We start from the raw sequence: 47,737 nt of genomic DNA, 5'->3' as shown, positions 1-47,737 counted from the left end.
AATTCGGACGCGGGGTGGAGCAGCTCGGTAGCTCGTCGGGCTCATAACCCGAAGGTCGTCGGTTCAAATCCGGCCCCCGCAACCAACTTTTTCGTCAGCGTGCGATTGTGTAAACAGTCGAAAGCAGACAAACGCCATCAAGCTACTGCTCGGCTTGAGGGTGACAATTCGGACGCGGGGTGGAGCAGCTCGGTAGCTCGTCGGGCTCATAACCCGAAGGTCGTCGGTTCAAATCCGGCCCCCGCAACCAACTTTCTGTACGTTCCCGTCCTGCATTGCCAATGATTGAACAATCCTTCTTGATGCTCGTCACCATCTGGTGATTGCTGCTATTTCTGACGCTTTTTCAAGACCAAAACTGGTCGTATCAACCATTTGTTGGGTATCATCAGGTATCTCTTCATGGATGAGGCACGCGCCTGTGATCACTCCCTTCACCTATCTTCCTCCTGCTATTGAAAGCCGGGATGCCACGCTGGCCGAAGCCCTTGCCCAAGGGCTGCCGTTGCAACTGCTGCTGATCGCCGAAGAGCAGAAGGAGTCCTTGCTTTCGCTCCCCGCCCTTGCGGGTCTCCAGACCCAGCTTGCGCTGGGGAAAAAAGCGCCCTTTACCCTGATGCACGGCAATACCCTGTTGCAGGTGATGTTTGTGGCCGGCAGTGTGACGCGGGATCACCGCCTCTATAAACAGATCAGAGGCTGGATTGCTCCTCTTTCTGGGCTCAATGTGGAGCGGCTCGGGCTGCATCTGGAAGGTTTTTCCCCCTCAGAGCGAGTGATGCTGGCCGAAGTGATGTTGTCGGCCCTGCTTGCCGCCAATATTTCGTTGCCCACCAGCAAGCGCCGCAGCGAAATCAGCTGGAGCTATCAGCAGATCAAGGTTTCACCCGCGGTGGTGCTGGACTTGGCGCGCCTCTACAGCGAAGCGGGGGGCAACGGGCTGGCTCGCCATCTGGCGGTGTTGCCTGCCTCCGAGCTGACGGCCGCCAGCTATCGCGAGTTTGTCAGCAAGCTGGCGCAAGATGAGGGGTGGCAGTGCCATCACTATGATCAGGCGCAGCTGGCCGAGTTGGGGGCGGGGGCGTTTCTGGCCGTTGCTCGTGGCTCGGAAGACAATCAGGGTGCCATGGTCAAGCTCAGCTACTACCCGCCCAAACCGGTGCGCCGCATTGCACTGGTAGGCAAGGGGATCTGTCACGACTCCGGCGGTTACAACCTCAAGGTCTCTGGCAGCATGTATGGCATGCATCTGGACATGGGGGGGAGTGCAGTGGCGCTCGGCACCCTCTACGCCATCAGCCGAGCTCAGCTACCCTACGAGGTACACTGCTGGCTGGCCATTGCCGAGAACCATATCGGCCCTCACGCCTATCGTCCTGGCGAGGTGGTGACTGCCATCAATGGCACCTCCATCGAGGTGGTCGATACCGATGCCGAAGGGCGAATGGTATTGGCCGACACCCTGGCGATGGCGGTGCAGGATACTCCGGATCTGCTGCTCGATTACGCGACCCTGACCGGGGCCTGCAAACGGGCGCTAGGTAGCCGCTACAGCGGCGTCTTTACCAATCGTAGCGAATGGATGACATCACTGGTCAATCTGGGTCAGCGCAGCGGTGAGCGGATCTGGCCCTTCCCGCTTGATGACGATTACGACGACAACATCGAGAGCGAGTGGGCCGATCTGTTGCAATGTGCGCCGGGCAGTTCGCCGGATCACATTGATGCGGCCCGTTTCCTCGCCCACTTCGTGCCCGAGCAGACCCCCTGGCTGCACTTCGACCTGAGCGGTTTTCGCAACAAGGGGGGCAATGGGGTGGTCTCCAGCGAAGTGACCGGCTTTGGCGTGCGCCTCACGCTGGATCTGCTGGCCAGCCCGCTTGGCAGAGTTGGTCGCCAAACCTCTGAACAATCTGAATGATAACAAGGAGTTCTGTGAAACAACCAAGCTATGACTGGGTGCTGTTCGATTTGGATGAAACCCTGCTCGATTTTCCGGTCGCCTCCGCGCTGACGCACACCCTGCAGATCTATGGCGTACAGGCTGATGACGCCAGCATGGCGCAGTACCACGCCCTCAATCACGGGCTCTGGCAGCAGTACAACGACGGCGAGATCGATGCAACGGCGTTGCAGCAGACCCGCTTCTCCCTCTTTGCCCAGCAGGTTGCCGCCGATCCCATGGCGATGAACAACACCTTTCTGGAGCAGATCATTGCCCTTAGCATGCCTCTCGAAGGGGTGGTTGAGACCCTGCAGCAGCTGCGCAGCAAGGTGCGGATGGGGATCATCACCAATGGTTTCAGCGTGCCCCAGCGGGGGCGGCTCGGCAAACTGGGCTGGAGTGAGTGGTTCGAGCCGCTGGTGATCTCCGACGAGATCCGGGTGACCAAGCCGGCGCCAGCTATTTTCCAGCACACCCTCTCCCTGATGGGGCAGCCGGATCCTGCGCGGGTGCTGATGGTGGGGGATAATCCGAAAACCGATATTGCCGGGGCGGCGGCGCAGGGGCTGGCAACCTGCTGGTACAACCCGGCGCGGCAAGCGGGCGAGTGCGATGCCACACACGAAATCCACCACTTCACCCACCTTGCCGACATTGTGCTGGGAAGCTGATAGCCAGGTTTAACCATCACGTTATCGGTGACCAAAACGTCCTGGCAAGTTGCAACCAGGGTTGTTTGAGAACGGATTGGGTTTGCTTGAGACAGTAAGGGGAGCTGATGCTCCCCTTACTTATGAGTATTTTCCTGTGAATGCAGGGATCTGAACTGGTAGCGATCGAGGATCTGCTGATAGTCGGGACTCTGTTTCAATTGATCGATAGCCTGATTGATCCGCTGCAGTTGCGCCTCAGTGGTGCTCTCTTTGCTCAGCATCAGGTGAACCGGCGTGACTTCGATACGCAGCAGGGTATGCAGCTGATCCTGCGCTTCATCCTTATCCTGCCACCCCTGCAGTCCGTGGGGATCCAGAATAAACCCCTGGATCCGACCCCCTTGCAACATCTTCAGCAGCTGATCCAGCCGCAGGCGCATCTGCAGGCGAGGCTGCAGCTCGGGCCTTGCCATCAACTGGCGGAAGGTATTGCCGTAATCAAAGCCCTTGAGCACCCCGATATGGAAGTCAGGGGTGTTGATCAACTGCTCGAGGGTGGTGATCCCGCGCCAGCGTTCGGCATCTTGCCGACGGATGATGATGGCCGTCTCCTCTTCCCGATAGGGGTGGCTGAAGCGGGCATATTGCTGCCGCTCGGCGGTGATATTGGCTGACATGGTCAGCTGAACCGTGCCGAATTTCAGCTCGTGCAACACGCGAGCCCAGGGCATTTCACTGAATTTGGCCTGATAACCGGCCCGCAGGAAGATGGCATTGAGCAACTCCACATCCAGTCCGCGGAGCTGTTGCTGTTCATTGCGATAACTGAAGGGCTGCCAGTCGACCCAGCCCACGACCAATGACTCCTGTGCCGTAGCCTGGCAACACAAACACCATAACAACAAGAGTCTGTACACAACGCATACCCTCGAACAGGCTGATACGGTGAGTATTGGACAGGAACGACGGAGTAACCAGTGCTGAGGGTTGAGCGGATGCACTGATGTGCATCCCTCACAGTTCGTGGGCGTGGAATCCCTTGCGATAACGGGTTTCACAGCGCGGGCAGCGTTGCAGGGTCGGATCCTGTTCCAGCTGTTCGATGGAAAGCGGCTCTTCACAATCGGAGCAGAGGCCATAGAGGCCGAGATCCATCTGGCAGAGTGCCGCGTCGATCCGCTTGAGGCGGGCCACGCTCTGCTCTACCTTCGGCAGATCCAGCCGGCTGGTCAGTTCCACCAGTTGATCCTGCTCGCAGTGACCGACCTGCTCGGCCCACTCGTCACGGCGGCAGGCTTTAAGCTGACCGATCAACGTTTCTCGTACTTGGGCCCAGTCTGACAGCAGGCGATTACGCCAGACAGTCAACTGTGCTTGCGTCATTTCACACACATTATCCCCCACAGGACAGACGACAGATTCGGGGCAGTATAGGGATCCGATAACTCTATCAAGATGATATGCGTCAAGTTAAACGTGGTTAGCCGTGGCTTTTGGCTGCTTGCAGCAGGGCATCGCGGATGGGAGCCGTCTCTTTGAGCACCCGGATCTCCTGAAACAGCAGGTCTGCTTCGGGATATTCCCGCTTGAGGTAGCTGAACCACTGTTTGATGCGGCTGGGGTAGTAGTCGGCTTTTTCACTGGCCAGATCCTGCTCGGTATAGCTCACCATCAACTGCAGTACCTCGGCCCAGCTCATGTGCGGGCAGCCGGTTTTCATCACGTTGGCCAGATTGGGCAGGGAGATGGCGCCGCGCCCGACCATCAGGGCATCGCAACCCGAGACCCTGGCGCAGGTGAGGGCATCTTTATGATCCCAAATCTCGCCGTTGGCGGTGACGGGGATGGGCAGGGCGCGGCGAATGACGTCCACATACTCCCAGTGGGCGGGTGCCTTGTAGCCTTCGCGCTTGGTGCGGGCATGAACGGCCAGCTCGTTGGCGCCCCCCTGGAAGACCGCCTGGGCGTTCTCCAGATAGAGATCCTTGTCATCGTAACCGAGGCGAATTTTGGCGCTCACCGGCAGATGGGCGGGCACTGCGTCACGCACCGCCTTGACGATGCGGTAGATAGTCTCGGGTTCTTTGAGAAGCACAGCACCGCCCTTGCTCTTGTTGACCGTAGGGGCGGGACAGCCGAAGTTGAGATCGACGCCGGGGGAGCCCAGCTCGATGGCGCGCACGGCGTTCTCGGCCAGCCATTCGGGGTGTTGCCCCAGCAGTTGTACCCGCACCGGGGTACCTGCGCGGGTTTTGCCATCTTGCAGCAGTTCAGGGCAGAGGCGGTAGAACACCTTGGCGGGCAGCAGCTGATCGACGACCCGGATAAACTCGCTCACGCAGAGATCGTAATCATTGACGGAGGTGAGTACCTCCCGCATCAGGTGATCCAGTACCCCCTGCATGGGGGCCAAAATAACGCGCATAACGGCTTTCCGACGAGAGTGGCAAGAAAAAAGAGCGCAGATTGTAGTGGGGTTGCGGCCCGCTGTCAGCACCCGCTCAAACTCTGTTAGGCTAGAGGGAGATAAATCACGCAAGGAGAAGGAATGAAGCGTTGGTGTCTGATGGCGCTCGGGTGGCTGGCATTTGCCACCGGTATTGTGGGCATTGTGCTGCCCCTGTTGCCGACTACCCCCTTCATGTTGCTGGCCGCAGCCCTGTTTGCCCGCTCGTCGCCCCGTTTTCATCGCTGGTTGCTGACCCATCCCTGGTTTGGCCCGCCCATCGTGGATTGGCAGCAGTATCGCGGAATTCGTCGTCAGGCCAGACGGCGCGCCATTATCTTCATTTTGCTCACTTTCTCGGTGTCGCTGGCGGTGGTGCCACTGCTGTGGGTCAAGGGGCTGCTGGTTGTCATAATGGTGATCCTGCTCACCTGGTTAATGCGCCTGCCGGTGCTGGAGCCAGTTGCAATGGTGAAGTGAAGTCCCTAAGCTATTGCAGCAATAATGCTATGGAGTCGGCCTGTCATTTTTGCGTGACAGGCTTTTTTATTTCCCGCAGAAGGGAATTGAGAAAAAATGGCCACCCCTGGGTCAAAAAAATAAGCGGTCAACACATGAATCCGGAAACCCTGAAATTTATCGAAGCAAGCATCAAGACCATTCCCGACTATCCGAAGCCGGGCATTCTGTTTCGTGACATTACCAGCCTGATCGAGAACGCCGAGGCCTTCAAGGCCACCATCGATCTGCTGGCCAATCATTATCGTGATCAAGGGATCACCAAGATTGTTGGCACCGAAGCCCGCGGCTTCATCTTTGGCGCACCGGTTGCCTATGCCATGGGGCTGGGCTTTGTGCCGGTCCGCAAGCCGGGCAAGCTGCCGCGCGAAGTGATCGAGGAGTCCTATGCCCTCGAGTACGGCACCGATACCCTGCAACTGCACACCGATGCCATCGTACCCGGTGACAAGGTGCTGGTCGTGGACGATTTGCTGGCGACCGGTGGTACCGTCGATGCGACCGTCAAGCTGATCCGCCGTGCCGGTGGTGAAGTGGCCGATGCGGCCTTCATCATCTCCCTGCCGTCTCTGGGTGGCGATGCCCGCCTGACTGCCGCTGGCATCAAGGTGGTCTCACTGGTCGAGCTGGCCGGCGAGTAATGCCTCTTCGGCCCGATCCTCTGCATCGGGCCTGCATTGAACCGGTGCCCTTGCGGGCATCGGTTTGAAAATCAAGCGATCCCTCCCGCTCTCACCGATAGCCGATACAGCCAGCCCGCCATTTGTGTTAGCATCCGGCCTCAATGCCCTGTCTTCCCTGCATGATGGATTTATGAGCTATCAGGTTCTGGCGCGTAAATGGCGCCCCCATACGTTTGAACAAGTGGTAGGCCAGCAACATGTGCTGACCGCCTTGACCAACGCCCTGGATCAGGGACGGCTGCATCACGCCTATCTGCTGAGCGGTACCCGTGGGGTCGGCAAGACCACCATCGCCCGTATTCTGGCCAAGAGCCTCAACTGCGAGCAGGGAATCAGCAGCCACCCATGCGGTGTCTGCGATACCTGCCGCGAGATCGATCAGGGCAACTTTGTCGACCTGCTAGAGATTGACGCGGCATCCCGCACCAAGGTGGAAGATACCCGCGAGCTGCTCGACAACGTGCAGTACCGCCCGGCCCGTGGCCGCTTCAAGGTCTACCTTATCGATGAAGTGCACATGTTGTCGCGCCACAGCTTCAACGCGCTGCTGAAAACCCTGGAAGAGCCGCCCCCCTATGTGAAGTTTCTGCTGGCCACCACGGATCCGCAGAAGTTGCCCATTACCATTCTCTCGCGCTGCCTGCAGTTTCATCTGAAGAGTCTGGATCAGACCCAGATCGCCAAGCAGCTCGAATGGGTGCTGGATCAGGAGGGGCAGCCCTTCGAGCCGCGCGCCCTGCTGGCACTGGCCAAAGCCGCCGACGGCAGTATGCGCGATGCCCTGAGCCTGACCGATCAGGCGCTGGCCCACGGTAACGGCAGCGTGCGCCTCGACAGCGTGCTGGCGATGCTGGGCACGCTCGATCACCGCCATCTGCACCAGCTGCTGGAAGCCATTTTGCGGCAAGATGCCCCCGCGACCATGGCCAAGATCACTGAGATCGCCACCCTGGGCCCCGATTTTGATCAGCTCCACGCCGAGCTGGAAGGCTTGCTCCATCGCATCGCCATGGCGCAGCTGCTGCCTGCCAGTGTGCAGGAGCAGGGGGCGGATGCCGATTCCCTGCTGCAACTGGCCAAGGCGATGAGCCCGGAAGAGGTGCAGCTCTGCTACCAGATCGTGCTGGGTGGCCGTAAAGATCTGCCCTGGGCCCCCGATGGCCGCACCGCGCTGGAGATGACCTGCCTGCGGATGCTCGCCTTCTCCCCAAGGCGTGATGCCCTGCATCCGGCCAGCCTCACTGCGTTGCCCCCGTCAATGACGAGCAGTGCGGCAAGCAGTGCCACTCCGGTAGCCTCCTTGCCGGGAAAGCGCCCGGCCGCTGAATCGGCCGCAGTGGCACCGATCAGCGGCGCCGTGCCTGCACCGCTAGCCAGCCCTGTTGCCACCAGTGCCGTGCCCGCGGTTGATGTCTCCCTGCCTGCGATGACGGATGATATCGGCAACCCCGCCGACAGCGAGGAGGAGGCGCAAACCGCCGAGCTGTTCAGCCAGCAGGATGAGCTGCTGCGTGAAGCCGCAGGCATGGGGTATCAACCAGAGCCCGCGTTGACCCATGCGCAGCCCGATGTGTCTGCGCACTCAGCTGCACAGCCCGCAGATGCTGATGAACAAGCTTCTGCCGCAGCCTACGCGGACCATTCCCGTAGCGAGCCGCTGACCGCCCCCTTCGATCCCGCGCGCGAACCGACAACCACGCCGGTTAGCGCACCTGAAGCTGTTTCAGCGGTATCGAGCATGCAGAGCCTGCTTGGCAAGCGAAACATGCTGCGCAGCCGCCAGCGTGGTCAGGAAGCCCCGGCGGCGCCCGCGCCGCGCGCAGTACCGGTTGCGCCAGCTCGTCCTGTCGCGCCCGCTGCTGCTCCGGCCGTCACCCAACAGCCAGCTCCGGTCGGCCAACCGGCCGGGCAGGGAATGGCGACGATGGGACACTATGATGATCTGCCACCGGTGGATCTCTATGGCGACGGTTACGAGCCGCAGGTTGATAACGGCGATTACGAAGAGTACCTCAATCAGGGCTTTGCCGGGCAGACTCAGGTGATGAGCCACGCCCCTGTCACGGCACCGGCCCAGCCAACCGATCTGCCACCCTGGGATCTCGACGGGCAGCCGAGCTATCGACCCGGTGAACGCAGCGCTGCGGCGCCAGCGGTGACGCCCGCCCCTGCGACCCAGCCACCCGTTGCCACCACGGCGGTGGCTGCTGCACCGGTGACGCAGAGCGAGCCCGCTCAGCCGGTGATGGAGACCATCGATTGGGATGAGCTCGAGAGCGACAGCGAGCCGCAAGAGGGAGAGGCGACTCGCCTTATCCCCTCCTCGCTGCTCAATGGTTGCGGCGACGCTTGGGCCGAGTTGATCTCTCACACTCAGGTGGGAGGGCGGCTGCGTCAGTTGGCCATCAACTCGGTGATGACGCGGGAAGGGGATAAAGTCCTGCTAACCCTCAAGCCCGAGCAGCGCCATCTGGTGAGTGACAAGGCGCGCGCCGATCTGGCCGAGATCATTGGACCAGCGCTGGGGCAACCGGTGCAGGTCGAGGTGACGCTCGGCGTGGTGTCTGACCAGGAGACCCCGCTCGAGATCGAGCATCGCCTTTATCTCGGGGTGCGCGAGCAGGTGACCCGGGATCTGGAGCAGGATCCCAACGTACAGTTTTTAGTTCAGCGGTTTGGTGCCGTGCTTCATCACGAGAGCATCGAGCCACTCAACCGCTAAATTCCGTGGCCGGGAGCTTGCTTCCGGTTGAAAAGCAGTTTGGCTGTCCCCATCTAGGACAGACAAGCCCACAGCCCGGCGCTGGATGCCGGATTTCAAGACGAGAGACGACATATGTTTGGTAAAGGTGGAATGGGGAACCTGATGAAACAGGCCCAACAGATGCAAGAGCGTATGCAGAAGGCGCAGGAGCAGCTGGCTCAGATGGAAGTGACCGGTGAAGCCGGTGCTGGTATGGTCAAGGTCACCATGACCGGTAGCCACAGCGTCCGTCGCATCGAGATCGACCCCTCCCTGATGGAAGATGACAAGGAGCTGCTGGAAGATCTGGTTGCCGCCGCTTGCAACGATGCCGTGCGCCGTGTGGAAGAGCAGAACAAGGCCAAGATGGGCGAGCTGACCGGTGGCATGCAACTGCCGCCAGGCTTCAAGATGCCCTTCTAAGGCGACTCTCCCCGCGCATTCTTGCTCCCTTGTCGCTGGCCATTCGGGTCACGGCAAGGGGGACGGCCGAGAGACCCAAAGACGCAGCGTTATTGCTCAGGCGATACGCTGCGTTTTTTTATGGGCGCCATGCTGGCGCGGGCGGGCTCTAACTATCCCTTCTGGGGAGAGGTTGCCACAGCGAAGGCCGATTACGCCATGAAACGCAGCGCCTTGTATAGGCGGCACTATTTGTCGATACCCGCTATCGGATATCCCGGTTTGGCGTGGCCGGGCTGGATCGGCATAATGGCGGCTTGCCGTATCGAGGAGATTGTATGAAATATATCGGAGCCCACGTCAGTGCGGCCGGCGGGGTGGAGAATACCATCGCCCGCGCCCAGGCCATCGGGGCCAACGCGTTTGCCCTCTTTACCAAGAATCAACGTCAGTGGCAGGCCGCCCCCTTGTCGGATGCCACCATCCGCGCCTTCAAGGCGGCCTGTGACAAGGCCGGTTTTCTGCCGGAGCAGATCCTGCCCCACGACAGCTATCTCATCAATCTGGGCCACCCGGATCCCGATGGTCTGGCCAAATCCCGCGATGCGTTTCTCGACGAGATGAAGCGCTGCGAGCAGCTGGGGCTTTGCTATCTGAACTTCCACCCCGGTAGCCATCTCAAGCAGATCCCAGAGGCTGCCAGCCTCAAGCTGGTGAGCGAGTCCATCAACTGGGCGCTGGAGCGCAGTGAAGGGGTGACGGCGGTGATCGAGAATACCGCCGGGCAGGGGACCAACCTCGGCTGGTCGTTCGAGCACCTCGCCACCATCATCGAGGGGGTGGAGGACAAGAGCCGGGTCGGGATCTGTTTCGATACCTGCCACGCCTTTGCCGCAGGTTATGATCTGCGCACCACCGAGAGCTGTGCCACTGTCTTTGCCGAGTTCGACCGCACGGTGGGTTTTCATTATCTCAAGGGGATGCATATCAACGGCGCCAAGTGCACTTTCGGTAGCCGGGTCGATCGCCACCACAGCTTGCGGGAGGGCAATCTGGGGGAGGCAGTATTCCACCACATCATGAATGACGATCGCTTCGATCGCATTCCGCTGATCCTCGAGACCATAGACGAGTCTATTTGGGGCGAGGAGATCAGCTGGTTGCGCAGTCTGGCGAAGTGATACTCAGAAGCGAATCAAAGAGAGGGTGCAGTGGCTCCCTCTCTGCTTTTTCCGTTATTGGCGAGCGGGCCTGCCAGCGGCGCTCCGAGCGGGCGTTACTCTGCGCGGCTCACCTCGGCATCCTTCACCTGAGCCCGGCAGAAGTGGATAAAGTGGCGCAGGGAGGTGGAGTGGTACTTCTGCTTGTGCCAGATAAGGGAGAGCTGGCGCGGGAAGCGGCGGGAGAGGGGCAGGGCGATCAGCCGCCCATCTGCCAGGCGATCCGAGGCTGCCAGCCGGGAGATAAAGGAGATGCCAAGTCCCTTCTCCACCGCCAGCATCACCGCCTCCAGGGTGTTGAGTTCAAGCCCTGGTTGCCAGCGGGGCAGCTCGGGCTGGATCTGCTGGATAAATTGCTCGCGGCTGCCCGATTGTGCTTCACGCAATACCCAGGTCTCGCCCCCCAGACGGGAGAGGGAGAGCTCCTTCTTGTTGGCAAGCGGGTGACCGGGTGGGGCCACCACCAGCATCTCGTCCTGCAGCCAGGGTTCGGCGAGCAGGTCGGGGTGGTGGTTCTCCCCCTCGATCAGTGCCATATCCAGCTCGAAGTTGGCCAGCGCATGGCAGAGCAGGTGAGTGTTGTTGATGGTCACCTTGGGGGGGAGCCCCAGCTCCTGTTTGCTGCTGGCGAGCAGGGTAGGGAGCAGGTAGTTGCCGATGGTCTGGCTGGCACCAAGGCGCAGCTGGCCGCTCGGTTCGGCATCGGGACTGAACAGGTTCTCGATATCCTGCATCCGGGTCAGCAGCTCTTCGGCGGCCGGTTGCAGCAGGCGCCCTTCGTTATTGAGCTGCAATCTGGGGTGAATGCGGTCAAACAACGGGGTGGAGAGCTGGCGCTCCAGCTCCTGCAGCGACTGGGAGACGGCCCCCTTGCTCAGGCAGAGCTCGTTGGCGGCAAGGCCAAGGTTTCCATAGCGGGCAATGGTGGCGAACACTTTCAGCTGCTGCAGGGTCAGTTTCATCGTGTTTGGTTTTCCTGAATGATTGATTTAATTCATTTAGATATCGTAAACGATAAGGGACCATTATCCTATCGCCATAGTCATCAATAGAAAGGTGTCATCATGATCGCAAGAACCCGTAAATCACTGGCTGCCGCCCCAACCCCCATGGCGGGTCTGGCGCTGGGCATCGCCAGCCTTGGTTGGTGTTGGGAAAATGCAGGTCACTTTGATGGCCGGATGCAACTGCTGGGCGCTGCCATTGCGGCCGTGCTGCTGGTGATCCTGACCTTCAAGTTTCTGCTTCACCCCCGCCTGCTGTTGCAGGATCTCGCTCACCCTGTGGTGGGCAGTGTGGTACCGACCTATGCCATGGGCACCATGGTGGTCTCCAAAGCGCTCGGTATGATTGCGCCGCAAGCGGGCGAGGCACTCTGGCTGTTTGCCGTGGCGGTTCACCTGCTGTTCCTGGCCACCTTTATCTGGCATCGCGCCAAAGAGTTTGAAATCCACCACATGGTGCCGAGCTGGTTCGTGCCACCAGTGGGCATCATAGTGGCTGACGTCGCCTTCCCGGGCGGTCAGTTTGCCCCGCTGGCTAATGGCCTGCTCTGGTTCGGGATCATCTGCTACGGCCTGATGCTGCCGCTGATGCTCTATCGCCTGATCTTCAGCCATGAAGTGCCGGATGCCGCCAAACCGACCATTGCCATTCTGGCTGCCCCTGCCAGCCTCTCTCTGGCCGGTTACCTGACTGTCAGTCAGGAGCCGTCACTGCTGCTGGTGGCCGTGCTGTTGGGGATCGCCATCCTGATGACCGGTATCATCTATCTGGCCTTCATCAAACTGCTGCGTCTGCCCTTCTCGCCGGGTTATGCCGCCTTCACCTTCCCGCTGGTGATCGGTGCCACCGCTCTGTTCAAAGTGGCTCATCTGGTTGAAGGGTTTGCGCAAGGGAGTCACTACGTCGAGCAGATCAGTATGCTGGCTCACTTCGAGCTGGGGGTGGCTACCGTCATCGTCGGGTATGTGGCACTGCGTTACCTGATGTTTTTTCTGCCGCAGCGTGATACAGAAATGAACAACGGCATGGCTCGCCAAGGGGCTCACCGATAAACCTTGATGATGTGACATCGGGAAATGGATAAGCAGTGCGCTCCGAGAGCGACGGGATAAACGACCAGTCATACGATGGATGGACAAAGAGCCTCCACCCTGGTTGTGTAACGAGCAAAATGCCCCGCAGTGCGGGGCATTTTTTTATGGTTTTTTGATGTGGCGCCCGTGGCGGGCTATTTGCCATGGATTTAACTGGTATTACCTGTCAGGACGACTACAATGCAGCACCACTTTTTCGCTCGACCCCAATACATGTCGTCCCAAGATCCCGTATTTGACTCCTCTTTTGAAGCCCGTTTTCTGCATCCCCGCTACTGGTTCAGCTGGCTGGCGCTCGGCGTGCTGATGCTGCTCGCCTTTGTGCCGGTGCGATTGCGTGACCGTTTGGCCGAAGCCTTGGCACCGCTGGTGTTTCGTATCTCGAAAAAACAGATCTATATCGCCAGAACCAATCTGGAGATCTGCTTCCCGGACAAGAGCCCGGAAGAGCGGGATGCCATTGCACTGACCTCGATCCGGGTCGGCCTCAAGAGTCTGTTGGGATTTGGCGAGTTCACCATGCGCAGTCAGCGTTATCTGATGAGCCGGATGCAGGTGATCGGTTGGGAGCATATCGAGGCGGAGCGGGCGGCCGGCCGTCCGGTGATCCTGGTGGTGCCCCATACCTGGCCGGTGGATGCCGCCGGTTACTGCTTCACCCAGCGCGGGGTGCCGATGTGCACCATGATGAAACGGGCGCGCAATCCGGTGTTTGACTGGCACCTCAACCGTGCACGAGCCAAGAACGGTTGCCGTGTTTACGAGCGCAGCGCCGGGATCAAGGCGGTGATCAGGACCATCAAGAGCGGTCGCAGCTTCTTCTATCTGCCGGATCAGGATCATGGCCGCGAGAAGAGCATCTTCGCCCCCTTCTTTGGCTATCCCAAAGCGACCCTGCCTGCCTTGCCCCGTCTCGTACAGGTCAGTGGCGCCAAGGCGGTGCCGCTGCTCGCCTGCTATGACGAAGCGAACCACTGCTACCGGCTGGAGATTGAGGCACCGTTCGACAACTATCCCACCGAGGATGTGATGGCCGATACCTGTCGGATGAATGACATGGTGCAACAGCAGCTGATGCGCCATCCGGGTCAATACATGTGGTTCCTCAAGATCTTCGATACCCGTGAAGATCAGGAGGGGCTGGATGGCCTTTACGAGGCGGGGATCCAGCGGATCCGCAAGGGATTGTCGCCCCACGGCTGACCCAGAATTTGGATTGATTGAAATGGCCCCATGTGGGCCATTTTTTATGATAACTAGTCTGATCAGTGCCTTGCAGGTCGATGGCCAGCCTTCCCAGGGTAGAAAAAAATGTCAGGATAACTACAATAACCGTTTGTTTTTGATGACTTGATGGCCGCCATGTCTGCGTTAGATCCGGTATTTGATACCTCATTTCATAGCCGCCTGCTGCATCCCAAATGGTGGGGCAGCTGGTGCGCGCTGGGCCTGCTTTCCCTGCTGGCATTTACCCCCGCGAGACTGAGGGATCGCTTTGCCGATCTGGTCTCTCCAACCCTGCTGCGTTTTTCGAAAAAGCAGGCCTATATCGCCGATACCAACCTCAAGATCTGCTTTCCCGAGCTGGATGCCGCAGCACGGCAGGCGCTGCTGCTCAAATCGATCCGGGTCGGGCTCAAGACCTTTATGGGCTTTGGCGAGCTCAGTTGGCGCAGCAAGGCGCGCCTGATCCGCCGCATCAAGGTCACCGGCTGGGAGCATGTGCAAGCGGAGCAGGCAGAAGGCCGTCCGGTGATCCTGGTGGTGCCTCACACCTGGGCAGTCGACATGATTGGCCGCTACTTCTCCATGATGGGCATCGAGATGTGCACCATGATGAAGAGCCCGAAAGATCAGGTGTTCGACTGGTACATCAACCGCGAGCGGGCCAAAGGGGGCAAGGTCTATGAGCGCAGCGCCGGCATCAAACCGGCGATCAAGTCGATCCGCGCCGGCGCCAGTTTCTTCTACCTGCCAGATCAGGATCACGGCCGCGAGGCGAGTGTGTTTGTTCCCTTCTTTGGCCGCCCCAAGGCAACCCTGCCAGCCTTGCCCAAGCTGGTGAAGCTGACCGGTGCCAGAGCGGTGCCCATCTTCGCCAGCTATGACGAGGATGAGGGTAGCTATCTGCTGGAGATTGAGCCGCCGTTTGACCCTTATCCCACCGCCGATCTGCTGGCAGATGTCAATGCCATGAACCGTGTGGTAGAGATGCAGGTGGCGCGCCATCCCGAGCAGTACATGTGGTTTCTCAAGATCTTCGAAACCCTGGAGCATCAGGAGGGGGATGACGGCCTCTATGAAGCGGGGATCCAGCGCATTCGTCAGGGCTTGCCGCCCGAACCTTGAAAATTGGCCCGCTGGCGGGCCATTTTTGTTGGTACAGACGCCTTTCGTATTTGGTTTGCTGCAGGTGGTTTTTAAGGCGAACGGGTGGACAAAAACAGCGCAAACAGGGGATAACAGGGTGTCTTATGAAAGGGAGAGGCAGGTGAGCGTGCGCGGAGCTATCTTCGAGAGCGGAAATAGGGTAAAAGGGCGGCCATGAAAATTCCAAATCGAATCCAACCTCTGGTTGATGACGGCCTGGTCGATGAGGTCGTCAGCCGGTTGATGAGCGGCAAAGAGGCCGATGTCTATGTGGTGCGCTGCGGCGACGAGATCCGCTGCGCCAAAGTCTATAAAGAGGCGTCCAAGCGCAGCTTCAAGCAGGCCGTGGTCTATCAGGAGGGGCGCAAGGTGCGTAACAGCCGCAGCGCTCGCGCCATGGAGAAGGGCTCCAAGTACGGCCGCAAACAGCATGAAGAGGTGTGGCAGAACACCGAGGTCGACGCCCTGTTCAAGCTGGCGGCGGCCGGTGTGCGGGTGCCACAGCCCTATGTCTGCCTCGATGGTGTCCTCTTGATGGAACTTATCACCGATGAGGATGGCAATGTCGCGCCGCGCCTCAACGATGTGGCGCTTACCCCCGAGCAGGCGGTCATCGACCATGCCAAGGTGATCCGTTACGTGGTGCGGATGCTCTGCGCCGGTCTTATCCACGGCGATCTCTCCGAGTTCAATGTGCTGGTGGATGAACAGGGCCCCGTCATCATCGACCTGCCCCAGGTGGTGGATGCCGCCGCCAACAACCAGGCCAAGGCGATGCTGGAGCGGGACGTCAACAACATGCGCAACTACTACGGCATGTATGCCCCCGAACTGCTCAAGACCCGTTATGCCCAGGAGATGTGGGCGCTGTTTGAAGATGGCAAGCTCACCCCCGAGAGCGAGCTGACCGGCCACTTTGAAGAGAGCCGCGCCGCCATCGATCTCGATTCGGTGCTGCAGGAGATTGAGAGCGCCGAGGAGGAGGCCTATGCCCGTCAGGCCCGGATGAAGGCGGAGCAGGAAGACAGCTACTAACGGTCTTGCCACGTTCGCAAAAAGAGCGCCTTCGGGGCGCTCTTTTTATTGCTGCTGCGGCTATGGTCGGCTGGGGCAGGGGGCTAGCTGATACATCTCCAGCCAGTTGCGATCCCCCGGATGGAAGCGCCGCCCCAGCAACACACCACCGGCGGCTGTAATCACCTTGCGGGAGGCCAGATTGTCTTGGTCACAGCTGATCAGCACAGGCGCTGCCAGCACCTGTTGTTGCACCCAGCGCAGCAGCATGGTCGCGGCCCCTTCGCCACGGCGAGAGGGGTGGGTTTCGTAACCGATATGACCCAGCCACTGGCGGGTTGCCTCATTGTCACCGTGACGAAGACGCAGGGTGGCGATGATCTCCTCGCCATCGAGGGCAAAATAGGTGGTGGTCGGCAGGTATCCACTGGGCAAGTTGCGCCCTTTGGCGTGATCCAGCAGGCTCTGTAGCCAGCCGTCCGGGTCAAATTGCGCCACCTGATAGAGCGGCTGTCCATCCTCGGCGCATTCGGTGACATAGCGCCGGTAAGCCGGAGCATCTGCCAGCCTGGCCGGTCGGCACTGCAGAGCGTGCACTGCGTTCATGACAGGAGCGCGCAGGGCGGCAGCGGTTGCGGCTCGTTGTGGTGCAGCTCCTGTACGCAGGCCCGTTGCCTTCCAGCCTGTTTGGCGGCGTAAAGAGCCTGATCCGCGCGCAGGTAGGCCGCTTCAAATCCCTCGTCAGGGTGCAGCGAGGTGAGGCCGATACTGAGGCTGATTGGGCCACCGGCCAGCTCCCGGGTCGCCTCGGCGATCTGCTGTTGCAGGCTGTGGCAGTAGTCGGGCAGGGTCTGCGGGTCCGCCATCAGCAGCAGAGCCAGTTCATCGCCGCCAAGCCGACCGGCCATGCCCTCAGCAGGCAGGGTATTGGCGATCACCCGACCCACGGCCCGCAGCATGGCATCACCGGCGGGGTGGCCGTGGCGGTCATTGATCTGTTTGAAGTTGTCCAGATCGATCAGCAGCAGCTGGCTAGGGCTAGCCATCTCGCGGGCACGCAGGGCAACCTGGCGTTCGAAATAGTGGCGGCTGAACAGGCCGGTCAGCTCATCCTGATTGGCGCGCCGCTCCAGCGTGCGCTGGGTGGCCAGCAAGGCTTGCTGCTGGCGAGTGTGGACTAGGCTCAGCAGCAGATAACTGCGGGCGATGGTAAAGAGCAGGCTGAGCAGGATCACAGGTCCGAGCAGCGGATCGGTGAAGGAGTTGGCCGCCTGCTCCGGCTGCCAGAGGTGTTTGGCGATCCGCAGTAGTTGCAACAGCAGTTGCAGGCCGAGCAGCAGAATGGCAAAGCGCAGCACCCGATAGACAGGGGCCAGCCGCTGGTAGCGCCAGAGCTGCCAGATAAGCAGCGCAATCTGCAGCGAGAGCACGCCGGAGAGCACGATGATCCGGCTATGCACATCAAAGAGGGGTTGCTGCAGGGCGGTCAGGGCAAACAGGACGAAACCGCCGAGGGTAACGGCGGGCAGCAGCCAACCCAGTTGGTCGGCTTCACGGCGAAAGAAGTGGCGCATCCCCCGTTCATAGAGCAGGGTGGTCGACATCAACAGCAGATTGGTGCAGAGAATATTGGCAAGAGATGCATTTCCCTCAAGGGGGCGCAGCAGCAGGCAGCAAAAAGCCCCCGCGATAACCAGTTCCCCAGCTGACCAGTAGATCAATGCCCTGATCTGGCGATGGGTGTGCCACATGGCGGCGAAAATGGTGGCGACCCCCACATGTGACAGCGTGACGAACAGCACCAGACTCAACAACTGGGCCGAGGAAAACAGACTTGGCATCAAGGGGCTCTCTGGGAAGTCACCTGTGAACGAACAGGCGATGGGGTATCGCCTGCTGGCAGTGGCCGATCACAACATGAATCCAACCTATTATCAATGGGTTAAATGGCCGAATGTGCTCACCTCCGACTTCTTGCACGATGGCAATTGCTGACTCGATTTATCAGCGCACAAGGAGCCATTTTATTGTCTTGTCAGTCAATTTCGCTGCGTGAAAGGTGGTTGTGTTGGCGGCAGGGTGAATCCAACCGCCTGACGTCGTGCTAATTGCAGGTTGCAGCAGGCAAGCGCATGACGGTGGCCTCACGACCGAGGTTGGCCAGCAGACGGCGCACGTCGTCGAGGCGGATGATCAGAGTCGCGGTGTTGACCAGCGGATGGCACTGCACCTGTTCGGCCTGCCAGATGGCCTCGTCTACCACCAGCTCTACCGCTTTTTCCCTGTCGCGCACCATGGCGAGCAGGGTTACCGAGCCCGGGGTAAGGCCGAGCACCGCATTGAGTCGCTCGGGGGAGCCAAAGCTCAGCCGCTTGACGCCGAGCATGGCAGCCAGCGCCTTGAGGTCGACCCGGTGCTCCTCCGGACTCACCACCAGAAACAGCCGCTCGCTTTTCGGATCGCGCAAAAAGAGGTTCTTGGTCTTGGCGGCGGGCAGGTCGGGCAGCAACTTGCTCGCCTCCTCACAGGTAAACACGGGGGGATGGTCAAAGCGCTGGTAGGGGATAGCCAGCTGATCCAGCAGGGAATAGATTGCCACAAAGACTCCTTTTGTCGGCGAAGAGTGGTCAGAACGGGATGGGCGGGAATAACGACCGGATCGAGCTTACCAGTTTGACTCCCGCCTCGCAGCCAGCGTGATGATTGCGAGCAGGCACTGTATGAACGTACAATAGTCCCATTCTCGGACAGCCCCTTTACGCTTCATGACTGCAACCCAGCCCACCGTATCCGCCATTCCGCCCCTCGACGGTTTTATCCTGACCCGCCACGGTCGGGACGTGCGCGGCCGCAACGGGCACGCCGCCACCACCGAAATCGTGATGTGGCTCTGGAGCGCGCAGGGGCCGGTACGGGTGGTGGTGCCGGGGCAGGAGCCGGTGTTCTTCCTGCCGCAGAGCCATATGGCAGAAGCCGCCGAGCTGTTCAAAGGGGCCGGGGTGAGCGGGCGGTTTCGCCGCCTGCCAATGCACACCTTCGACGGTCGCCCTGTGGTGGGCTGCTATTTCGCCACCCTGAGCGCCTTTCACCGCGCCATCGAGCTGTTGCTTATTCGCGGACTTGAGCACTTCGAGGCGGATATCCGGCTGCCGGAGCGGTTTCTGATGGAGCGTTTCATCACCGCTGGCGTGCGCTTTGATGGCCGGGCGGTAAAAAAGGGGGGCAAGCAGGGCTACTGGGAGGTGAACGAGGCGCGCTGCGCGCCGCAGGCGGTGACGCCAACCCTCTCCTGGGTGTCACTGGATGTGGAGTGCGCCATGGACGGGGCCCTCTTCTCGGTCGGTCTTTACAGCGAGCAGGATGCGCGGGTCATCATGATTGGCACCCCGGAAGCGGATGCCGAGAGCTGGGGCACCCAGGTCCAGTGGGTGGCGGACGAGAGCGCCCTGCTGAGTGCGCTGGAGAGCTGGTTCAGCCTGCATGACCCCGATCTGGTCATCGGCTGGAACGTGGTCAACTTTGACTTTCGCCTGCTGCTACGCCGCGCCGAGCTTAACAAGCGGCGGCTGCGGCTCGGGCGGGGTCGCGAGCTCTGCTTCTGGCGCTCGTCACGGGGCGATCCCCAAACCGGCAACGTCATCATTCCCGGACGCATGGTGCTCGATGGTATCGACACCCTGAAAAGCGCCACCTGGCAGTTTGCCAGCTACAGCCTGGATGCGGTGGCGAGCGAACTGCTCGGCCGTGGCAAGGATATCGAGGACGTGGCCAATCGGGGGGAGAAGATCACCGAGCTGTTCCACTCCGACAAGGAGGCGCTCGCTCGCTATAACCTGGAGGATTGCAAGCTGGTGTGGGAGATCTTCGACTACTGCCACCTTATCCCCTTTGCCATCGAGCGCGCCTCCCTCACCGGCCTTGAGCTGGACCGGGTAGGGGGCTCGGTGGCGGCCTTTACCAACCTCTATCTGCCGCGGCTCCATCGTGGCGGCTACGTGGCCCCCAATCTGCCGGCCGACGGTGGGCTGGCGAGCCCAGGCGGCTATGTGATGGACTCCAAACCCGGTCTCTATCGCCACGTGCTGGTGCTCGATTTCAAGAGCCTCTATCCCAGCATCATCCGCACCTTCTGCATCGACCCCATGGGACTTATCGAAGGGCTGCAGCATCCCGAGCACGCCATTCCGGGCTTTCGCGGCGCCATGTTCTCCCGCGAGCGGCATTTCTTGCCGGATCTCATCGCCACCCTCTGGGCGGCGAGGGACAGAGCCAAGGCGGCCAGCAACAAGGCACTCTCCCAGGCCATCAAGATCATCATGAACTCCTTCTACGGCGTGCTGGGGTCGGGGGGCTGCCGTTTCTATGATCCGCGCCTAGCCTCATCTATCACCCTGCGTGGCCACAGCATCATGCAGCAGACCCGCGAGTGGATTGAAGAGAAGGGGTTCGAGGTGATCTATGGCGATACCGACTCCACCTTTGTCCATCTGGGGCGCGAGACCAGCCCCGATGAGGCGGATGAGATCGGCCAGCGACTGGCTCAAATGATCAACGATAACTGGGCTGCACTGATCAGGCGCGAGTTCGATCTGCCGAGTTATCTCGAGATCCAGTACGAGACCCACTATCGCCGCTTTCTGATGCCCACCATCCGCGGCTTGGAGAAGGGGAGCAAGAAGCGCTATGCGGGGCTGGTTGGCAAGGCCAGTGAGGGGAGTGAACAGCTGGTATTCAAGGGGCTCGAATCGGTGCGCACCGACTGGACCATGCTGGCCAAGCAATTCCAGACCCGCCTCTATGAGCTGGTGTTTCACGATGAAGATCCCAGCGGTTATGTGCGCACCATGGTCGATGAGACCCGCGCCGGTCGTCACGACGATCTGCTCATCTACCGCAAACGGCTGCGCCAGAAGCTCGAAGAGTATCAGAAGAATGTGCCGCCCCATGTGCGGGCGGCGCGGCTGGCCGATGAGGAGAACCTGCGCCGCGGGCTGCCCCAGCGCTATCAGCATCGGGGCGCCATCGCCTATCTGATGACCCTCAATGGCCCCGAGCCGCTGGAATACAGGCGCAGTGCCATCGATTACGAACACTATATCGACAAGCAGTTGCGGCCCATTGCCGACGCCATCCTGCCCTTTATCGGCGAGTCGTTCGACCGGATCTGCGGCCAGCAGCTGGATCTTTTCTGATTGCTGCAAGTTGGCACTTTACTTCTCATGAGTACTGGATAAAAATACAGTTATAAATCATGGAGAAGTTTCCTATGCGTCTTGAAATCATCATCGACAGAAAACATCAGATCCCGACCTCGACCATGGAGGCGCTGCGTCAGGAGCTGCTCAAGCAGCTTGGCGAAAAATTCCCCGACATCCATGTGCGGGTCGCGCCAGGCAGTGCCATGGCTCTGACCGTCAGCCGTGCCAGCAAGGAAGACAAAGAGCTGGCCGAAGCCATGGTGCAGGAGGTGTGGGAGAACGCCGAGAGCTGGATGCCGGAAGAGAACGTCGCTTCCTGATCCCCCATGGTCAGTGGATAATTCTGGGCGGTGGATAAATGGGTAGCTGAAAAACGGGCATGCCCGCTAACGATTCGCAGAGCCCCGGACAACAAAAAAACGCAGCCAGGTGGCTGCGTTTTTTGTGGGTGATGAGAGGCTCGCGGTGGTTTTTCTAGCTTTGGGTTGAGCCTGCCCCGTTACAACCCCGCCCAGCTTTTCAGGCTCTGCTGTTGCACCCGGCGATTGGCTTCGCGGATCTCCCCTTTGGCGCGCAGATCGGCCAGCGCAATGGGCAGTGCGGCACGGATCTCGCCACTGCTCATTCCGGCTTTTAGGGCCGGGTGATAGGCCATCTTGAGCAGCACATAGTCCAGCCCGGTCAAAAAGCTGTCGATGCTGTTGTCATTGAAGATGGAGGGAAACACCTTGTCCGAGTCGTTGGGCAGCCCCATCACCTGGGTGAACTCCTCCACCACGCAGTCGAGAAAGCGTCCCTTGGCCCTGCTGTAGTCTACCGGAATGATGATGGTGGCACGGCTGATCTCGTGTTTCGCATTGGTTGCGAAGTTGGCAAGGCAGAGCCCCTCCTTGAGCGCCATCTTGACCGATGGATCGCCCCCCATAGTACGGTTGGCCCAGCTCTTCATCTTGCTGTAGTCGGTCATGATCAGGGTGAGGTTGGGCTTTGCGGCCACCATGCTGATGGAGTGGCCGGTGATGCGGGCCAGATGGGCCGCCTGTACCTTCACCACGTCGGCCTGCAGCGGCTTGTCACCCGACTCGTTGATAAGTTGCAGCCGGATCGGCTGCTGCCAGCGGGCAAAACGGGTCTGCCTGGCTTCGCCATACTCCCGCTCCATGGCGATAGCCATAAAGCTCTCGACCAGATAGCTATCGCTCTGCCAGCGCTCATCGGCCCGGGCGCTGTGGCCCGCGAGCAGAAGCAGCAGCGCCAGCAGCCCGTGTGACGAGCTGCGGGGACGGGCAGCGCGGCCTAAGCTGGTCATTACCAAAGTGGCAATAAAGCGGGTGGCACCAAAGGGGGTTGCGGCAAATGACATGTTTCCTCCCTGAAACGGTTGTCAGCCTAGCGGTTGGCCTTGTCGATATCACGCCAGGTGAGCCAGAGCCTGAGATCAAACTCCAGTTGATGATAGTCGGGCTCCATGTGCTGGCAGAGCTGATAGAAGCTCTTGTTGTGATCCTTCTCTTTGATATGGGCCAGCTCGTGCACCACGATCATTTTCAGGAACGGGGGCGGCGCCTCCTTGAACAGGGCGGCGATGCGGATCTCGTTCTTGGCCTTGAGCTTGCTGCCCTGCACCCGGCTAACGTAGGTGTGCAGGCCGAGGGCATCCTTGATCACGTTGATCTTGCCATCGAACACCACCTTTGACAGGGGCGCCGAGCTCTTGAGGTAGCGGTTCTTCAGCTCCATGGTGTAGGCGAGCAGCGCCTTGTCACTCTGGATCTGGTGGCTCTCCGGATAGCGTTTGGCCAGCATCTCCCCCAGCTTGCCTGCCGCAATCAGCTGCTGTACCTGTGCCTTGAGAGGGTCGGGATAGCCGCCCAGATAAGTCAGTTCCGCCATGGTGTCACTCGTTACATCAAAAAGAGCGTCATTGTAGTTATCTCGGGCGGGCTTGCCTACTGCGGGCCGCCGCTGCAAGGGGCTCTGGCGCAATAAAAAGGGCGGCCATTGCAACAATGGCCGCCCTGCGGGGTGTATTGACGATCAGCGTCGGCGATAGAGACCCGGATCTACCTCTTCATAGTTGCTGGTCAGGTATTGATAGAAGGCGAGATGGGAAGGGGAGCTCGGTTTTTTCAGCTCTTCGCTCACCCGATCCGGCTTGGCGATGATGAACTTCGGATTCTGGCGCTGGATATCGGCCAGCACCCGCTCGCGAACGTCATAGGGCGGATTGACGTTGGCAAAGAAGAGGTAGGCGGACGCAGGCTGGCGATCGGTCCAGAGATAATATTGCGGCTGGATGCCATCGACCCAGATCTTGTCGCTCGGGCTGGTCTCGGCCTTGATGCGATCGACCCGTACCTGCGCCGCCGGATTGAAGGGGCGACCCTTGAGGGTCCCCTCCCAGGCGTTGTTGATCATCAGCAGCAGCATGGCCAGCGTCGCCAGCCAGGGGGTGGCACTGCGCACATCCCAGGCGCGCCAGAGGGGGATGAGGATCAGCACCGGCAGCGCCCACAGCAGGCTGGTGCCGAGCACCTCGTTGACCCGCTCGAGGGACCACTCCTTGGTGCTCCAGCCAAAGGCGAGCTGCTGGGCCAGCAGCCAGCTGGCGGTGAGCACCACCAGCGAGATGCAGAGCAGGCCGATCGCATCTGCCTGCTGTTCGCTGCGATCCAGCAATACCGCCAGTGGCAGCACCGCCAGTTGCAAATAGAGCACGTCGTAGTGATCGAACACATGGCCGGAGACCGAGTTGGCGATCAGGGTAAACAGCACCCCAAACAGGGTCGCCAGCAGGGCTGGCAGATACCACTCCTGACGGCGGCTCAGCATCAGAATGATGAAGGCGGGCAGCAGCATCACAAGGCCGGTACGCAGCAGGCCGACGGCGCCCACCATGGGAGAGAAGCCATTGCCGTAGCTCCCCTCGAAGAAGATGTCGAAGGCGTAGTATTTGAAGGCCGCCAGCAGATCATGCTGCTGGAAGTACGCGTAAAGCGGGCCGCCAATCAGCGCCAGTCCCAGCAGGCTGGAGATGAGCAGCAAGATGGCATCACGCCACTTCTCATGCAGACACCAGTGGCAGAACAGTACCAGATACCAGGCGCCCCAGAAGGCGCCGTTGTTGGTGCGCATCCAGGCGACGATGGCGAAGGTGAGGGCCGCCACCAGCGCCGGCCACCAGCGAAATCCCTTGTCCAGCAGCAGGGTAATGAAGGCCCACTGGGCGATGAGGGCGAGGTGGAAGGTCCAGTCCTCAGTCATGTTGCCGTAGTAGTAACGGGTGCCGTAGAGAGCCAACACCGCCAGCATGGCGCCAAGGCGCGCCTTGAACGAGAGTCCGAGCTGGGCAAAGGCCTGCCAGCTGGCCAGCAGCCCGAGCCAGCAGAGCACCCACTCCAGCGCCCAGATCCCGACAAAACCACCCATTCGATAGCCCAGCGCGTCGAGGGCGAAGATCATCGGCCCCTTGATGTCGATCATGTCGCGATAGAGCACACCCCCTTCGCTCCACATCTTGCCCATCACCGCGAACAGCGAAGCATCAAAGCCCGGCGCCATGGCGTGGAAGAGCGGGTTGCGCAGACAGAAGAGCAGCGCCAGCAGGGCGGTCAGCAGCACAATGGTTGGCTTGATACCCGGGTTGACGCGAGGGGGAGTGAAACGGATGGAGTGATTCATGAAGTCGCCTGTTCCTGCAGCTGGTCTTGAAAGCGGGCCTATCTTGCCGAGCTAGTGAGTGTGATGCAATGGGGCAGGCCTGTGTGGGGCAAATATTCTCGAAAAAGCCCGGTTCTTGCAGGGAACCGGGCGCTGGCTGCGGCAATATTGGCCGTCAGGGGGATGTGGCAAAGCCATTCCCCCTCTGCATCAATGGATGTACTCAAGCAGGGGCGGCTGCGCTTCCAGCGTGGGCAGGTGACGGGCCCAGCGGATAAAGGCGTCGGCCAGGGTGATGCCGAGCTCCTGATTGTGCTGGGTCAGGGTCCTCGCCAGTGCGGTGTAACCCTCCTTGCCGGAGGCGGTATAGGCGCTCGACACTCCGCGATAGACCTGTTCGGCATTGACCGCTTGCCACTGGCCGGGAGCGGCTTCCCACTCCAGTCGGGTGATGCGCTGGCCCTTGGGCCGATCGGCCTGATAGGTGAAGCGCACCCCCGCGGTGTAGGGGAAGCTGCCGTTGCCATTGCCGACCACGCCGTTGTTGGTGGCGTTGTCGATGGCATTCTCCAGCGCCTCCGCCAACTCGTGACCGTGCACCCGATAGAGGGTGAGGGGAATGGCAAACGGCAGCAGGCGACCGGCGATATCCGCTTCGCTCAGGGGGCCAGGCTCCAGCGAGCAGCGCACGCCGCCGGCGTTGTGCAGGGCAAAGTCCACCTCGCCTACCTGTTCACGGGCAGCGGTCAGCATGGCGCGGGCCACCAGCGGGGCGAGTTGGCTGCCGTGCGGCAGGGTCGCATCCGGCAGCCGCTGATGGGGTAGTGGCGCCGCCAGCCGGGTGACGATGCGCTGGCTCATGGTTTCAATCTCCGGCCGGTAGCGTTTGGCCAGATGTTGTTCCAGTTGTGGATCCGGCTCGCAGAAGGTGAGCCCGACAGGTGGCGTGGAGGCAAACGGCCAGGGCTGCCAGGGGAGCCACTCCAGCTGCCCCTGACTCTGCACAACGCGGCCCGACTCATCGAAGGTGAGCTCGCAGACACCGAGGCAGAGGGCGCTGTGGCCAGCGTGCAAAATGGCCACCCCGTTGTTCATCAGAGGGTAGGTACCTTCGCTTGGCAGACCCAGCGGCGCGAGATCGCCGAGCAGGCTGTGGGTATGGCCGCCGATGATGAGGCTGAGCTCGGGGAAGCGCTCGGCCAGCAGCTTGTCCTGATCCAGCCCGAGGTGGCTCAGCAGCACGATATGGTGGATCCCTTCGCGCTTGATCTCCCGCAGCACTTTAGTGAGGGTCTCGGCGACCGCGTGGAAACGGGTGTGGGGATCCGGGTTGGCGATGGCAGCCATCTGGGCGAGGGTGATGCCGAGCAGCGCAAAGGGAACCCCGTCGATCACCCGACGATGCCAGGGCTGATGGGCGTCGTAGAGGTGGGGAATATCCCACAACCCAAGCGGCGTGTCGGCTGGCTCCTGACTGTTGTCCAGATTGGCGGCCAGCACCGGAAAATCGAGCTGGCGCAAGAACTCCACCAGCGGGCCGTTGCCCAGATCGAACTCGTGGTTGCCAAGTACCATGGCATCGGGGGCCAGCATGGCGAGCAGGTCGGCGTTGGCGCGCCCTTTGAAGCGGTTGAAATAGAGCGAGCCCTGAAAGGAGTCGCCACCGTGCAGAAACAGAAAACGCTGGCCAGCTGCTGCGGCTTTGGCACGCAGTTGGGTCAGTCGGGTCAGGATCCGGGCATAACCGCCGCACTGGGTGCGCCACTGGCCTTCACCGACAGGGGAGAAGCTCATGGGCGCGCCATCGAAGTGGGAGTGGCAATCACTGAAATGGGCAAGTTGAACCGTAATACTCATCTCGGTCCTCCTTAGGGGGAAAATGAGCACCGAGTCTACTGCAAAGGGGGTGGAGGATACCAGCCCGGCAGGGTGCCGGGCTGGTCAACGATTAGGCGGGTACCATGATCTGGGTGGCGACGATCACCACCAGCAGGCCGACGGCGACCGGCATACTGGTGCGCTTGACCACTTCGAATGGCGAGAGCTTGCCCATTCCCGCACAGGCGACCACCACCCCGGAGACCGGAGAAATGGTGCGACCCAGGTTGGAGGCTTGCAGCATCGGGATCACCAGATAGGCCGGGTTGATGCCAAGGCTGCTGGCCAGGTTGGGGATCAGCTCTACGAAGGCGTAGAAGGGGGCATTGCCCGAGCCGGTGGTGAAGGCGGCCAGGGTGGTGATCACCACCAGTGACAGCATCATGATCAGGCCGCCGGAGCCGAGATCCTGCGCGTGAGCCAGCAGAGTGTCGATAAAGCCGATGGTCATCAGACCCTGGGCGAAGACACCGGCACCGACCAGCAGCATGACCACACCGGCAAAGGCGTCAGCCATGTTGCGCCAGCAGACCTGCAGACCGTCCAGCAGCTCCTTGCCATTGCGGATCCGCACCAGCTCCAGCAGGCTGGCCAGCACCATGCACATGACGATGATGGTGACGATATCCAGCTGCGGGCCCCATTTACCGTCAAATACCAGCACCCCGATGATGGGGGTAAAGGGCAGGATGGCGTAGAAGGCAGGCGCAGTCGTCACCAGATCACCCGGGGCGACCGGCTCGTTGTGCTCACCGGATTTTTGGTCAAGGTAGCGCTGCCAGAAGAAGTGGGTCACCGCCATGCAGGCGATCGCTACCAGCGAGATGGGCAGGGTCAGCTTGAAGGCAAAGTCCAGCAGCGGCATGTTGGCGGCCTGAGCGGCCATCACCACGTCACCCGAGGTCGGTGCCAGAATGATGGCGGCTGGCGAGGCGCACACGGCCGCAGCCGCGCCACGGGAGATCCCCATGTTGACCATCAGCGGGAACAGGGTGGCCATCAGCAGCACGCCGAGGCCGGTAGCGGAGCTCACCGCCAGCGACATGGCGCAGGCCACCAGATAGGCAGCCACCAGCAGGATATAGGGGGACTTGATGATGCCGAGCGGTTTGCTGGCCAACTTGACCAGAATGGTGTTGGCGCCGATATGGCTCATGTAGCCGGCGAAGCCGCACAGCACCATGATCAGCATCCCCAGTCCACCGCCACGGTCATTGAGCAGGAAGCGGACGTATTCGAAGATATCGGTTGCGATATAACCGGTGCTGACCACCTTGCTCGGCAGCACCGGCTTGCCCATCATGGCGGTGATGACCAGCAGCAGCAAGCCGCCGCTCAGCAGCACCCCGGTCGCGGAGTATCCTTTGAAAATGGCACGGCCCACCACCAGGGTGACCAGGGTGCCAACGATGAGTTCCAGCATATGTTGCCTTCTGATTGGATGAGAGTGGAGGGAGTCTATTCCGATAGGGGTAGAGTGGCGACTGGAAACAGAATGTTGTGTGAGCTAAATCAACGTTTAACCCCATGAACAGAATTAAAGAAAGGTAAAGGTACTTTACCCAGCGGGTTTGGCTACCTACCCTTGCCAGCCTTGGTTGTCTTTTGAGGCTTTTATATGGTGGCTGGTGATTTTTCAGGCATTAAACGCTCTATTTTCCTGCTTGCGATGCTATTTTCACCTACTTGCGTGTTTGCAGTAACCAATGACGGTTTTCATCAAACCGGTCCTCATCAGGCGGTCGCCATGCGGCGTCTCATGGCTCCTCACTCTTACGGCGTTCTGGTGGTTGCCGAGGGGAACAGACCCCGTTTTGCCGCGCTGGCATCCAAAACCACGGAAGCAAACTGCCTGGCTCGTCATGCCATCCGGGTAGATGGAGTCGCGCTGCTGGTTACTCCGAGATTCTATGCCAAAGAGGGAAAACGGGGACTTTGCGAGCTGTGGCTCAATGAGGGGGCAGATCAGGACTTTTTTGCCAACCGCCTTAAAAATGATCATTTTATTCAGATAGATGGTCATGACATCAATGTGAAAAACTATCACCTCGACTGGCAGCGCATCAGCCGTCATGCTCAATAAAAATACAGTTTTGCCCTTGTGCCATACTCTGCTCACGCAACCTGTGAGCGTGCTCTGATTTCTGGGCGCATCATTGTATTGCGCCGCCTCGTCGTCACACATAGGCTATACCCGTCATCTGTGTGGCGGTGGGGTTCACCAAGGTTGGTACTCCGCCCGTGCAATCAAGGAAGGTAGTCTGGCATGGTCAGCAAGGTTTATGGAGTAGTGGGGGTCGGGTTGTTGCTGTTGCCCCTGATGAGTCAGGCTCAGCCGAGCCGGCCGCAAGTGGTGCCAGAGTCCCGCATCAATGTCCGTTTTTATGAGGTCAATGCAACCAGTCCGGAGCAGCTTGCCCGGGCGATTGCCCAGAGTGCTCCCAAGGTGAATGGCAAGCCCGTACTCGGCAAGGCGAGTTATCAGGTGGACTGGCAGCTGGATACCGAGCAGTTGCCGGGGCGATGCCAGCTCAACCGGGTGACGGTGACCACCAACGCCACTGTGTTGCTGCCCCGCTGGCGTCAGAGCGCGAACAGTAACGATCCTGCCCGCCAGCGCTGGGGGCGGCTGCTCTCCAGCATGTTTGACTACGAATCCCGCTTCAAGGAGATGGTGCTGCAAGGGGCCAATCAGGTGGGTGGCGCGATTGCGGGATTACCCGGTCATGCAGATTGTCAGGTGCTGCGCTATGCCGCGTGGGCAGCAGGCAGTGGCGAGCTGAACAAGATCAAGGGACGGCTCGACGGATTCCAGCGTCAGACAGGTTACGGCGAACAGCTTGGGGTGCACTGGCCCAAGTGAGCGCTATCTCAAGACGCAATATCCAGCATCGCACGATTTGATAAATAGAATGGCCGCCCGATGGGCGGCCATTCTATTTGTTTGCAGAGTCCGGTTTATTGTTTGCAGAGTCCGGTTCAGACTAGCGCTTTGCCCTTGAGCAGCTTGCGTACCCAGTAACGGGCTGGGTGGAGCGCTTCCAGCAGATCGGCGGCCAGCGGCAGGGGATCGCCGCAGATCTCGCTGGCGAGCAGCTCACCACAGAGCGGCGCCGAGCAGAGGCCCCGCGAGCCGAGCGCCCCCAGCACATAGAGGCCGGGGTGAAGGGGGAGTGGCTGGGCGTTGTGCTGATCATGCTGCAGCTGCGCATAGTGATCCGCCAGACCTTGCAATCTGGCCACTGGCCCCACCACCGGAAGGTGATCCCGACTGGCGCAACGCACCCCTACGCGCGCCTCGTTGCCGCTCACATCCACTTCGGCGGGCCAGGTTTGCTCCGGCAGGCAGGCTTGCAACCGCACCTGATTCTGGATTTGCTCCTCGGCACGAAACTCAAGGCTGCTCTGGTTACGGCCATAGCTGGCACCAATACAGTGTTGATCGTTGTGCATCGGCGTGAGGTAGCCATCGTAGCAGAGCACGGTCTTGAGCTGACGCAAGCTGGCCGTGGTCGGCACATGGCTCACCTGACCGCGCACCGGATAGAGCGGCAGCTCGGCAAAGGGGAGCAGTGCTGGCAACTGGTGACCGGCGGCGACCACCAGATTGGGGGCCTGCCAGTGGCGGCCGTCCTGGCTCTCTATGTGCCAAGCATCTGTCTGCTCGGCAATGGCAACCACCTCGGTGTTGAACACCACCTCAAGCAGGCCGCTGGCTTGCGCCTCTTTCAGGGCGGCTCGGGTGAGATCGGCCGGACAGAGCCAGCCTCCCAGCGGGTAACTGACGCCGCTGTGGCCGCAGGGCAGGCCAACCACCTGCTCTACCTCTGCTGTAGAGAGGGGATGCATCAGTTCGGACGGGAAGGGGCCCTGGCTCATTTTCGCCAGCTTGGCTGCCGATTTGTCGTCATAGCCGAGCTGGGTCACTCCACATAATTCGAAAGCGATAGGATGGCGTTTGGCCAACGCCAGCAGCCGTTGGCGGGCATAGCCAAAAGCGAGCGAATAGAAGCGTGACAGCGCATCGTGCTCGCCGTTGAGCAGGGGATAGAGGGCACCCTGGCGGTTGCCGGAGGCGCCGGTGGCCGGTTCGCCATCTGCACACAGCAACGTCACCTTGCGACCCCGCTCCACCAGAGAGAGCGCCGTCATGGCCGAGGCGATGCCGCCGCCGATGATCACTACCTCGCCAGCGCGTCCGGCAGGACGGGCATACCAGGGGGCGATGGTCTGCTGCGGCTGCTTGTCGGTGCGATCCCCCACCAGCATCTCCCGCTTGCTACCGTGGCCCTTGACCTTCTTCATGGTAAAACCGGCGGCAATCAGGCCGCGACGGACAAAACCGGCACAGGTAAAGGTGGCGATGGAGCAATCGGGACGGGCGAGGCGAGCGAGACCATCAAACAGATCCTGTGTCCACATCTCCGGGTTCTTGGCCGGGGAGAAACCATCCAGATACCAGGCGTCCACCAGACCTTCTGCCCGGTGAGGCACCTGCGGCAGCATATCCTTGATGTCGCCAAACCAGAGATCGAGGCGAATGCGGCCACCCGCAAAATGCAGGCGGTGGCAACCGGAAACCGGCAGCGGCCATTGGGCGACAAGATCCTGACTCAAGTGGCCAAGTTCAGGCCAGGCGGCCAGCGCCTTGCGCAGATCGTCTTGGGTCAGGGGGTATTTCTCGAAACTGATGAAGTGCAGACGGGAGCCATTGCCGGATTGAGGCGCCTGTTCCAGGAAGGCTTGCATTGTCGCCAGAAAGTTAAGGCCTGTGCCGAAACCTGTTTCACCTATCACGAAACTGTCACTATCGTGGTGCGAAAATCGCGCAGGTAGCCGGTTTTGCTGCAAAAAGACGTAGCGGGTTTCACTTAGACCGTTATCATTGGAAAAGTACACATCCCCGAAGTCACTGGAGACAGGAGTTCCCGCTTCATTCCAGTCCAATCGGGCATGATGTAAGGATGTTTGACTCACGTTTTCCTCGGCTCGCGTCACAAAATCGCGGGCATTCTACGTGAAAGCAGACCAGTTTGGCAGCCGAAAGCGGGTAGACTTGGCGCCAGTTTTTCCAGACGAGATGAATTAATGAGAAGAGCAGTGATCACCGGTATCGGCGTCATCTCCAGTATCGGCAACAACAAGGAAGAAGTGCTGGCCTCCCTGAAAGCAGGTAAATCCGGCATCACCTATTCCGAGCAGTTCGAACAGCACAACCTGCGCAGCCGTGTCTGGGGTAACATCAAACTCGATCCGTCTGAACTGATCGACCGTAAAGTCATGCGTTTCATGGGCGACGCTGCGGCCTACGCCTACCTCTCCATGCAGCAGGCCATTGAAGATGCCGGTCTGGCGGAAGATCAGGTCTCCAACGAGCGTACCGGCCTGGTGGTCGGTTCAGGTGGTGCCTCCGGCAAGAACACCTCGGAATCTGTGGACATCGCCCGTGAGAAAGGGGTCAAGCGTGTGGGCCCTTACATGGTGCCGCGTACCATGTCCTCTACCACTTCCGCTTGCCTCGCGACCCCGTTCCAGATCAAGGGTGTCAACTACTCCATCAGCTCAGCTTGCGCCACCTCTGCTCATTGCATCGGTCACGCGCTTGAGCTGATCCAGCTTGGCAAACAGGATGTGGTCTTCGCCGGTGGCGGTGAAGAGCTGGACTGGTCCTCTACCATCCAGTTTGATGCCATGGGCGCCCTCTCCACCAAGTACAACGACACGCCGGAAAAAGCGTCCCGTACCTATGATGCGAACCGCGACGGTTTCGTTATCTCCGGTGGTGGCGGCATTCTGGTGATCGAAGAGCTGGAACATGCTCTGGCCCGTGGCGCTCACATCTATGCTGAGCTGACTGGCTACGGTGCTACCTCCGATGGCTATGACATGGTCGCGCCGAGCGGTGAAGGCGCGGTGCGTTGCATGAAGATGGCGATGCAGGGTGTGGGCAAGGTTGATTACATCAACACCCACGGCACCTCCACTCCGGTGGGTGATACCAAAGAGCTGGAAGCTATCCAGACGCTGTTTGGCGCCAACGGTCCCAAGATCTCTGCCACCAAGGCGATGACCGGTCATGCGCTGGGCGCGGCGGGCGTGCACGAGGCTGTCTACTCCCTGTTGATGATGGAACACGGCTTTATCGCCCCCAGCATCAACATCGAGACTCTGGACGAGAAAGCGGAAGGTCTGCCCATCGTGCGCGAGTACGAAGCGGCCGAACTCAACACCGTCATGTCCAACAGCTTCGGCTTTGGCGGTACCAACGCCTCTCTGGTGTTCAGCAAGTTCAAAGGCTGATTATCCGGTTGATATAAAAAAAGCGCCTCAGGGCGCTTTTTTTGTCTTCGGGATCTGCCATCACTCATTGCAGAGCAGAGCAGAGCAGAGCAGAGCAGAGCAGAGCAGAGCAGAGCAGAGCAGAGCAGAGCAGAGCAGAGCAGAGCAGAGGCCATTGTGGAATAGGAAGAGTGGGTTAGTGGCAGATTTCAGCGCAGATGGTGGGGGAGGTGACGCCACACCAATGAGCCTGCTCTACATCTCTCTAGCGGAGTAGATAGCAAGAAGGGAGCCTGAGGCTCCCTTCTTTGTTAGCGGTAATGTGATGGGTACTGGCTAGAACCAGAAGCCGATGATAAAGGAGCCCGCCAGCGTCAGCATCACGTTGGCCACCGCATAGGTACCGGCATAACCGAGCGCCGGAATGGAGCTGTTGGCTGCCTCGTTGACCACATCCATCGCCGGGGCACAGGTACGGGCACCTGTGATGGCACCGAGCAGCAGCGCCGGGTTCATCTTGAGCACCCAGACCCCGAACAGATAGCCTACCAGCACCGGCAAGGTGGTCACCAGCATGCCGGAGAAGAGCACTACCGTACCCACCTCGCTGAGGTGGTCGAGGATGCCGCCACCGGCTTTCAGGCCCGTGCTCACCATAAAGACCGCCAGACCGAGATCCTTGGCCAATCTGAGCGCGCCGGGCGGCACATAGCCGACCGTCGGGTGGTTGGCCCGCAGGTAACCCATCAGAATGCCCGCCAGCAGCAGGCCGACGGCGTTGCCGAGACCGAATTCGATCTGACCGAACACCAGCGAAACGGAGCCGATCAGCAGACCGAGTACGAAGAAGGTGGTGAAAGCCACCAGATCTGTGGTCTGGCTGTGGATGCTGATAAAGCCGATCTTGTTGGCCAGCAGTTTTACCCGCTGCTTCTCGCCGCTGATCTGCAGTACGTCGCCTTTTTGCAGCATGATGTTGCGATCGAACGGCATCTCGATCTGGGAGCGCACTACCCGGTTGAGGAAGCACCCTTTCTCGGTGAGGTTGAGCTCCACCAGATGGCGGCCTACCACGGAGTCATTCTTTACCACTATCTCTTCGGTGACGATCTGCAGGTCAAGCAGGTTGCGGTCGAACACCTCTTTACCGTTGCGATAGTTGACGTCCAGCTTCTCGTGGCTCTCGGGATAGCCCACCAGGGCGATCTCATCCCCTTCCTGAATGACGGCATCGCCATCGGGACTGGCCAGAATGCCGTTGCGGCGGATCCGCTCTACATAGCAGCCGGTATGGGGATAGATGCCGGTCTCTCGCAGGGTACGACCACCTATCCATGCCGCCAGCTCGGGGCCAACCCGATAGGCGCGAATGATGGGCAGATAGGTCTTGCGACTCTCGCTGTCGGAGAGCCCCCGCTCACGGGCAATTTTTTGCGCCTCGGTATTGAGGTCGAGGCGAGCTAGCGATGGGAGGTAGCGCACCACCAGCATCAGGCCCACCAGACCCACCAGATAGGTCAGGGCGTAGCCGATGCCCATGTTGTCGAGTACCGCCTGCATATCGGTCTGATGGGGCAGGTTGAGCAGACCGCTGCGCAAGGCATCCTGGGCACCCACCAGCGCCGGAGTCGAGGTGAGGGAACCCGCCAGGATCCCCGCCGCCATGCCCGGCCCCAGATTGAAGAACTTGGCGAGCCCCACCGTCAGCAGCAGAGCTGTCAGCAAGATCACCAGAGTCAGGGTGATGTAGTGGATGCCGTCGCGCAGGAATACGCTGAAGAAGTGAGGGCCCGCCTCGATCCCCACACAGAAGATGAACAGCATAAAGCCGACGTTTTCAGTGGTAGCTGCAAATTCGAAGCCCATCTGGCCGAACAGCAGGGCGGTAAACAGCACACCTATGGTGTTGCCAATCTGAAAGTTGCCAATTCGCACCTTGCCAAGCAGCAGGCCGAAGGCCAATACCACGAACAGCAGCAGGGAGTCGCTTTGATGTAGCAGTGTCACGAAATCTATGGTCATGCCCGGAAAAACCGAGGAAAAAAGTGGGGTCGATATTGTGCCGGATCTATCCCCAATAAAGAAGCGCAAGGGAGCGATTAATCGGACGTTATCGGACGCTATTTGTGGAGCCGGCGGCGTGATAGGGAGACAAGCGGATGAAATCTGGCAATTTTTGCTGTAACCGTTGTTGTCAATTAGTGAAATCTGCTGCCCGCGACCGAAGTGCTCTGGCGCAGGCCGATATTTTAGATTCTGCTGTCCAGCCGCTTGGCGGGGATCAGTTTCAGCAGATTCAACCGATGGCCACCATGGTTGGCTGAGGGGCAAATCAGCTTGATATTTGCCCGTTCGCCCACGGGGCATGGGTTGGCAAAAAGATGCTTCTGAAAAGTGCCAATAGAGCCTGTCACTAGGTGGTTCCGGAGGGAGCAAAAAACAGCATAAAATCAGGTTGGCCAGCAAAATGACTCTTCGCCGGGGGCCATCAAGGGCAATCCCGCGTCCTGACAGGGCTTGCTGCACTTACCCACAGAATCTGTGGATAACCCTGTTTATGAAACTTGTTCATCGCCCTGAAAGCCGCGCCAGTACTGGGATGCAAGGGCTGTTCAAAAAATACCGGAAGAAAAATGTTTGTATAAAAATCAAATAGTTAGATGCGACAGAAGAAAACTCTGTCGAGCCGAGACGGGTAACAAAAGGGAGCGTCAGCAGCAAGAAGGATCTTGTGCATTAAAATTGGCAGGAGAGGGCACTAAAGTGGATAACTTGCACCGAGATGGTGAGGAATTGGCTCCCCCGACTGGACTTGAACCAGTGACATACGGATTAACAGTCCGCCGTTCTACCGACTGAACTACGGGGGAACATCAGGCAAGGAGGAGCATCATACAGAAGGTATCCTGGGTGGTCAAGCCATTCGCGGGATGATGGCACGGGTGTACCGCTGCCAAACCCTCGGTTACACTGCTCCTCTGCTGTTTTGTGTCGGGAGTGTTCATGAGCAAATTGTTCAAGTTAGCCAGCCAGTTTCAACCCGCCGGGGATCAGCCCACGGCGATTGCCCAACTGCTGGATGGCATCGAGTCAGGGCTGGCCCACCAGACCCTGCTCGGGGTGACCGGTTCGGGCAAGACCTTCACCATGGCCAACGTCATCGCCACCCTGAACCGCCCGACCATGATCCTGGCTCCCAACAAGACCCTGGCCGCCCAGCTCTATGGTGAAATGAAGGAGTTCTTCCCCGACAACGCGGTGGAGTATTTCGTCTCCTACTACGACTATTACCAGCCCGAAGCCTATGTGCCGACCACCGACACCTTTATAGAGAAGGATGCCTCGATCAACGATCACATCGAGCAGATGCGATTGTCGGCCACCAAGGCACTACTGGAGCGGCGCGATGTGGTGATCGTTGCTTCGGTGTCGGCCATCTATGGTCTGGGGGATCCCCAAGCCTATCTCAGCATGATGCTGCACCTGAAAGTGGGGGATGTGATTAACCAGCGGGATATCCTGCGCCGTCTCGCCGAGCTGCAGTACACCCGCAACGACATGGCGTTCCAGCGCGGTACCTTCCGGGTGCGCGGTGAAGTCATCGATATTTACCCTGCCGAATCGGACAAGCTGGCCCTGCGGGTAGAGCTGTTTGATGAAGAGGTGGAGCGCCTCTCCCAGTTCGATCCTCTGACCGGCGCCATCGAGCAGACGGTGGTGCGTTACACCATCTACCCCAAGACCCACTACGCCACCCCGCGGGAGACCATTCTGGAGGCTATCGAGCATATCAAGGAGGAGCTGCGCAGTCGCCGCGAGCAGCTGTTGTCCCTCAACAAGCTGGTGGAAGAGCAGCGCATCAGCCAGCGTACCCAGTTCGACATGGAGATGATGCAGGAGCTGGGTTACTGCTCCGGCATCGAGAACTACAGCCGCTACCTCTCCGGCCGTGCGCCGGGGGAGCCGCCGCCCACCCTGTTTGACTACCTGCCGGGGGATGGCCTGCTCATCATCGATGAGTCCCACGTCACGGTGCCGCAGATTGGCGCCATGTTCAAAGGGGACCGCTCCCGCAAGGAGACCCTGGTGGAGTACGGCTTCCGGCTCCCCTCGGCGCTGGACAACCGGCCGCTCAAGTTCGATGAATTTGAAGCGCTGATGCCGCAGACGGTGTTTGTTTCGGCGACTCCCGGCCCCTACGAGCTGGAGAAGTCCGGCGGCGATGTGGTGCAGCAGGTGGTGCGCCCAACCGGCCTGCTCGATCCGGAGATCGAGGTGCGTCCGGTGACCACGCAGGTGGACGATCTGCTCTCCGAGATCCGCAAGCGGGTCGCCGTCGAGGAACGGGTGCTGGTTACTACCCTGACCAAGCGGATGGCGGAAGACTTGACCGAATATTTGGCGGAGCACGACGTCAAGGTGCGTTACCTCCACTCCGACATCGATACTGTGGAGCGGGTGGAGATCATTCGCGATCTGCGCCTTGGCAAGTTCGATGTGCTGGTGGGCATCAACCTGCTGCGGGAAGGTCTCGACATGCCGGAAGTGTCGCTGGTCGCGATTCTGGATGCAGATAAAGAGGGCTTCCTGCGCTCCACTCGCTCGCTGATCCAGACCATCGGCCGGGCGGCGCGTAACCTCAACGGCAAGGTCATTCTCTACGGCGATACCATCACCAACTCGATGAAGGTCGCCATTGAGGAGACCGAGCGGCGCCGCGCCTTGCAGCATGCCCATAACCTCAAGCATGGGGTCACCCCCAAAGGGCTCAACAAATCCATTGGCGATGTGATGGACATGGGCGGCAGCCGCACGGCAGGCAAATCAGGCAAGGGGATGCGCAAGGCAGCCGAGCCGCAAGGGGAATACCATGTCCGCTCTGCCAGCGAGATTGCCAAAGAGATCAAGCGGATGGAGGAGCAGATGTTCCAACATGCCCGGGATCTGGAGTTCGAACAGGCGGCGGCACTACGGGATCAGATCCAGCAGTTGCGCAGCGAGTTGATCGAGTCATGAGCCGCAAACGCTGGCTGATTTGGCAACGACTTCGTCGTCTCTATCAGGGCTTTCGCCATCCCGGTACCCCCTGGTGGGCGAGGGGACTGGTGATCCTTATCCTGCTCTATGGCATCAGTCCGGTGGATCTTATCCCCGACGTGGTGCCCTTGCTGGGATGGTTCGATGATGTGACCCTGCTGCTGGTGTTGCTATGGGGCTGGGAGCGTTGTTTGCCCCCCGCAGTGCGCAGCGAGCTGGAACAGGTCTCCTAGTTCACCTTTTCAACACCACGCTCGGCATCTCTCTTTGTGCTCCCACCCTCGAAGGAAGCGGAAAAACGGTTTCATTTGAAGGTGGGCTCTGCAGGATGAAAAAGAGGCTGGCCGGTGATTGTCGCCCGAATGGCATTGGCGTAGACTCCACGCCGTTCACTTTATGGGTATGGAAAAAATGGATCTGATCCTCTTTGCAATCGACTTTATCCTGCACGTTGACGTGCATTTGAAAGAGCTGTTCGAGAACTATGGCGTCTGGGTTTATGCCATCCTGTTTCTGATCATCTTCTGTGAAACCGGGTTGGTAGTGACGCCGTTCCTGCCGGGTGACTCCCTGCTGTTTGCCGCCGGTGCGCTTACCGTGGGCAGCGTGCTGGACGTCCATACCCTGGCGGCCGTGCTGATCATCGCTGCCGTGCTGGGCAACGTGGTTAACTACACCATTGGGCACTTCTTCGGCGAGCAGCTGTTCCGCAACCCGGACTCCAAAATCTTCCGCCGGGATTATCTGGAGAAGACCCACGCCTTCTATGCCAAGCATGGTGGCAAGACCATCATCATCACCCGCTTCCTGCCCATCGTGCGTACCTTTGCGCCGTTCGTGGCAGGGATGGGGGCCATGACCTATCCGCGCTTCCTGGCGTTCAACCTGGTTGGCGGCCTGCTGTGGGTACTCTCCTTCGTTTATGCCGGTCACTTCTTTGGCAATCTGCCGGTGGTGCGTCACAACTTTACCCTGCTGATCTTCGGCATCATCGGTATCTCCCTGTTGCCCATGGTAATTGGCGCGGTCAAGGCCAAGATGAGTACAGCCAAGGCATAATCAGAAATACGGTCAACCAGAACGAGAAGGGGGAGCCATAATGGCTCCCCCTTTTTATCTCCACGCGGGCATGACACTCAGTTGCAGCAGCGCCCTTTCACCAGATTGCCGATGGCCACTACGGTGAAGACCAACAGGTAAGCGGCGAAGATGAGGACCAGCCACTGGGGCATGGAGTAACCGAAGAACTGCCAGGTGATCTGGGCACAATCCCCTTCCGGCATAAAGAGCCAGGGGAGCCACTGATCGAGCGGAGCCCAGCTCGGGAAGTTGGCAAACGGGCTGCAGACGTTGAACGGGGAGGGGTTAACCTGATAGTCCACATGCTTGAGGGCCAGCTGGAAGCCACGGAAGGCACTGTAGCCCCACAGCAACATGGCACTCCAGCGAACATACCACTTATCCGGCGCAACCATGCCGAGCAGACCTGCGGCCAGCACACCCAGGGTCGCCAACCGTTCGTAAACGCACATCACGCACGGGGAGAGGCCCAGCACATGCTGGAAGAAGAGGGCGCACAACTCGAGGAACAGGGCTGATGCTGCCAACAGACCCCAGGCCAGCCGATGGGCGGCGATACGGCGGAGAAACTCGATCATCTCATTGATCTCTCAGAAAAAACAGTGGCTGAATTAGAGCAGAGCGGGGCAGAAAAGAAAAGGGCCCTGAAAGGGCCCTCGGGTTCCGTTGCAGCGGATTAATGCAGCGCCGGCTGTACCGCTGGCAGCGCACTCTCCATCACCAGCCATCCATGCTGATAGAACCACTCGGTGGCAGGACCAAGCAGCAATTCGACAGAGAAAAAGCCGATCAGCCCCAGCACCAGGGTGTAGGGCAGCGCCATCCAGACCATGCGGCCATAGGAGAGACGCAGCAGCGGCGCCAATGCCGAGGTGAGCATAAACAGGAAGGCGGCCTGACCATTGGGGGTGGCGACCGATGGCAGGTTGGTACCTGTGTTGATGGCTACCGCCAGCAGATCGAACTGGGCGCGGTCGATGGCACCATTGAGCATGGCCGTCTTCACCTCATTGATGTAGACGGTGCCGACAAAGACGTTGTCACTGACCATGGAGAGCACCCCGTTGGCCAGATAGAAGAGGGCCAGCTGGTTCTCCGGTTTGGCTGCCAGTACCAGCTGGATCACCGGCTTGAACAGCTGCTGATCGATGATGACGGCGACCACGCTGAAGAAGACCGCCAGCAGGGCGGTGAAGGGGAGTGCCTCCTGGAAGGCTTTACCCAGCGAGTGCTCCTCGGTGATCCCGGTCAGGGAGGTGGCCAGCACGATGACCGAGAGACCAATCAGGCCAACGGCAGCCAGGTGCATGGCCAGACCGACAATCAGCCAGATCGCAATCAATGCCTGAACGATCAGCTTCGCCTTGTCTTGCGGGCTGCGTTTTGCCTCTTCGTAGCGGTTGTACTCCTCCATGATGGCGCGCACCGTGTCCGGCAGGCGGGCACCATAGCCAAACCAGCGGAACTGCTCCACCAGCACGCAGGTCAGCAGTCCGCAGATAAAGACGGGGATGGTGACGGGAGACATGCGAATGGCAAATTCAGCGAAGTTCCAGCTGGCTTGCTCGCCGATGATGAGGTTTTGCGGCTCGCCCACCAGGGTGCAGACACCACCCAGCGCGGTACCGATGGCTGCATGCATCATCAGGCTGCGCAGGAAGGCGCGAAAATCGTCGAGATCCTGGCGATTGAGCTCGGCGACTTCCTTATCATCGGTATGGTCATGGTTGTGACCAAACTCCTTGCCGGACGAGACCTTGTGATAGATAGCGTAAAAGCCGGTGGCGACACTGATCACCACGGCAATCACGGTCAGGGCATCGAGAAAAGCTGACAGGAAGGCGGAGACCAGACAGAAGGAGAGGGAGAGCAGGATCTTGGAGCGTACGCCGATCAGCAACTTGGTGAAGACATAAAGCAGCAGCTGCTTCATGAAATAGATGCCTGCCACCATGAACACCAGCAACAGCAGCACTTCGATATTGGCGACCAGCTCGTGTTTGACCTGATCGGCGGAGGTCATGCCGATCAACACGGCTTCGATCGCGAGCAGACCACCCGGTTGCAGGGGGTAGCACTTGAGGGCCATGGCCAGGGTGAAGATAAACTCAACGACCAGTAACCAGCCCGCAATGAAAGGATCAAGGTGGAAGGCAATCGGATTGATCACCAGAAATAGCAAGATGGCGCTTTTATACCACTGTGGTGCATTGCCCAAGAAGTTCTTGGCGAATGCCTGCCCTAGGCTTATTGGCATGATAATGGGTCTCAACTTTGTTGTTAGGATCTGCTTCTATGCAGTCAAGGATGATTCGACCTGTGCCTCCGGATGTTGGCCTTTATCTGTCTGATTCCTCGTGATTTTAATCAAAAAGCGTGACGATTATAAATGATAGCCGATGGATCTCTGCCCATCTGTCTGTTTTATAACCACCTTGTCGGGGTTGGCTGGCTCCCTCGTGGCGATTAGATACATATTCCCAACACTATATTTGCCATATGTGAGCAGAGGACTGACCTTATGCTTGCCAGCCATCATCGCTTTGATATCATTCGTCAGCCTTTTTACGCATTACAACAGAGTCAATTCATGGTTATAAAAGCGCAGAGCCCAGCTGGGTTTGCCGAGGAATACATCATCGAGTCCATCTGGAACAATCGCTTTCCTCCCGGATCTATTCTGCCCGCCGAGCGTGAATTATCCGAGTTGATCGGGGTGACGCGGACTACCTTGCGCGAAGTGCTGCAGCGACTGGCCCGTGATGGCTGGTTGACCATACAGCATGGCAAGCCGACCAAGGTGAACAATTTCTGGGAAACCTCCGGCCTCAATATTCTGGAGACGTTGGCTCGTCTGGATCAGGACAAGGTACCTGATCTGATAGCTCAGCTGCTCTCCGCCCGAACCCACATCTGCACCATCTTTATCCGCGGGGCGATCCGTCACAATCCGGAACAGGCCGCCGAGATCCTGCGTGGCGCAGATGGGGTCGAGAACAACGCCCAGGCTTATGCCGAGTTCGATTATCGCCTGCACCACCAGCTGGCGTTTGCTTCCGGCAATCCGATCTACGCCCTGATCCTGAACGGTTTCAAAGGGTTGTACAGCCGGGTTGGCAGCTACTACTTTTCCGACAAGCAGGCTCGCGAGACCGCAGATGCCTACTACAAGACCCTGCTCAATCTGGCCGAGACCAAGAACCACGAAGCCGTGTTCATGACGGTGCGTCAGTACGGTATCGAGTCCGGCAAGCTGTGGACCCGCCTGCGTCAGGACATGCCAAGCGATCTGTGCGACAACTGATCCCTTGCCTGTGCTGTCCAAGAAACGCGCCATCCGGCGCGTTTTTTTATTCTACCGTGTTTGTGTCTATCCTTGATTGGCGGTGGTAATTGCTTGAACTGCATGGATATTTGGCCAAAAAGCTTGATCCAGCGCAAATGAACCCTGCATTTATCACTTTGGTGGCATAGGACCCAACCGCTGATTGAGGTCAAATGGAGGCATCAAGAGCGGAGCCAATATCCGCCAGAAGGAACACACCTTTCACCGGATGAAGGACACAACAATGAGTCTTCTTGAACACACCATCTGGACAGTACTGGGATACGGGGCCATGCCCTTTATCTTTCTGAGCGGATTCGTGGCGGTGGCAGTGACCTGTTGCATGCTGCTGAACGCGTTCGGGGTACAGTCCGCCGAGAAGTGAGTCGCTTCTCCATGCCGCCAAATGCCAGTCTTCGGACTGGCATTTGTTTTTTGTGTCTTTTAAAGCACTTATCCCGGCAGGGAAGGGGAAATCTTTGGTCAGGATGGTCGAACCTGCCGCCGATTTTGATTACACTGGCGCCCGTATTTCCCACTCACCCTTCTCTTATCAGGTGTTCAAGGTTTTATATGGCTCTCAAGGCAACCGTATTCAAGGCCCAGATCAGTTTGTCTGATATGGATCGCAATCTGTATCAGGACTTCTCCCTCACGCTGGCGCGCCACCCCTCCGAAACCGATGAGCGGATGATGATCCGGCTGGCGGCTTTTGCCTGGCACGCCGCTGAGCGACTGGAGTTCACCAAGGGATTGAGCGCCGATGATGAACCCGAGCTCTGGTGCAAGAACTACTCGGACGAAATAGAGCTCTGGATCGAGCTGGGCCAACCCGATGAAAAACGGCTCAAAAAAGCCTGCAACCGTGCCCGTCAGGTGGTGCTCTATCTCTACGGCGGTCGTGGCACCAGCGTCTGGTGGAAGCAGAACCAGGGCAAGCTGAGCCAGCATGACAACCTCAGCATCATCGAACTCTCCGACAGCCAGACACTGCCGCTCACCGCCATGGTCGAGCGTACCATGCAGCTCACCTGCACTATTTCCGATGGTCAGCTCTGGGTCAGTAACGGCGCACTGGAAGTGACGCTGGAGCCGGTGGTGCTGATGGGCAAACCGGCCCGCGAACTGTAACGGACGCCGCCCATGTTCAGCGCCCTGCTCAATATCGTCATTCCGGTGTTCGGTGTGGTCGGGCTCGGCGCCCTCTACGGGCGATTGCGACCGGGGGCCGCGCTCGGTTACGTCAATCGGGCCAATATCGAGCTGTTTACCCCGGCGCTGGTCTTCTCCGCGCTGGTCAAGTATCCGCTGGCGCTGGCGGAGCATATGCCGCTGATTGCTGCGGGGGCGCTGGTTATTCTGTTACCCGGTCTGCTGCTCGCGCTGCTCAAACTCAAAGGGATTGAGCGGGCAGCGCTGATCTTGCCCGCCATGTTCCGAAATACCGGCAATCTCGGTATCCCCTTGATGGTGCTGGCATTTGGTGAGCAGCAACTGGGGGCCATCGTGATCCTCTTTGTGCTCTCCAATCTGCTGCACTTCTCGGTCGGCATGTTTATCCTCTCGGCCAATACCTCTCGCTGGCTGTGGCTGCGCAGCCCGGTACTGTGGGCCGCGCTGGCCGGTTTGCTGGTTGCCAACCTGCACATTGCGCTGCCGGAATATGTGGTGACCACGGCCTCGTTGCTCGGTCAGATCTCGGTGCCCCTGATGCTCTTTGCGCTGGGTATTCGCCTGATGGAGGGAGAACTCGATCACCTTGGCCTCGCGCTCAAGTGCAACCTGCTCTATCTGCTGGCGGGAGGATTGTCGCTGCTGCTGGCGAGCTGGCTGTTGCCCCTCAAGACGGAGTGGATCCCGCTGTTGATGTTGTCGGTTTCCTTGCCCCCTGCGGTCTTGAATTACATGCTCTGCGAGCAGTATCACTGTCAGCCGGACAAGGTGGCCAGTATCGTGCTCGGCGGCAATGCCCTCTCTGTGCTGGTGATCCCGCTGGCGGTCTGGTTGGCACTTCATCTGCCCGGCTAAGCCAGATTGCATCGGTGCGGCGGTGCGACTCACGGTTCACTTGCTTGATCGAACCGAGTCACAGTAGTTCGTATCTAATCCATGCCATCTCTGTCCATTATTGCCTCCGTGATATATCTGTCGTCCCTGTATCCGGCCCCTGAGCCCCGGGCCTAACGGCGACAGCTATAGTATGAAAAGAGCTGACTGACACTGTTCAACCAATGCCAGTGAGGGAAACCGGATGAGCACAAGTGAGCAATCTTATCCTGTGGGGCAGGCAAAATCGCGCTATGACCCGGCATTGCCTACCGGTTATGACTGGCGCAGACACCGCCGTTTTATCCTCAGTGGGGGTGGTTACAAGGCAGAATGTCGCCGTCGCAACTGGTTTCTGGAGTTGCTCAACCCGGTGCCCTATGTAGTAGTGCGCGACATAGCCATCGGCGGCATCGGTATTCTGGGGGCCATACGGTTGAAAGAGGGGGATGAGCTGGTGATTGCCATTCCCTCTGGCGAGAAGCTGCGTGGTCTGGTCGTGAGATCCCAGCCAGACCCACTCTTTCCCAAACTCTATCGCACCGGTATTCGTCTTCATCGTTATCCGACGGCCGAGCTGTTTGCCCGCTGGCAAAGTTACATTCAGCCGCAAGATAAAGCGGATTTCGACCATGAGTGCCAAGTCTTGAAACAGGTACGCGGCGCGTGAACCAAATGTCTTTTCAGAGGTTGTTTTCCCCACAGTCAGCATGATCCGTCGATGGAGTCCGCAGATCAGCAGGCTTGGCTGGCCCAAGTGATTTATCTTGCTGCATGTGTTTTCATCTTTATGTTTTTATTGAATTTTATCTGTGCCTCTGAAGTCGCGGAGGATACGGATCATTTTCCCTTTTCGTGATCCCCCCCGAAGTAGTTCCGCCTGATATCCCTTAGTATCTGGCCAGCATGACTCCCTTTAGGGGGAGGATAACAAGAACAAAAAGGAACGATGGATGAGATCCGTGAGCAACCAGTGTCTGTTGATGCAGATCCAGCCGACCATCTTGCGCTTTGCCAAGATGCTGGCGAGTGTGCTGCAGCTTGAGGTCGAGATTGTGGATGCCGATATGGTTCGGGTGGCTGGCACCGGGCCCTATGGCAAGTTCTTCGGACGTCAGCTGGAGGGGGATTCCCGCCTGCTGCGCTATGTGATTGATAACCAGCGGGAGAAGATCGTTACCCACACCAGCGATGATCCCGTGTGTGACGGCTGTACCTGCAAGGAGAGCTGCCGTGAGCGCGCCTTCCTCGGGGTGCCCATCATGGTGGACGAGCGCTGCATCGGGGTGATCAGTCTGGTGGCCTTCAGCGACGAGCAGCAGGCGCGCCTCAACAACAATCTGCAGGATGTGTGCGACTATGTGCGCCACATCTCCACCATCTTTGTAGCCAAGTTGCTCGATTCACGCGGGCTGTCGGACGGGGTCAACAAGGTGTTCCTCAATCTGATGACCAACATGGATCAGGGTTGCCTGCTGCTCGATGACAAGAGTCAACTGCTCTACGCCAACGAGGCGGCGCTCCATCATCTGGGTTGCCAGCAGGAACAGCTGCAGGGGCGCGAAGTGGGGATCCGACCGCTCACCTTCTCCCAACAGGGGCTGAGTGGTCATCTTCAGCACATCATCACCTTTGAAGGTCGTCAGGAGCTGATCATTGGCCAGCTACATCATGTGCAGGGCCAGCAGCTCTTTCTGATGGCGTTTCACCAGTCCCACTCCGGTCAGGTTCAGGAGCCGGATCCGGATGTGCGGATCGATCAGCTGATCGGCGAGAGCAAGCCGATGCGCACCCTCAAGCGGCTGCTGCACCGCATCGCCCAGAGCCCCTCCAGCGTGCTGATTTGTGGCGAGAGTGGCACCGGTAAAGAGGTGGTGGCCCGCGCTGTCCATCGCCTAAGTCCGCGGCAGGACAAGCCCTTTATCGCCATCAACTGCGCCGCCATTCCCGAACAACTGCTGGAGAGCGAGCTGTTTGGCTATGTGAAGGGCTCCTTTACCGGCGCTTCCAGCGGCGGCAAGCAGGGCCTGATTCAGGCGGCCCATCAGGGCACCCTGTTCCTTGACGAGATTGGCGACATGCCGCTCACCATGCAGGCCAAGCTGCTGCGGGTGCTGGAGCTGCGGGAGGTGACCCCCATCGGGGCCAGCCGACCCGTGCCGGTGGATATTCGCATCATCGCCGCCACCCACCAGCACCTTGATCAATACATCGCCGAGGGGAAGTTTCGTGAAGATCTCTACTACCGCATCAACGTCATCCCCCTCAACCTGCCGCCTCTGCGGGAGCGGGAAGGGGACGTGGAGCTGCTGACCCACTACTTCCTCAACCTGCACACCAACCGCATTGGCATCGTCTATCCCGGTTTGGCTCCCGAGGTGATGGCGTTACTCAAGGGGTATCGCTGGCCGGGCAACGTCCGCGAGCTCAGCAACCTCATCGAATATCTGGTCAACGTCAGCCAGGCGGGCGAGGTGATTGACGCCAGCCTGCTGCCCCCCAACATCATCCGCAATCAGGAGCCCCATCGCGTGGCGGCCCAGTCGATCCCGGTGACCAATCTGGATGCGGCGTTCAATGTCCCTGCCACCGCTCCGCTCGCCGCCACGCCGGAGAAACTGCCTGAACCCGTCCCTGGTGAGAGCGGCCTTGAGAGCATGGAAAAACAGATGATTGAAGAGACCCTGCAGCGGCTTGGCAACAAAAAACTGGCCGCACAGGCGCTGGGGATTGGGATTGCCACCCTCTATCGCAAGATAAAGAAGTACGAGATTGCCGTGCAGAGCTGAGGCGCTGGCGGCATCGATCTGGCCCGTGTCGTTTATCGGATGGCACGGGTTTTTTATGGGAACAAGGTTCTGCGCCATTGCTCGGTCGGTGATGAACAGATTGGCGGGGTAGCTGCATGGCAGAATGCAAAAAGCCCGCTCGATGAGCGGGCTTTTTTAATCTGGTGCGTCCTAGTGGATTCGAACCACCGACCCCCACCATGTCAAGGTGATGCTCTAACCAGCTGAGCTAAGGACGCAGGGTGCGCAATGCGGCTTTTATTTCTTTATGCAGAAGTGGTGGGTTTAATTGGATTCGAACCAACGACCCCTACCATGTCAAGGTAGTGCTCTAACCAACTGAGCTATAAA

The 47,737-nt window shown here is 59.4% G+C and carries 42 protein-coding genes and 4 tRNA genes; 28 read left to right on the top strand and 18 right to left on the bottom strand.

What is annotated here, in order from left to right; translation table 11 throughout:
• Positions 1-8: 8 nt before the first annotated feature.
• The 4 genes from OKC43_RS04605 (at position 9) to yjjG (ending at position 2,616) form a co-directional block, all read left to right on the top strand.
• Positions 9-85 (top strand) — tRNA-Met (locus OKC43_RS04605).
• An 88-nt stretch (positions 86-173) separates the two neighbouring features.
• Positions 174-250: transfer RNA gene (locus OKC43_RS04600), tRNA-Met, on the top strand.
• 171 nt (positions 251-421) lie between these two features.
• A complete protein-coding gene (locus OKC43_RS04595) occupies positions 422-1,921 on the top strand; it encodes a M17 family metallopeptidase (protein WP_236272410.1) in 1,500 nt (499 codons plus the stop codon).
• 14 nt (positions 1,922-1,935) lie between these two features.
• Positions 1,936-2,616: a pyrimidine 5'-nucleotidase gene (yjjG, locus tag OKC43_RS04590; RefSeq protein WP_236272394.1), complete on the top strand. Its 681-nt coding sequence runs from the start codon at positions 1,936-1,938 to the stop codon at positions 2,614-2,616.
• A 116-nt stretch (positions 2,617-2,732) separates the two neighbouring features.
• Here yjjG and OKC43_RS04585 read toward each other — a convergent pair whose 3' ends face one another.
• The 3 genes from OKC43_RS04585 to dusC all read right to left on the bottom strand — a co-directional run bounded on the left by OKC43_RS04585 (position 2,733) and on the right by dusC (position 5,023).
• Positions 2,733-3,452 (bottom strand): substrate-binding periplasmic protein, encoded by a 720-nt coding sequence (locus OKC43_RS04585; protein ID WP_139748350.1) that lies wholly within the window; start codon positions 3,450-3,452, stop codon positions 2,733-2,735.
• A gap of 160 nt (positions 3,453-3,612) precedes the next feature.
• The gene (locus OKC43_RS04580; protein ID WP_005333451.1) at positions 3,613-3,981 is read right to left on the bottom strand and encodes a TraR/DksA family transcriptional regulator; all 369 of its coding nucleotides are present in this window, start codon (positions 3,979-3,981) and stop codon (positions 3,613-3,615) included.
• Positions 3,982-4,078: 97 nt separating this feature from the next.
• Positions 4,079-5,023 carry a tRNA dihydrouridine(16) synthase DusC gene (gene dusC / locus OKC43_RS04575; protein WP_236272395.1) on the bottom strand — a complete coding sequence of 315 codons (945 nt, stop codon included), beginning with the start codon at positions 5,021-5,023 and terminating at the stop codon, positions 4,079-4,081.
• A 123-nt stretch (positions 5,024-5,146) separates the two neighbouring features.
• On the opposite strand from dusC, the gene OKC43_RS04570 reads away from it, so the two are divergent.
• The 5 genes from OKC43_RS04570 (at position 5,147) to nfo (ending at position 10,572) form a co-directional block, all read left to right on the top strand.
• The gene (locus OKC43_RS04570; RefSeq protein ID WP_005352406.1) at positions 5,147-5,524 is read left to right on the top strand and encodes a YbaN family protein; all 378 of its coding nucleotides are present in this window, start codon (positions 5,147-5,149) and stop codon (positions 5,522-5,524) included.
• A gap of 134 nt (positions 5,525-5,658) precedes the next feature.
• The gene (gene apt, locus OKC43_RS04565; RefSeq protein WP_005352403.1) at positions 5,659-6,204 is read left to right on the top strand and encodes an adenine phosphoribosyltransferase; all 546 of its coding nucleotides are present in this window, start codon (positions 5,659-5,661) and stop codon (positions 6,202-6,204) included.
• Positions 6,205-6,376: 172 nt separating this feature from the next.
• Positions 6,377-8,968, top strand: a complete 2,592-nt coding sequence (gene dnaX / locus OKC43_RS04560) for a DNA polymerase III subunit gamma/tau (protein ID WP_236272396.1) — start codon at positions 6,377-6,379, stop codon at positions 8,966-8,968.
• Positions 8,969-9,082: 114 nt separating this feature from the next.
• A complete protein-coding gene (locus OKC43_RS04555; RefSeq protein ID WP_005333445.1) occupies positions 9,083-9,412 on the top strand; it encodes a YbaB/EbfC family nucleoid-associated protein in 330 nt (109 codons plus the stop codon).
• Between the two features lie 317 nt (positions 9,413-9,729).
• Entirely contained in the window at positions 9,730-10,572 is an 843-nt protein-coding gene (nfo, locus tag OKC43_RS04550; RefSeq protein WP_236272397.1) for a deoxyribonuclease IV, read from the top strand.
• A 95-nt stretch (positions 10,573-10,667) separates the two neighbouring features.
• Here nfo and OKC43_RS04545 read toward each other — a convergent pair whose 3' ends face one another.
• Positions 10,668-11,573 (bottom strand): LysR substrate-binding domain-containing protein, encoded by a 906-nt coding sequence (locus OKC43_RS04545; RefSeq protein ID WP_040068074.1) that lies wholly within the window; start codon positions 11,571-11,573, stop codon positions 10,668-10,670.
• A 102-nt stretch (positions 11,574-11,675) separates the two neighbouring features.
• Here OKC43_RS04545 and OKC43_RS04540 point away from each other — a divergent pair, with 102 nt between their 5' ends.
• From OKC43_RS04540 to OKC43_RS04525, 4 genes are all read left to right on the top strand, one after another.
• Positions 11,676-12,668, top strand: a complete 993-nt coding sequence (locus tag OKC43_RS04540) for a TDT family transporter (protein ID WP_040068072.1) — start codon at positions 11,676-11,678, stop codon at positions 12,666-12,668.
• Between the two features lie 255 nt (positions 12,669-12,923).
• A complete protein-coding gene (lpxM, locus tag OKC43_RS04535; RefSeq protein ID WP_069528870.1) occupies positions 12,924-13,913 on the top strand; it encodes a lauroyl-Kdo(2)-lipid IV(A) myristoyltransferase in 990 nt (329 codons plus the stop codon).
• Positions 13,914-14,063: 150 nt separating this feature from the next.
• Positions 14,064-15,059 carry an LpxL/LpxP family acyltransferase gene (locus tag OKC43_RS04530; protein ID WP_236272398.1) on the top strand — a complete coding sequence of 332 codons (996 nt, stop codon included), beginning with the start codon at positions 14,064-14,066 and terminating at the stop codon, positions 15,057-15,059.
• Between the two features lie 195 nt (positions 15,060-15,254).
• Positions 15,255-16,115, top strand: coding sequence for a PA4780 family RIO1-like protein kinase (locus OKC43_RS04525; RefSeq protein WP_107684862.1), 861 nt, complete (start codon positions 15,255-15,257; stop codon positions 16,113-16,115).
• A gap of 60 nt (positions 16,116-16,175) precedes the next feature.
• Here the strand turns inward: OKC43_RS04525 and OKC43_RS04520 are convergent, their stop codons facing one another.
• The 3 genes from OKC43_RS04520 to OKC43_RS04510 form a co-directional block, all read right to left on the bottom strand.
• Complete coding sequence (locus tag OKC43_RS04520) at positions 16,176-16,700, bottom strand: GNAT family N-acetyltransferase (protein WP_236272399.1); 525 nt, start codon at positions 16,698-16,700, stop codon at positions 16,176-16,178.
• Complete coding sequence (locus OKC43_RS04515; protein ID WP_236272400.1) at positions 16,697-17,935, bottom strand: GGDEF domain-containing protein; 1,239 nt, start codon at positions 17,933-17,935, stop codon at positions 16,697-16,699. The genes OKC43_RS04520 and OKC43_RS04515 overlap by 4 nt, the downstream gene beginning before the upstream one ends.
• Before the next feature lie 263 nt (positions 17,936-18,198).
• The gene (locus OKC43_RS04510) at positions 18,199-18,693 is read right to left on the bottom strand and encodes a prolyl-tRNA synthetase associated domain-containing protein (protein ID WP_236272401.1); all 495 of its coding nucleotides are present in this window, start codon (positions 18,691-18,693) and stop codon (positions 18,199-18,201) included.
• Positions 18,694-18,859: 166 nt separating this feature from the next.
• On the opposite strand from OKC43_RS04510, the gene OKC43_RS04505 reads away from it, so the two are divergent.
• Positions 18,860-21,286, top strand: a complete 2,427-nt coding sequence (locus OKC43_RS04505) for a DNA polymerase II (RefSeq protein WP_236272402.1) — start codon at positions 18,860-18,862, stop codon at positions 21,284-21,286.
• Between the two features lie 74 nt (positions 21,287-21,360).
• The gene (locus OKC43_RS04500; protein WP_005333426.1) at positions 21,361-21,612 is read left to right on the top strand and encodes a DinI family protein; all 252 of its coding nucleotides are present in this window, start codon (positions 21,361-21,363) and stop codon (positions 21,610-21,612) included.
• Positions 21,613-21,791: 179 nt separating this feature from the next.
• On the opposite strand, the gene OKC43_RS04495 is transcribed toward OKC43_RS04500, so the two are convergent.
• The 5 genes from OKC43_RS04495 to dcuC form a co-directional block, all read right to left on the bottom strand.
• Entirely contained in the window at positions 21,792-22,655 is an 864-nt protein-coding gene (locus OKC43_RS04495; RefSeq protein ID WP_236272403.1) for a DUF2927 domain-containing protein, read from the bottom strand.
• Between the two features lie 26 nt (positions 22,656-22,681).
• On the bottom strand, positions 22,682-23,185 hold the full coding sequence (locus OKC43_RS04490; RefSeq protein WP_005333421.1) for a M48 family metallopeptidase: 504 nt from the start codon (positions 23,183-23,185) through the stop codon (positions 22,682-22,684).
• A gap of 144 nt (positions 23,186-23,329) precedes the next feature.
• Positions 23,330-24,973, bottom strand: coding sequence for a hypothetical protein (locus OKC43_RS04485; protein WP_236272404.1), 1,644 nt, complete (start codon positions 24,971-24,973; stop codon positions 23,330-23,332).
• A gap of 189 nt (positions 24,974-25,162) precedes the next feature.
• Positions 25,163-26,809, bottom strand: a complete 1,647-nt coding sequence (locus OKC43_RS04480; RefSeq protein ID WP_236272405.1) for a bifunctional metallophosphatase/5'-nucleotidase — start codon at positions 26,807-26,809, stop codon at positions 25,163-25,165.
• Positions 26,810-26,900: 91 nt separating this feature from the next.
• A complete protein-coding gene (gene dcuC / locus OKC43_RS04475) occupies positions 26,901-28,253 on the bottom strand; it encodes an anaerobic C4-dicarboxylate transporter DcuC (protein ID WP_005336914.1) in 1,353 nt (450 codons plus the stop codon).
• A 195-nt stretch (positions 28,254-28,448) separates the two neighbouring features.
• On the opposite strand from dcuC, the gene OKC43_RS04470 reads away from it, so the two are divergent.
• Complete coding sequence (locus OKC43_RS04470) at positions 28,449-28,913, top strand: hypothetical protein (protein ID WP_236272406.1); 465 nt, start codon at positions 28,449-28,451, stop codon at positions 28,911-28,913.
• Between the two features lie 183 nt (positions 28,914-29,096).
• A complete protein-coding gene (locus OKC43_RS04465; protein WP_107683073.1) occupies positions 29,097-29,693 on the top strand; it encodes a DUF922 domain-containing protein in 597 nt (198 codons plus the stop codon).
• A gap of 116 nt (positions 29,694-29,809) precedes the next feature.
• On the opposite strand, the gene mnmC is transcribed toward OKC43_RS04465, so the two are convergent.
• Positions 29,810-31,828 carry a bifunctional tRNA (5-methylaminomethyl-2-thiouridine)(34)-methyltransferase MnmD/FAD-dependent 5-carboxymethylaminomethyl-2-thiouridine(34) oxidoreductase MnmC gene (gene mnmC / locus OKC43_RS04460; protein WP_236272407.1) on the bottom strand — a complete coding sequence of 673 codons (2,019 nt, stop codon included), beginning with the start codon at positions 31,826-31,828 and terminating at the stop codon, positions 29,810-29,812.
• A gap of 90 nt (positions 31,829-31,918) precedes the next feature.
• On the opposite strand from mnmC, the gene fabB reads away from it, so the two are divergent.
• A complete protein-coding gene (gene fabB, locus OKC43_RS04455) occupies positions 31,919-33,130 on the top strand; it encodes a beta-ketoacyl-ACP synthase I (protein ID WP_100645761.1) in 1,212 nt (403 codons plus the stop codon).
• 315 nt (positions 33,131-33,445) lie between these two features.
• On the opposite strand, the gene OKC43_RS04450 is transcribed toward fabB, so the two are convergent.
• Positions 33,446-35,131 (bottom strand): aspartate:alanine antiporter, encoded by a 1,686-nt coding sequence (locus tag OKC43_RS04450; RefSeq protein ID WP_005336899.1) that lies wholly within the window; start codon positions 35,129-35,131, stop codon positions 33,446-33,448.
• 137 nt (positions 35,132-35,268) lie between these two features.
• Between OKC43_RS04450 and OKC43_RS04445 the strand changes: the two genes are divergently transcribed.
• On the top strand, positions 35,269-35,433 hold the full coding sequence (locus OKC43_RS04445; protein WP_236271367.1) for a hypothetical protein: 165 nt from the start codon (positions 35,269-35,271) through the stop codon (positions 35,431-35,433).
• Positions 35,434-35,903: 470 nt separating this feature from the next.
• On the opposite strand, the gene OKC43_RS04440 is transcribed toward OKC43_RS04445, so the two are convergent.
• Positions 35,904-35,979 (bottom strand) — tRNA-Asn (locus OKC43_RS04440).
• Between the two features lie 133 nt (positions 35,980-36,112).
• On the opposite strand from OKC43_RS04440, the gene uvrB reads away from it, so the two are divergent.
• The 3 genes from uvrB (at position 36,113) to OKC43_RS04425 (ending at position 39,205) form a co-directional block, all read left to right on the top strand.
• The gene (gene uvrB, locus OKC43_RS04435) at positions 36,113-38,125 is read left to right on the top strand and encodes an excinuclease ABC subunit UvrB (protein ID WP_236271368.1); all 2,013 of its coding nucleotides are present in this window, start codon (positions 36,113-36,115) and stop codon (positions 38,123-38,125) included.
• Positions 38,122-38,379: a YkvA family protein gene (locus OKC43_RS04430; RefSeq protein ID WP_100653657.1), complete on the top strand. Its 258-nt coding sequence runs from the start codon at positions 38,122-38,124 to the stop codon at positions 38,377-38,379. The genes uvrB and OKC43_RS04430 overlap by 4 nt, the downstream gene beginning before the upstream one ends.
• Positions 38,380-38,557: 178 nt before the next feature.
• The gene (locus OKC43_RS04425) at positions 38,558-39,205 is read left to right on the top strand and encodes a DedA family protein (RefSeq protein WP_041202713.1); all 648 of its coding nucleotides are present in this window, start codon (positions 38,558-38,560) and stop codon (positions 39,203-39,205) included.
• Between the two features lie 77 nt (positions 39,206-39,282).
• On the opposite strand, the gene dsbB is transcribed toward OKC43_RS04425, so the two are convergent.
• A complete protein-coding gene (dsbB, locus tag OKC43_RS04420) occupies positions 39,283-39,804 on the bottom strand; it encodes a disulfide bond formation protein DsbB (RefSeq protein WP_236271369.1) in 522 nt (173 codons plus the stop codon).
• A 98-nt stretch (positions 39,805-39,902) separates the two neighbouring features.
• Positions 39,903-41,483, bottom strand: a complete 1,581-nt coding sequence (gene nhaB, locus OKC43_RS04415) for a Na(+)/H(+) antiporter NhaB (protein ID WP_236271370.1) — start codon at positions 41,481-41,483, stop codon at positions 39,903-39,905.
• A 333-nt stretch (positions 41,484-41,816) separates the two neighbouring features.
• Here nhaB and fadR point away from each other — a divergent pair, with 333 nt between their 5' ends.
• The 6 genes from fadR (at position 41,817) to OKC43_RS04385 (ending at position 47,386) form a co-directional block, all read left to right on the top strand.
• On the top strand, positions 41,817-42,530 hold the full coding sequence (gene fadR / locus OKC43_RS04410; RefSeq protein ID WP_026034983.1) for a fatty acid metabolism transcriptional regulator FadR: 714 nt from the start codon (positions 41,817-41,819) through the stop codon (positions 42,528-42,530).
• Positions 42,531-42,795: 265 nt separating this feature from the next.
• Positions 42,796-42,936, top strand: a complete 141-nt coding sequence (locus OKC43_RS04405; protein WP_005345965.1) for a TIGR02808 family protein — start codon at positions 42,796-42,798, stop codon at positions 42,934-42,936.
• A gap of 188 nt (positions 42,937-43,124) precedes the next feature.
• Positions 43,125-43,682, top strand: a complete 558-nt coding sequence (locus OKC43_RS04400; RefSeq protein WP_236271371.1) for a YaeQ family protein — start codon at positions 43,125-43,127, stop codon at positions 43,680-43,682.
• Positions 43,683-43,694: 12 nt separating this feature from the next.
• Positions 43,695-44,579 carry an AEC family transporter gene (locus OKC43_RS04395; RefSeq protein ID WP_236271372.1) on the top strand — a complete coding sequence of 295 codons (885 nt, stop codon included), beginning with the start codon at positions 43,695-43,697 and terminating at the stop codon, positions 44,577-44,579.
• A gap of 223 nt (positions 44,580-44,802) precedes the next feature.
• Positions 44,803-45,267 carry a hypothetical protein gene (locus OKC43_RS04390; protein ID WP_236271373.1) on the top strand — a complete coding sequence of 155 codons (465 nt, stop codon included), beginning with the start codon at positions 44,803-44,805 and terminating at the stop codon, positions 45,265-45,267.
• Between the two features lie 283 nt (positions 45,268-45,550).
• Positions 45,551-47,386, top strand: coding sequence for a sigma 54-interacting transcriptional regulator (locus tag OKC43_RS04385; RefSeq protein WP_236271374.1), 1,836 nt, complete (start codon positions 45,551-45,553; stop codon positions 47,384-47,386).
• Between the two features lie 162 nt (positions 47,387-47,548).
• On the opposite strand, the gene OKC43_RS04380 is transcribed toward OKC43_RS04385, so the two are convergent.
• A tRNA-Val gene (locus OKC43_RS04380) sits at positions 47,549-47,625 on the bottom strand.
• Positions 47,626-47,737 lie beyond the last annotated feature (112 nt).

This window comes from Aeromonas sp. Y289-2 (assembly GCF_027705925.1).
Lineage (GTDB): Bacteria > Pseudomonadota > Gammaproteobacteria > Enterobacterales > Aeromonadaceae > Aeromonas > Aeromonas veronii.
The sequence above is the reverse complement of the archived record's forward strand: the minus strand, read 5'-3'. Positions and strand labels throughout refer to the sequence as shown.

What these genes read in the sequence shown, in the direction of transcription:
- OKC43_RS04580 (WP_005333451.1), bottom strand. Translation starts at nt 3,981, where the DNA reads ATGACGCAAGCACAGTTGACTGTCTGGCGTAATCGCCTGCTGTCAGAC.
- dusC (WP_236272395.1), bottom strand. Translation starts at nt 5,023, where the DNA reads ATGCGCGTTATTTTGGCCCCCATGCAGGGGGTACTGGATCACCTGATG.
- OKC43_RS04570 (WP_005352406.1), top strand. Translation starts at nt 5,147, where the DNA reads ATGAAGCGTTGGTGTCTGATGGCGCTCGGGTGGCTGGCATTTGCCACC.
- apt (WP_005352403.1), top strand. Translation starts at nt 5,659, where the DNA reads ATGAATCCGGAAACCCTGAAATTTATCGAAGCAAGCATCAAGACCATT.
- dnaX (WP_236272396.1), top strand. Translation starts at nt 6,377, where the DNA reads ATGAGCTATCAGGTTCTGGCGCGTAAATGGCGCCCCCATACGTTTGAA.
- OKC43_RS04555 (WP_005333445.1), top strand. Translation starts at nt 9,083, where the DNA reads ATGTTTGGTAAAGGTGGAATGGGGAACCTGATGAAACAGGCCCAACAG.
- nfo (WP_236272397.1), top strand. Translation starts at nt 9,730, where the DNA reads ATGAAATATATCGGAGCCCACGTCAGTGCGGCCGGCGGGGTGGAGAAT.
- OKC43_RS04545 (WP_040068074.1), bottom strand. Translation starts at nt 11,573, where the DNA reads ATGAAACTGACCCTGCAGCAGCTGAAAGTGTTCGCCACCATTGCCCGC.
- OKC43_RS04540 (WP_040068072.1), top strand. Translation starts at nt 11,676, where the DNA reads ATGATCGCAAGAACCCGTAAATCACTGGCTGCCGCCCCAACCCCCATG.
- lpxM (WP_069528870.1), top strand. Translation starts at nt 12,924, where the DNA reads ATGTCGTCCCAAGATCCCGTATTTGACTCCTCTTTTGAAGCCCGTTTT.
- OKC43_RS04530 (WP_236272398.1), top strand. Translation starts at nt 14,064, where the DNA reads ATGGCCGCCATGTCTGCGTTAGATCCGGTATTTGATACCTCATTTCAT.
- OKC43_RS04525 (WP_107684862.1), top strand. Translation starts at nt 15,255, where the DNA reads ATGAAAATTCCAAATCGAATCCAACCTCTGGTTGATGACGGCCTGGTC.
- OKC43_RS04520 (WP_236272399.1), bottom strand. Translation starts at nt 16,700, where the DNA reads ATGAACGCAGTGCACGCTCTGCAGTGCCGACCGGCCAGGCTGGCAGAT.
- OKC43_RS04515 (WP_236272400.1), bottom strand. Translation starts at nt 17,935, where the DNA reads ATGCCAAGTCTGTTTTCCTCGGCCCAGTTGTTGAGTCTGGTGCTGTTC.
- OKC43_RS04505 (WP_236272402.1), top strand. Translation starts at nt 18,860, where the DNA reads ATGACTGCAACCCAGCCCACCGTATCCGCCATTCCGCCCCTCGACGGT.
- OKC43_RS04500 (WP_005333426.1), top strand. Translation starts at nt 21,361, where the DNA reads ATGCGTCTTGAAATCATCATCGACAGAAAACATCAGATCCCGACCTCG.
- OKC43_RS04495 (WP_236272403.1), bottom strand. Translation starts at nt 22,655, where the DNA reads ATGTCATTTGCCGCAACCCCCTTTGGTGCCACCCGCTTTATTGCCACT.
- OKC43_RS04490 (WP_005333421.1), bottom strand. Translation starts at nt 23,185, where the DNA reads ATGGCGGAACTGACTTATCTGGGCGGCTATCCCGACCCTCTCAAGGCA.
- OKC43_RS04485 (WP_236272404.1), bottom strand. Translation starts at nt 24,973, where the DNA reads ATGAATCACTCCATCCGTTTCACTCCCCCTCGCGTCAACCCGGGTATC.
- OKC43_RS04480 (WP_236272405.1), bottom strand. Translation starts at nt 26,809, where the DNA reads ATGAGTATTACGGTTCAACTTGCCCATTTCAGTGATTGCCACTCCCAC.
- dcuC (WP_005336914.1), bottom strand. Translation starts at nt 28,253, where the DNA reads ATGCTGGAACTCATCGTTGGCACCCTGGTCACCCTGGTGGTGGGCCGT.
- OKC43_RS04470 (WP_236272406.1), top strand. Translation starts at nt 28,449, where the DNA reads ATGGTGGCTGGTGATTTTTCAGGCATTAAACGCTCTATTTTCCTGCTT.
- OKC43_RS04465 (WP_107683073.1), top strand. Translation starts at nt 29,097, where the DNA reads ATGGTCAGCAAGGTTTATGGAGTAGTGGGGGTCGGGTTGTTGCTGTTG.
- fabB (WP_100645761.1), top strand. Translation starts at nt 31,919, where the DNA reads ATGAGAAGAGCAGTGATCACCGGTATCGGCGTCATCTCCAGTATCGGC.
- OKC43_RS04450 (WP_005336899.1), bottom strand. Translation starts at nt 35,131, where the DNA reads ATGACCATAGATTTCGTGACACTGCTACATCAAAGCGACTCCCTGCTG.
- OKC43_RS04445 (WP_236271367.1), top strand. Translation starts at nt 35,269, where the DNA reads ATGAAATCTGGCAATTTTTGCTGTAACCGTTGTTGTCAATTAGTGAAA.
- uvrB (WP_236271368.1), top strand. Translation starts at nt 36,113, where the DNA reads ATGAGCAAATTGTTCAAGTTAGCCAGCCAGTTTCAACCCGCCGGGGAT.
- OKC43_RS04430 (WP_100653657.1), top strand. Translation starts at nt 38,122, where the DNA reads ATGAGCCGCAAACGCTGGCTGATTTGGCAACGACTTCGTCGTCTCTAT.
- OKC43_RS04425 (WP_041202713.1), top strand. Translation starts at nt 38,558, where the DNA reads ATGGATCTGATCCTCTTTGCAATCGACTTTATCCTGCACGTTGACGTG.
- dsbB (WP_236271369.1), bottom strand. Translation starts at nt 39,804, where the DNA reads ATGATCGAGTTTCTCCGCCGTATCGCCGCCCATCGGCTGGCCTGGGGT.
- nhaB (WP_236271370.1), bottom strand. Translation starts at nt 41,483, where the DNA reads ATGCCAATAAGCCTAGGGCAGGCATTCGCCAAGAACTTCTTGGGCAAT.
- fadR (WP_026034983.1), top strand. Translation starts at nt 41,817, where the DNA reads ATGGTTATAAAAGCGCAGAGCCCAGCTGGGTTTGCCGAGGAATACATC.
- OKC43_RS04405 (WP_005345965.1), top strand. Translation starts at nt 42,796, where the DNA reads ATGAGTCTTCTTGAACACACCATCTGGACAGTACTGGGATACGGGGCC.
- OKC43_RS04400 (WP_236271371.1), top strand. Translation starts at nt 43,125, where the DNA reads ATGGCTCTCAAGGCAACCGTATTCAAGGCCCAGATCAGTTTGTCTGAT.
- OKC43_RS04395 (WP_236271372.1), top strand. Translation starts at nt 43,695, where the DNA reads ATGTTCAGCGCCCTGCTCAATATCGTCATTCCGGTGTTCGGTGTGGTC.
- OKC43_RS04390 (WP_236271373.1), top strand. Translation starts at nt 44,803, where the DNA reads ATGAGCACAAGTGAGCAATCTTATCCTGTGGGGCAGGCAAAATCGCGC.
- OKC43_RS04385 (WP_236271374.1), top strand. Translation starts at nt 45,551, where the DNA reads ATGAGATCCGTGAGCAACCAGTGTCTGTTGATGCAGATCCAGCCGACC.